This window comes from Streptomyces sp. NPDC043867, from assembly GCF_056435845.1.
On record NZ_JBWKDS010000007.1, the window covers coordinates 57,672 to 114,110 of the forward strand.

Here is a 56,439-nt window from a genome sequence, read left to right on the forward strand (position 1 = left end):
CCGCCGGGGGTGTCGAGGGACCGCTGGACCAGCACGGCGAGCGGCAGCACCAGCAGCAGCGCGACGGTGGCGAGGACCGCGGCGAGCAGCGCCCACTGCCCGGCCCCGCGCGGTCTGCGCGCGGTCAGGGAGGCGTCCACCAGGCGCAGCGCGCTCTCCCGTCGCCGTACGGTCCACGCGTGCACGGCGAGGATCGCGCCGACCGCCGCGAACTGGACGATGGTCAGCACCGCGGCCGTGGAGAGGTCGAAGATCTCGGAGGTCTGGCGGTAGATCTCCACTTCGAGGGTGGAGAAGGCGGGGCCGCCGAGAATCCGCACCACGGCGAAGGAGGTGAAGGTGAAGAGGAAGACGATGAGCGCGGCTGCGGCCAGCGCGGGACCGAGCGCCGGGAGCGTGATCCGGCGCCAGGCGGCGAGCCGGGAGGCGCCGAGCATCCGGGCGGCCTCCTCCTGGCGCGGGTCGAGCTGCGACCAGAGCCCGCCGACCGTGCGCACGACGACCGCGTAGTTGAAGAAGACGTGCGCGAGCAGAATCGCCCACACGGTGGTGTCCAGGCGTACGCCCCACAGCTCGTCGAGCAGCCCGCCCCGGCCGACCAGCGCCAGGAAGGCGGTGCCGACCACGACGGTCGGCAGCACGAACGGGACGGTGACCACCGCCCGCAGCACCTGCTTGCCCCTGAACTCGAAGCGCGCGAAGACGTACGCGCCGGGCAGCGCGACCAGCAGCGTGAGCGCGGTCGACGCGAGCGCCTGCCAGGTGGTGAACCACAGGACGTGCCGGACGTCGGACTGCGCCACGACGTCCGCGATCCGGCCGAACCGCCAGCTCCCGCCGGTCCTCAGGCCGCGCGAGACGATCGCCGCGACCGGATAGGCGAAGAAGACCGCGAAGAACGCGACGGGCAGGGCCATCAGCCCGAGCCGCACCGCCGCGCTCCTCCCGGGGCCCCGGCGCGGGGCTACTTCAGTACGAGCGAGGTCCACGACTTGACCCACTGGTCACGGTGATCGGCGATCCGGGCGGGGGCAAGGGTCTCGGGGTCCTTCGCCTGCGGGCCGAACTCGGTGAACTCCGCGGGCACCCGGGCGCCCTTGACCACCGGGTAGACGAACATGTTCAGCGGCATGTCCTCCTGGAACTTCCTGGAGACCAGGAAGTCCAGGAGTGCCTTGCCGCCCTTGGTGTTCCCGGCGTTGCTGAGCAGCCCCGCGTACTCGACCTGCCGGAAGCAGGTGCCGGTGGCGACGCCGGTGGGCGCGGTCTTCGGCTTCGGGTCGGCGTAGATCACCTCGGCGGGCGGGGAGGAGGCGTAGGAGACGACCAGCGGCCGGTCGCCCTTGGCCTTCTTTCCGCCGGCGGAGCCGGAGAACTCCTCGTTGTAGGCCTGCTCCCAGCCGTCGACGACCTTGACGCCGTTGCCCTTGAGCTTCTTCCAGTAGTCCTGCCAGCCCCCGTCCCCGTACTTCCCGGCGGTCCCGAGGAGGAAGCCGAGACCGGGCGAGGAGGTGGAGGCGTTCTCGGTGACGAGGAGGTTCTTGTACGCCGGCTCGACCAAGTCGTCGAACGAGTCGGGCGGGGTCAGCTTGTGCTCGCTGAAGTAGGCCTTGTCGTAGTTGACGCAGATGTCGCCGGTGTCGATCGGCGTGACCCGGTGCCTGTCCGGGTCGGCCCGGTACTCGGGCAGGACCGCGCCGGAGCCCCTGGGCTCGTACGACTGGAAGAGCCCGTTGTCGAGCGCGCGGGAGAGGAGGGTGTTGTCGACGCCGAAGAAGACGTCGCCCTGCGGGTTGCTCTTGGTGAGGATCGCCTTGTTGACTGCCTGCCCGGCGTCGCCGTCCTTGAGGACCTTGACCTGGTAGCCGGACTCCTTCTCGAACTCCTTGAGCACGCTCTTCGAAGCGAGGAAGGAGTCGTGGGCGACCAGGGTCACGGTCTTGGAGTCGGCGGCGTCGGTGCCGGAGCCGGACGAGCCGCACGCGGACAGCGTGACGAGCCCGAGCCCGGTGGCCACGATCGCGGCCGTGAACTTCACGGTGGTGCTCACTGGATTCCTCCTGGAGTGACCAGGAAGAGACGCGGCCCTGCCCGGGAACCTCTGAGAGTTCCCGGGCAGGGCGCAACAGCTTGAGTGATGACCGAACTTCCTACCCAGAATGACCTGGGCAAGGTTCAGAGGGTCTGCGGCCCGTGCCGCACTCTCAGCGCTGTGGCGCTCCCCTGTCGGAATATGAAGATGTACGTACGGGAGTCAGCGTACCGCCCGCCGGGCCGAGGACCTCGGTCCGCCGGGTCTACCGCTCGGACGCCGCCAGCTGTCCGCACGCTCCGTCGATCTCCTGGCCGCGGGTGTCACGGACGGTGACCGGCACGCCGTGGGCCGCGATGGCCTCGACGAATGCCTTCTCGTCCTCGGGACGGGAGGCGGTCCACTTGGAGCCGGGCGTCGGGTTCAGCGGGATCAGGTTCACGTGGACCGGCTTGCCCCGGAGCAGCCGGCCGAGCCGGTCACCGCGCCACGCCTGGTCGTTGATGTCCCGGATGAGGGCGTACTCGATGGAGACGCGGCGCCCCGACTTGGCGGCGTACTCCCAGCCGGCGTCCAGCACCTCGCGCACCTTCCACCGCGTGTTGACGGGGACGAGGGTGTCGCGCAGCTCGTCGTCCGGCGCGTGCAGGGAGATGGCGAGACGGCACTTGAAGCCCTCGTCGGCGAACCGGTGGATGGCGGGCACCAGGCCCACGGTCGACACGGTGATGCCGCGCTGCGAGAGGCCCAGCCCGTCGGGCTCGGGGTCGGTGAGCGCGCGGATGGCGCCGACCACGCGCTTGTAGTTGGCGAGCGGCTCGCCCATGCCCATGAACACGATGTTGCTGAGCCGCGCCGGGCCGCCGGGGATCTCGCCGTCCCTGAGCGCCCGCATCCCGTCCACGATCTGGTGCACGATCTCGCCGGTCGACAGGTTCCGGTCGAGGCCGGCCTGGCCGGTGGCGCAGAACGGGCAGTTCATCCCGCAGCCCGCCTGCGAGCTGATGCACATGGTCACCCGGTCCGGGTAGCGCATGAGCACGGACTCGACGAGCGTGCCGTCGAAGAGCCGCCACAGGGTCTTGCGGGTGGTGTCGTCGTCACAGCTGATGTGCCGGACGACGGACATCAGGTCGGGCAGAAGCGCTTCCTGGAGCTTCCCGCGCGAGGCGGCCGGAATGTCCGTCCACTGCGCCGGGTCGTGCGCGAACCGCGCGAAGTAGTGCTGCGAGAGCTGCTTGGCGCGAAACGGCTTCTCACCGATCGCGGCAACCGCCTCTTTGCGCTCGGCGGGCGTGAGATCGGCAAGGTGCCGCGGCGGCTTCTGAGCTCCGCGCGGGGCGACGAAAGTAAGTTCTCCGGGTGCAGGCATAACTCTTCCAGTGTCGCAGATCGACTTGGGTGCCCCCCTGCCTCCGGCGGGGCGCTGTCGTCAGAGGCGCACGTGGGCCTAGAATCGAACCTGTGTACGAAAAAGCGTCTTCCCCCGAGAACAGGGGCCCCGCCCCCATCGTCGTGCATCCCGCGACGGGCACCGGTGCACGCCGGGTGACGATCCACGCCCGGTCCGCCGGCCTCGCCCACGGTGACGCCGACCTGGTGGAGTTCCTGCGCCGCGCGGGCCTGCCGGACGCCTGGGAGCTGCTGGACGACCCGGACTGGGTCGAATGGCAGGGTGGCCGGCCGCACGAGTACGGCACGGACTGACGCCGGGGAACCGGCCGTCCATACGAAGAGGGGCTCGCCGCCCTGTGGACGGCGAGCCCCTCCCGTACGGGACAGCGGGCCGACGACGTACGGACGTCGTCCGGGACCGGCAGGTCAGCCGGACCCCACGAACAGCACCAGCAGCAGCCACACCACGGGCGCCGTCGGCAGGAGGGAGTCCAGCCGGTCCATGATGCCGCCGTGCCCCGGCAGGAGCGTGCCCATGTCCTTGATGCCGAGGTCCCGCTTGATCATTGACTCGCCGAGGTCGCCGAGCGTGGCGCTGGCCGCGACCGCGAAGCCGAGGACCAGACCCTGCCACCAGCTTCCGTCGTCGATCAGGAACTGCATGCACAGTGCACCGGCCGCCATGGCGAAGCCGATCGCTCCGAGCAGGCCCTCCCGGGTCTTGCCGGGGCTGATGCGCGGCGCCAGCTTGTGCGTGCCGAACCGCCAGCCGACGGCGTACGCGCCGGTGTCGCTGACGACCGTCAGGAGCAGGAACGTCAGGACGCGGCGCGGACCGTCGTCGGCCGCCAGCATCAGGGCGACGAACGTGGCGAGGAACGGCACGTAGAACGCGGCGAAGACACCCGCCGTGACGTCCTTGAGGTAGCCCTCGGGCGGTTCCGTCATCCGCCAGACCAGGACCGCGAGCGCGGTGAGCGCCATCGCGACCCAGGCACCCTCGGTGCCCCGCACGTATCCGGCCACGACCATGGCCGCACCGCCGATCGCGAGCGGGACGAGCGGCGCCCTGATGCCCTTGCGCTCCGAGAGCCGCGAGGTGAGCTCCCACAGGCCCACCACCACGGCGACCGTTATCACGCCGATGAACACGGCCTTGACGAAGAACAACGACGCGATGATCACCGCGCCGAGTCCGACACCCACGCCTATGGCCGCGCCCAGGTCACGGCCCGCGGTCTTCTTGGGCGCGGGCGCTGGCTGGTGGGCGGCGCTGGGCATGGGCTCCTGCGGACTCTGCGGGCGGTGCGACGGGCCTCCGTGGGACGCCGCCGGTGGTGTGTCGTCGCGGAACAAGGGACCGCTCAGCCGAGCGGCCCCCCGGTCGTCATCCTGGTCTCCGCCGTGTGCGGGTACCTCGGGCACGATGGGCATGGGGCGAGTCTGCTGGGCGTCATGCGCATCGTACGTGGGACCCGCCGGGGCTGCCCCCTGGACAGGCCCCTGCGCGGACGGCCCCCAGTACCCGGCTTGTGGCGGCGCCCCCCAGGAAGAGTCGTTCATCAGACCTCGAGCAGCTCCGCTTCCTTGTGCTTGAGGAGCTCGTCCACCTGCGCCACGTACTTGTGGGTGGTGTCGTCGAGTTCCTTCTCCGCACGGCGGCCCTCGTCCTCGCCGACCTCGCCGTCCTTGACCAGCTTGTCGATGGCGTCCTTGGCCTTGCGGCGCACGGAGCGGATGGACACCTTGGAGTCCTCGGCCTTGGTCCGGGCGACCTTGATGTAGTCCTTGCGGCGCTCCTCGGTCAGCTCGGGGAACACCACCCGGATGATGTTGCCGTCGTTGCTCGGGTTGACGCCGAGGTCGGAGTCACGGATCGCCTGCTCGATGTTGCGCAGCGCGCTCTTGTCGAACGGGGTCACCACGGCCATGCGCGGCTCCGGCACCGAGAACGAGGCCAGCTGGTTGATCGGCGTCAGCGCACCGTAGTAGTCCGCCACGATCTTGTTGAACATCGCCGGGTGCGCACGACCGGTGCGGATCGCGGCGAAGTCCTCCTTGGCGACCACGACGGCCTTCTCCATCTTCTCCTCGGCTTCGAGGAGGGTCTCTTCGATCACCACTTGCTCCTGCGTGTCTTGAGTAGGCCCGGCGGCTGTTCCTCGTCGGGGTCTGCGGCCGGCTGCGTCGCGTCTTGTTCCTGCACGGTTCCGGACCGGCAGGACATTGTCCATCCCCCGGTCCGGGTCCGTCCCCGGTCAGGCCCGGCTGTCCTGGTCACCCACGAGTGTGCCGATCTTCTCACCCATGACGGCGCGCGCGATATTGCCCTCCGCCAGGAGCTCGAAGACCAGGATGGGGAGCTTGTTGTCCCGGCAGAGCGTGATCGCGGTCATGTCCGCGACCTTGAGGTCCCGGGTGATGACCTCGCCGTAGCCGAGGGCGTCGAACTTGACGGCCCCCGGGTTGGTCTTCGGGTCGGAGTCGTAGACCCCGTCCACGCCGTTCTTGCCCATGAGCAGGGCCTCGGCGTCGATCTCCAGGGCGCGCTGCGCGGCGGTGGTGTCCGTGGAGAAGTACGGCATGCCCATGCCCGCGCCGAAGATGACGACGCGGCCCTTCTCCAGGTGCCGCACGGCGCGCAGCGGGATGTAGGGCTCGGCGACCTGGCCCATCGTGATGGCGGTCTGCACGCGGCTGTCGATGCCTTCCTTCTCCAGGAAGTCCTGGAGGGCCAGGCAGTTCATGACCGTGCCGAGCATGCCCATGTAGTCCGAGCGGGCCCGGTCCATGCCGCGCTGCTGGAGCTCGGCACCGCGGAAGAAGTTGCCGCCGCCGATGACGACCGCGATCTGCGCGCCGCCGCGCACGACGGCCGCGATCTCACGGGCGATCTTGTGCACCACGTCGGGGTCGACGCCCAGTCCGCCGCCTCCGGCGAACGCCTCGCCGGAAAGCTTCAGCAGAAAGCGTCCGGCGCCTTTGCCGTCGTCGGTCTTCTCGCCCTGGTCGGCCTGGGTGGTGGTCATGAAGATCTCGCCTCTTTACGTGTCGCACATACGAAGAAGGCCACTGCCGGTGGGGTGTTGGCTCCCATACGCGGCAATGGCCTCCTCGTCAGATCTGCTGTCGCCCGTCACGCACGCACGCGTGCCGGCGTACCCGGACGACTGCTGTCGACCCTAGCGGGGTCGCGCGTCGATCGCGGTACGGACTCAGATGCCGACCTTGATGCGCGTGAAGCGCTTCAGGGTGACACCGGCCTCGTCCAGGACCTTCTGGACGGACTTCTTGTTGTCGAGCGCGTACGGCTGTCCGAGGAGGGTGGCCTCCTTGAAGAAGCCGTTGACGCGACCCTCGACGATCTTGGGCAGCGCGGCCTCGGGCTTGCCCTCGGCGCGGGTGGTCTCCTCGGCGACGCGGCGCTCGGACTCGACGACCTCGGCCGGGACGTCCTCGCGGGAGAGGTACTTCGGCGCGAAGGCGGCGATGTGCTGCGCGATGCCCTTGGCGAGGTCGGCGTCGACCTTGTCCAGCTCGACCAGGACACCGATCTGCGGGGGCAGGTCGGGCATGGTGCGGTGCATGTACGCGGTGACGTACGTGCCGGAGAACTGGGCGAAGCGGTCCAGGACGATCTTCTCGCCCAGGTTGGCGTTGGCCTCGTCGACGAACGCCTGAACCGTCTTGCCGGCCTCGATCTCGGACGCGAGCAGCGCCTGGATGTCGGCGGGGGACGTCTTGGCGGCGTGCTCGGCGATCTGGTTGGCGACGGCCTGGAACTTCTCGCCCTTGGCGACGAAGTCCGTCTCGCACTTCAGCTCGACCAGCACACCGGAGGTGTTGTCGTCGGCGATGATGGAGACCACGGCGCCGTTCTCGGCGGAGCGGCCCTCGCGCTTGGCGACGCCCTTCTGGCCCTTGATGCGGAGCGCCTCGACGGCCTTGTCGACGTTGCCCTCGGCCTCGTCCAGCGCCTTCTTGCAGTCCATCATGCCGGCGCCGGTGAGCTCACGGAGCTTCTTGACGTCGGCGGCGGTGTAGTTCGCCATGATTCCTGGAATCTCTCTCGAAGTCTGAAGATCTACGGACCGAACGGCGGGGGCTTCGTGGGCCCCCGCCGTTCAACAACCCGAAAGGGGTGAGGGTCAGGCCTGCTCGGCGTCCGCGGCCGGAGCCTCGGCAGCGGGGGCCTCGTCGGCAGCGGCCTCGGCGGCGGGGGCCTCCTCGGCAGCAGCCTCGGCGGGGGCCTCGGCCTGCTCGGCGTCGGCGACCTTCTCGGTCTCGGCGGAGGTCTGCACCTCGGCGGCCGGGGCCTCGGCGTCGTCCGCCTTCTTCTCGCCCTCGAGCAGGTCGCGCTCCCACGCGGCGAGCGGCTCGCCCGCGGCCTTGTCACCCTCGGCCTTGCCGGCACCGGAGCGGCTGATGAGGCCCTCGGCCACGGCGTCGGCGATCACGCGGGTGAGCAGGGTGACGGAGCGGATCGCGTCGTCGTTGCCCGGGATCTTGTAGTCGACCTCGTCGGGGTCGCAGTTGGTGTCGAGGATGGCGACGACCGGGATGTTGAGCTTCCGGGCCTCACCGACCGCGATGTGCTCCTTCTTGGTGTCCACGATCCAGACGGCGCTGGGCACCTTCTGCATCTCGCGGATACCACCGAGGGTCTTCTCCAGCTTGGCCTTCTCGCGCGAGAGCACGAGAAGCTCCTTCTTGGTGAGACCGGAGGCGGCGACGTCCTCGAAGTCGATCTGCTCGAGCTCCTTGAGGCGCTGCAGACGCTTGTAGACGGTCGAGAAGTTGGTGAGCATGCCGCCCAGCCAGCGCTGGTTGACGTAGGGCATGCCGACGCGGGTGGCCTGCTCGGCGATGGCCTCCTGCGCCTGCTTCTTCGTGCCGACGAACATGACCGTGCCACCGTGGGCGACGGTCTCCTTGACGAACTCGTAGGCGCGGTCGATGTACGACAGCGACTGGAGCAGGTCGATGATGTAGATGCCGTTGCGCTCCGTGAAGATGAAGCGCTTCATCTTCGGGTTCCAACGACGGGTCTGGTGACCGAAGTGGACGCCGCTTTCCAGCAGCTCCCGCATCGTGACGACGGCCATGGCCGTTCTCCTTGAGGTTCTCGGTTGTGCCGCGCGTGCCGGACGGCACGCGCGCCTGACGCCCGCGATGCGCCCTGCCACAAAGGACCGAGGGGCGCTGACACCGGCTTTCGTCGAAGACGTGGGCCGGATGCCGGGGCGTGCGAAGTCGACCCGGTGACCCGGATCGCCACAAGAAGTGTACGGGACCCGGGGAGCGCCGGGTGACGCCGATATCCACAACCGGCGGGTGCTCCACAGGGCCCGGCCATGATCCGCACGGGTGCGGGACGGTTCTCGCATGCGAACGAAACAACGCGTCCGTACGTGGCTGGTGTTGCTGCTGGGGCTGACGGCGACGATCTTCGGGGCGCTGCCCCCGCCCGGCCTCGCCCGCGCGACCACCGGGACGAGTCCCCCCGGCGCGGCCGGGCCGACTGCGCCTCTCGGAACGCCGGGCCGGTCCCGCCCGGGACCCACAGACCCGACCGGCGCGACCGACCCGACCGGGTCGACCGACCCGACCGGCGCGACCGGCGCGACCGGGTCGACCGGGCAGCCGGGTGCACCGCGGTCGCCCGGACCGCCGGGGGTCGACACGCCGGGGGTCGACACGTCGGTTCCCGCCGTGGGCCGCGTCTGGCCCGTGGGCGCGGGTCCTGGCGCGCATCCCGCGGTCTTACGGGGCTGGGAACCCCCGGCGACGGCGTACGCCCGCGGCCACCGCGGCGTCGACCTGGCGGCGGCGCCCGGTGCCCCCGTGCGGGCGGTCGCCCCCGGCCGGGTGTCCTTCGCGGGCCGGGTCGCGGGACGCGGGGTGGTCTCGGTCGAGCTGGCGGGGACGGGTGACCCGCCCCTGCGGACGACGTACGGTCCGGTCCGCCCTGCCGTGCGGAAGGGCGACGAGGTGGCGGCCGGCGACGTGCTGGGCGCCCTGGAGCCGACGGGCCCGCACTGCACCGCCGCATGTCTGCACTGGGGCCTGCTGAGAGGTGCCACCTACCTGGACCCGCTCTCCCTGCTGCCTCCCTGGCTGCTGAACCGGGGTCCCTCCCGGCTGCTCCCGGTCCTCGCACCCCCGGCCGGTGACCCCGGTCCTCGCAGGCCCCGCCGGGTGACCCCGGTCCTCGCAGGCCCCGCCGGGTGACCCCGGTCCTCGCACCCCCCGCCGGGTGACCGCGGAGACATCCGCGGGCATGCGACGACCGCTCCCCTCGGTGGGAACCCCACGCGGCCAGGAGCAGGAACGCCACCTCCGGCGCCCGCGCCCGCGCCGGCACGGCCGCGTCAGCCGCGCACGCCCCGCAGGGCCATCCCCACGGCCGCGTCCGTGATCGCCCCGGGTTCCTCGGCCGCGCCGAGCTCGATCCGGCGCACCGCGGCGTCCACGATCCCCTGGAGCAGCATCGCCGCGAGTCTCGGCTCCGCATGCCCCATGGCCCGCAGTGCCTCCACGATCATCGCGACGAGCCCGCCGTGCGCCGCGCGGATCTTCTCGCGGGCACCCGCGTCCAGCTCGCTCGCGGAGATGGCGACCACGGCGCGGTGGCGCCGGTCCCCGACGAGGGCCAGCTGCTGCCGGACGTACGCCTCGACCTTGCCCTCGGGCCCGCCCGCCGCGGCCATCGCCCCCTCGACCTCGGCCGCCCAGACGGGAAAGTCGACCTCGCAGAGCTCCTGGACGACAGCCGCCCGGGACCGGAAGTACTCGTAGACGGAGGACCGGGCCAGCCCTGTCCGCTCGGCGAGGGCCGGGAAGGTCAGCGCCTCCGTCCCGCCCTCGGACAGCAGGGTCCGCGCCGCGTCCAGGAGGGCGGCTCGCTGCATCGACCGGTGCTCGGCCACGGAGGCCGCTCGAATCCTTGGCACGTCAACCACTTTACGGACGGACCGCCGAGGACGGGAGCCACTCCGCCCACCCGGCCGGCCAACGGCCGTGCGGCGCGGGTGCCGGGCGCGTGGGACGTGAGGTGCCGCTGTCGTGCGGCGCGGGTGCCGTCACGCGTGGCCCGGAGTGCTGCACCCCGGGGGGGACACCACCCCGGACCGGGACAGGCACGCTTCCCGGACCCTCGGCACATCGGCAGTCGCGTCAGCGGCCGAAACTCGCGAGCTTCGCGCGGAGCTGGAGAACGGACTTCGTGTGGATCTGACTCACCCGGCTCTCGGTCACCCCGAGCACATTGCCGATCTCGGCGAGCGTGAGCCCCTCGTAGTAGTAGAGGGTGACCACGGTCTTCTCGCGGTCGGGCAGGGTGTTGATCGCCCTGGCCAGAAACCGCCGCAGCTCCCGGTCCTCGGCGACCTCCACGGGGTCGTCGGCGGCGGTGTCCTCCAGGGTGTCCATGAGGCTGAGCCGGCCGCCGCCCTCACCCCCGACATGCAGCAGCTCCTCCAGTGCGACCACGTTCGCCAGCGACAACTGACTGAAGACCGCGTGGAGTTCCTCGACGGCGATGCCCATCTCCGAGGCGACCTCGCCCTCGGAAGGCGTCCGTCTGAGCTGGGCCTCCAGGGTCGCGTAGGCCCGCTCCACGCTGCGCGCCTTCTGCCGCACCGACCGCGGGATCCAGTCCAGCGCCCGCAACTCGTCGATCATCGCGCCCCGGATCCGCGTGATCGCGTACGTCTCGAACTTGATCTCCCGCTCGATGTCGAACTTCTCGATCGCGTCGATCAGCCCGAACACCCCGGACGAGACGAAGTCCGCCTGCTCCACGTTGGCCGGCAGCCCCACGCTGACCCGCCCCGCCACGTACTTCACCAGGGGCGAGTAGTGCAGGATGAGCTGCTCCCGCAGCCGCTCGTCCCCGGTCGCCTTGTACGACCGCCACAGCTCGTCGAGCGTCGAGGGTGCGGGCGGGCGCACGCTGCCGCGGGCGGCGGGGGGAACTGCCGCCCGGTCAGACCCGGAGATGTGCTGAGGCATTCGTCGCCTTGTGCCGTTCTGCCGTGAACTGGGTGTGCGTGGGGGAGCTGTCGGTCCGATGTCGAATGTGCCTGTCTGCGTGGGGATCCTCGTGAGCGTAGCGTGACTGAGCTGTCGCAGTGAGCGAAGGGCCCGGGATCACCCGCACGCGAAGCCGGGCGATCCCCGCGTCGCCGGAACCGGGCCCGTCGCACTGCGTCACCGCCGAGATGCGTCAACTAGGCGCATTGCCAGGGCTGTCGGGGGTCGCCCGGACGGCCGAACGCGTCCGGTCAACACCGACCGTGACCCTCGTGAACGGAGATCATCGCCTGGCGTGTCAACTTCCAGCCGTCGCCGTGTCGTTCGACGAAACCAAGTGCTCGGAGTTCGTACAGTCTCCCGACCGCGTCGTCCTGCGTGGTCCCCGCCCCGCGCGCGATCCGGTCCGCCGTGGCGGTACCCCGGCCCGGCAGCGCGGACAGCACGCGTCCGGCCGCGGGGTCCAGCAGATCGCGCGGGAGCACCGGTCCGCGCCGGTCCGGGGCCAGCTCCCCCATGTCACCGACCAGCTCGACCACTTCTCCGGCGTCGGAGACCAGGACCGCCTCACCGCGCAGGAGTTCGTGCACACCGGCCGAGAGACCGCTGGTGGCGGGCCCCGGCACCCCCATCGTGAACCGGCCGAGCCGCTGCGCCGAGCGTGCCGTGACCAGCGCGCCGCTGCGGTAGGCCGCCTCGACGACCACGGTGCCCCGGGTGAGCGCGGCGATGACCCTGTTCCGGAGAATGAATCTGCTGGGGGTCGGATGATCGCCGGGCGGCAACTCCCCCACGACCAGGCCCTGTTCCGCGATGCGGCTGATCAGCCGGGTGTGCCCGCGCGGGTAGGGACGGTCGACGCCGCAGGCCAGCACGGCGATGGTGGCGCCGCCCGCCCCCAGTGCGCCCCGGTGCGCGGCGCCGTCCACCCCGTAGGCACCGCCCGAGACGACCACCCAGCCCCGCTCCGCGAGGCCCGCGCCGAGGGTGGCCGCCATATGCGCCCCGTACTCGGTGCAGGCACGGGCGCCCACGACGGCGACGGACCTCAGCGCCCATATCCGCAGGTGAGGCATGCCGCGCACCCACAGTCCTGTGGGGCGGGCGTCACCGAGGTCGTCGAGCTGCGCGGGCCACTCGCCGTCACCCGGACAGACGTACCTCACTCCCGCCTCCCGCGCCCGCTCCAGATCCCGCTCGGGGCGCACGCGGGCGGCGCGGCCCCGCAGCCCTTCCCACCGTGTCCGTGTGACGCCCGGCAGCGGCTCCCCTCCCGCCGTCAGCCGGCGGGCCACCTCCACGGCCCCGAACTCCCGCACCCAGCGCCCGCCCGCCTCGTCTCCCGGTTCGACGATCCGGGAGAGGGCGACGCGGGCCAGGCGGTCGTCGTCCGTCATGACCGGGCGCAGATCATCATGGGCACGCCCCGGGGGACGCCGGTGCGCAGCTGCAGTGCCAGGGCGACATCGCCCGCGTCGGGCCGGTCGTGGCCCGAGAGATCGGCCACGGTCCAGGCCACGCGGAGGACCCGGTCCAGGCCGCGGGCGGTCAGGACTCCGCGCTCCAGCCCTCGCTCGGCCTCGTCCATGGCTCCCGACACGGCCTGCCACCGGCCGCGCAGCTCGCGTCCCGGCACCTCGCTGTTGGTGTGCCAGGGTGTCCCGGCCAGGCGCGCCGCCGAGCGCTCGCGGGCCGCCCGCACCCGGTCGGCCACGGCCCGTGTCGTCTCGCCCCGGGCGCCGCGCGCCGTCAGCTCGGAACGGGTCACCGCCTCGACCTCGACCCGCAGGTCCACCCGGTCGAGCAGCGGTCCGGAAAGTCTGGCCTGATAGCGGCGGATGGCGGAGGGAGGGCACTCGCAGTGATCGTTCCCCACGGTGAAGCGCCCGCAGGGGCAGGGGTTGGCGGCGAGCACCATCAGGAACTTCGCGGGGAAGCGCACCACGCCCGCGCTCCGGGCGATCACGACGTACCCCGCCTCGAGAGGCTGACGCAGTGCGTCGAGCACGAAGCCGCTGAATTCGGGCGCCTCGTCGAGTTTTCCCGCCTACCAGAGTGCTGTTCGTGATGTCCGCCTGGGGCCGTGACCGGGGACATCACGACCTCGTTTGCCGACCGGCGTCGCGATGTTCGCGATGTCAGCACAGTCGGCATGGAGGTCACGTGGCACAGAGACTGGCGCTCGGTCAGCTCAGGGTGCAGAAGGTGCGGCACAGGGACGGCCGCTGCTCGTACACCATCTTCGACTCGTCGAGCGGCCTGCATACCGGGGCCGACTGGTACCTGTCGAAGTACGCGGGCATGGGCTCGGACAGGACGTACGCGTACCTGCTCGTCGATCATCTGCGGTGGCTGGAGCATGAGGGTCTGACGCCCGAGACCGTGGTCTTCCGCGACCTCAAGCGGTACATGGGGGCCGTCGGGGCGAAGATCCCGATGCCGTACGGCGCCCCGTGGCGGGTGGGCAAGCGGCCCTATGAGAACTCTGCTCTGCGCGGGGCGGCCGCCTGCTTGAAGGGCTTCTACCTGCGGCTTGCCGAGCTCGGCATCAATACCGCGCTCGCCCAGGAGCTCAACCTGAAGCGGATGCCGACGCAGCGGGACAAGGACCGTGCCCTGCTCGGGCACCTCAAGCGAAGCATGGACGCGAACCCGATCGCGCCGAAGGAGGAGAAGCGCCGGCACAAGAAGATGCTGCCGGACGGCGCCCGCGAGGTGCTGCTGGAGGAGGTGAACTCGGCTCGCGACCGGGTCGTCGTCGAGTGGCTGAGCGACGGCGGCTTCCGCATCGGCGAGTTGTGCGGTCTCCACCTGGCCGACCTGCACCTGCGCGAGGACGCCGCCTGCGGCGAGTGCCGGGCCCCGCACGCCCATGTCTGTCACCGCGACGGGCTGGTCACCGACGCCCGCGCGAAGACGAAGTGGCCGTGGGAATTCGACGGCCAGGTGGTCAGCGGCGGGCTGATCAAGCGGGTCAGCCCGGCGATGATCCACGCCTACTTCGACTACATGATGGCCGAGTACCCGCGCGGCGCCGCCCACGGGATGCTGCTGGTCCAGCAGCACGGCCGGAATCGCGGCCTGCCCTGGGCGCCGGAGGGGGCCCGCAAGATGCTCAAGCGGGCCGGGCGCCGGGCCGGGCTGGGCCTGATCCGCCCGCACATGTTCCGGCACACGTGGGCGAACGCCGTCCTCGACGCCGCGGACGGCAACCTGGTCATCGTCCGGGACGCGGGCGGCTGGGCTTCGACCGAGACGGTCGAGGAGATCTACGCTCATGTCGACGTCAACGACCCCGACTTCAGCGCCGCACTGATGGCCACGTGGGGTGAGATGCAGTGAGTGACGTCCTTCTTCCTCTGCACTCCGTCGCCGACCCGACCAGGCGCCGGGAGACCCGCGACCGCCTGGAAGTGCTGACGGCCCTGCTCGGCGGCCCGCACGTCGAGCCGCTCTTCCGCGAGGCCCTGATCAAGGTCCCTGCCGACCATCCGGTGTTCGGCTGGCACTGCCGGGTCGAGGGCTGCGACCACTCCCGCACCAACGCCCGCGATCTGTGCCACCCGCACAAGATGGAGTGGGACCGGGGCCGCCGGGAGAACCCCCAGCTCACCCGTCGCGCCTTCCTGCGGGACGCCAAGCCCGCGAAGTTCTACGACCGGCTGGGCGAGCCCCCGGTCTGCCGGATCTGTCCCGAACGGCCTGCCCGCCACCATGGGTTGAGGCTGTGTCTGGCCCACAACGGCCGCTGGAAGAAGGCCTCGGCCACCCGGCCCGGGCTGGTCTTCGAGGACTGGCTCGCGACGCAGACCGAGTCGTTCCACGGCTACGGCGACTGCATCGTCGCCTCCTGCCAGTCGCTGTCCAGCAGCCCGATGGGCTTGTGCTGGGTCCATGAGACCCGCTACCAGGCGGACGGCCGCCCCGGCGGCGCCGAGCGCCCGACGAAGTGGTTCAACCGCTTCGAGATGATCGGCAAGCCTGTCCCGATCCTCTACGAGGACGAGGGCGCGTTCCGCCGCTGGTGCCAGGGTGCTCATCCCGTCTCGCGGGTGGGCACGATCAACCTTCAGGGGCTGCCGCCGCTGCTGCGGGCCGAGTTCCAGTGGACGCTGTTCGCCCACACCCAGCGGGCCGCCCACACCTACTGGCCGACCTGGTGGGTCCAGCAGCTGGTCAACCTGGTCCGCGACCGCCGCGTCGGCTCGCTGACCGAGATGGCCGACGAACGCATGCAGCTGGACTCGCGCAAACGGTTCATCCTCCACGAGGCCCTGACCGAGCTGAGGATCGTCTACTTCACCCCCGGGGAGACGAAGGAGGCCGGCTACATCGAGACCGAGCACTTCGGCGTCCGCTTCCCGCAGCGGCACAGCAACTTCGATCTCACCGCTGTTTCGCAGCGGTGGCTGCGGGATTTGCTCTGGGACCACATCGCCGACCGGCTGGAGTCGCCCAAGGGCCCTCGCAGCACTGGTCCCGTCGACCACGACCGTCGGGCCTGCACCGAACTGAGCGCGTTCTTGGAGATCGCCTCCCCTGAGGGCGGACACGATCCCCGCCTGCTCGGCGAGGAGTACATGCGGCGCTTCGTCGCCGACTACAACAAGCGGATCCGCGAGGGTCTGCCGTCGCTGATCGTCCTCGGCCCCGACGGCAAGCCCAGCAAGGTCACCGAGCACACCGGCCGCTTCGTCCTCAACCACGGACGGGCGGTCCTGCGCTGGGCCCTGGACACCGGCCGGGCCGAGGAGATCGGGCTCTCGCGGAAGTTCATCGTCGCGATGCCCACCGGCAACACCCCCAAGGCGAAGTCTCGCCGTCCGTTCCCCGATCCCGTTGCCCGGGCCCTGGCCGACCCGACGAACCTGCAGCATCTGGCGAGCCGCTACGACCCGAACGATCACGGAGTGCGGGACGCCTGGGAGGCCTTGGTGTTCACCGGCCGCCGTTGCTCGGAGGTCCTGAAACTTCGGCTCGATTGCGTGGAGATTCACCGCCGGGTCCCCTTCCTCTGGCACGACCAGACGAAGGTGGGCAACCTCGACGAGGGGATCCGCATCCCCGAGACGCTCTACCTGCGGCTGCAGAAACGACAGCAGATCACCCTCAACCGGTTCGAGGACCGCTTCGGACGCCCTCCCACTCCCAAGGAACGGGCCGGACTGGCGCTGTTCCCGTCCCGAAACCGCAACCCGAAGGGCACGGTCTCGATTTCGTACACGTTCTTCCACACCGGCTTCAGCGGCTGGCTCGAGGACCTCGACATCGGCGCCTGGGTCCCCCACCAGGCCCGTCACACTCTGGCCACCAACCTCCTCAAGCACGGCGCCGGCCTGCACCACATCAAGAAATACCTCGGCCAGGTCTCCCAGCGGATGGCCGAGCACTACGCAAAGGTCGCATCCTCCGAGGTCGACGACTTCCTGGAACGTCTCTGGGTCGCCGGGCCCGGCGCCGCCGAGCCCGGAAAACTCCTCGTCGTCCCCGACCAGGAGATGACCAAGGCCGAAGCCGAGGCGATGGCCCTGGATCTGGCCCGCGGCAGCACCCCGGCCGAAGGCGGCTTCTGCACCTTCCAGCCCGTGGTCCGCGGCGACGCCTGCCCCTGGAACCTCGACTGCCACAACTGCGACAAGTTCGTCATGTCCGGCGCCGACCTCCTCTACTGGCGCCGCAAGGCCGAACAGTGGCGAACCATGGCCGAACGAGCCCAAGACGACAAGACCGCCGACTACCTGCACGAACTCTTCGAGCCCACCGCCCGCGCGATCGACGGCTTGGAGAAGGCACTGGCCAGCCTCGGCCTGCTCGAGGACGCCCTGGCCCTGGATCTGCGCAGGCCCCAGGACTACTTCCACCGCCTCTGGAGCCTCGCCTTCCGGGCCAGCGATCTCGCCGGCACCGAACCTCACGACGACACCTCCGACCTCACCGAGGACACCGAATGACCGCCCCCACGGTTCCGGCTGCCCGCACGGCCCAAGCCCTCGAGGCCCGCCGGAAGAAGACCGAAGACGGCCTGGCCCGGATCAAGGACACGCTCGATCAGATGATCAAGGCCGGGACTCCGATCACCATGGCCTCTGTCGCCCGGGCCGCGGACGTGTCGCGCACGTTCCTCTATGAGCATGCCGACGCCCGCAGTCTGGTCACCGAGGCGATGAGCCAGGCCGCGGGGCGACGCGTCCAGGACCGCGTCACCGAGCAGGCGGAAATCGAGGCGTCTTGGCGCGAGCGGGCCCTGAACACGGAAGCCGCCCTCAAGAGTGCCCACGCCGAGATCTTGGCCCAGCGCGAGCAGATCGCCGATCTCCTCGGGCAGATCCGGGACCTCCAGACCGAATGGAGCCAGGAGGACATCACCCGGATCATCACCGACAACGGCGCCCTGAAGAAGCAGGTCCGCGAGCTGTCCGCCCAGCACAAGTCCCTGACCAGCAAGCTGACCGCCGCCCGCGAGAACGTCCGCTTCGCCGACAAACGCATCGCCGACCTCGAAGTCCAGCTCACCGAACAGAACCAGGACGCGACATGACCACCGACCCCACCCTGGCCCAGCAGATCTCCGTCGACCGGCAGCAGGCCGCGAACCTGGCCACGCTGCTGCGTGAGCTCGAACGGTTCCTCGACGAGTGCGACGAGACCACCGCCGACGCGATCGCGGACTTCTTCGGTCTCCACCCCGCCGCCGAGACATACAGCGCGGCCCTCTGCTTCCACGCCGACACCCTGGAGACAGCCCTCGGCCTCCGAGAGCCGCAAGGGGCAGACGCCGCGGCCATCTGACCGGCTCCGAGAACCCGTGGGTCCAGCGCTTCGCGCTGGACCCACGGCGCAGAGGTCGCTCGACGAGAACTTGCCGATCACTCGATGGAGCTACAAACCCTGAGTTCCACGCCGACATCCCGGACATGTTCGCTATGTTCAGTCGCAGGTCACAGCCCCTCAGCGGACGTCCTTGGCCGGAAAAGTCGAGGAAGAGCACTCCCCGGTGGGACAGCGAGACCGCGCCGGGCCGGGCCAGCCCCTTCCCTCCGCCGACGAGCGACTGCATGGTCGCGGAGTGATGGGGCGCGCAGTAGGGCGGGACGTCCACCATCGGTTTGCCCGGGGGAAGCAGTCCTGCGACCGAGTGGATGGCCGTCACTTCCAGGGACTCCTGCCTGCCGAGGCGCGGGAGGATCGCGGGCATCCGCTCGGCCAGCATCGTCTTGCCCGCGCCGGGCGGGCCCTGGAGGAAGACGTGGTGGCCGCCGGCGGCCGCGACCTCCATCGCGGTGCGTGCCGACATCTGGCCGACCACGTCGGCCAGGTCATGGCCCTGGTCGTGCTCCGGCACTGCGGTGCCGCACAGGCCGGTGGCCTCGCCCGTGCCGGGCACCCGCAGGCCGGCCAGCAGCGGATCCGGGCGGCCCTGCTCGTCCGGATCCTCCTCGGGGACCGGCTCGTCGGTGAGGACGGCGACGAGCTGGCGCAAGCTGCGGACCCCGAGCACGGAGATCCCGGGGACCAGGGAGGCCTCGGCCGCCGCGCACTCCGGAACGACCACCTGCTCGTACCCCGCGTTCGCTGCGGCGAGGACCGCGGGCAGCACACCGCGGACCGGCCGCACTCGCCCATCGAGTCCCAGCTCGCCGATCATCACGATGTCCGAAAGCACCCGGGGATCGATCCGCTCGGCAGCGCCGAGCACCGCGCAGGCGACGGCCAGATCGAATCCCGAGCCGCCCTTGGGGACGGACGCCGGGCTCAGGCCGACCGTCAGCTTCTTCTGCGGCCACGCCCCGCCCGAGTTCACCACGGCCGCCCGCACCCGGTCCCGGCTCTCGGTGAGGCTCTTGTCGGGGAGGCCGACCAGGGTGAAGGCGGCGACGCCCGGTTCGAGGTCGGCCTGGACCTCGACGACGACGCCCTCGACACCGACCAGGGCCACCGCACACGTACGCGCGAAAGCCATCAGGCCACCCCCCGCGCATGCTCCACGACGGGTGCGCCGCGCCGGGGCAGCAGGACGCCCACGAGGTCGATGCGGACGCCGCCGGGTGGCGCCCCGCCGTGCTCCTGGACCCAGCGCTCGGCCAGGCTCCTCAGCCGCTGCGCCTTCACCGGTGTCACGGCCGCCATCGGGTGCTCGAAGTCCCCCGCCCGGCGGGTCTTGACCTCGCAGACGACGAGCGCGTCGCCGTCCCGGGCCACGATGTCGAGCTCGCCGGTCCGGCCGGCGCGCCAGTTGCGCGCCAGGACCGTCATCCCGGTCTCGGCCAGCCGCCGCGCGGCCAGGTCCTCGCCGTACCTGCCGAGTGCACTGCGTGCCGTCTGTGCGTTCATGTCGGCACCACCTCCGGCGCCAACATTGCGGCCCCGGCCGCCCGCTGTTGGATCTTGGTGGACGACCGCTCGATTGTGGAAAACTCCGTCACTCGCACGAGGGAGCCGTGGAGCGTTCGCCGTCCTCACCGGCGCCCCATCGGTCCCAGCGGCCACCGGTCACGGGTCACCGAGCGCCCGGTCACCGAGCCCGGCCCGGCGGCCACCGAGCCGGCCGCCACCGGTCACCGGCCACCGCGCCTGCCTGGTCCCAACAGCTCCACCGCGACCCCCGGCGACCCCCGGCGCCCCCCGCCGACCGCTCACCCGGATCAGCCGCCCGGCAGCTCCAGGTCGCTCTTGTTCAGCTCTTCGATGTTCACGTCCTTGAAGGTGAGGACCCGTACCTGCTTCACGAACCGGGCGGGCCGGTACATGTCCCACACCCAGGCATCCGCCATGGACACCTCAAAGAAGACCTCACCCTGGACCGAGTGCACCTGCATCTCGTAGTCGTTGGTGAGGTAGAAGCGCCGTTCGGTCTCGATCACGTATTTGAACAGACCGACGACATCTCGGTACTCCCGGTAGAGCTTCAGCTCCATCTCGGTCTCGTACTTTTCGAGGTCCTCGGCGCTCATGGCATGTTCCCCTTCAGCCGTGCGTCCCCCCATTGTGCGCCAGCCCCGCGAGCCCCTAGACGATTTCGGTGTCGAGGACCTCTGGACTGGCCGGGGGACCTTCGTCGAGCAGCCTGCGCAGCAGCCCGGCGAGTCTGGTCGGATACACCGTCTCATGCGCCTCGGTCAGTTCCCGGCACGTCCACCAGCGTGCTCCGGCGACACTGCGCCGTTCCAGTTCCGTCAGCCCGCCCGGGACGGTCTCCGTCTGGCTCGTACGGGCCAGGAAGTACCACTCGTCCTGGTCCCAGCGGCGTCCCGCGAACGGGAAGGAACACCGCCGCTGCCAGAGCACCGGTCCCAGTTCGACCTCGGTGATGCCGGTCTCCTCCGCGAGTTCCCGCAGAGCGGCCTCCTCGCGTGTCTCCGCGCCCTCCAGACCACCGCCCGGCGTGAACCACCAGTCGTCGGCGGGGTCACCGGGCTCATGGCCGTGCAGCAGCAGAATGCGCTCCTGCGGGTCGAGGAGCACCACCCGGGCGACCTTGCGCAGCCCGTCCTCGCGCGAGTCCTCCGCCGGTCCGCCGTACGACGTGTCAGCGGGCACCGGCCGGCTCCGTCCGGACCCGGCCGCGCCGGCCGGCGCGCTTGGCGATCGGGCCGTAGGCGGCGCCGCCGAGGACGAGGACCGCACCGGCCACCACCGCGGCGAGCACGAGTCGCAGCGGACCGGGCGAGGAGATGCCGCCGAGGGCCTCGAAGCCGGTGGGGCGCTCCAGCATGCCGTCCATGGGCCAGACCACGGAGTCCACGCGCCCCTTCACCGCGCTGCGCGGCACCGTGCCGCTGAAGGCCTCGGTCAGGTGGGCCGTGGAGTCCAGGGAGCCGCTGCGCTCGTCACCGAGCAGGAACAGGCGCCCCTCGGGGACCTTGATGGTCGGTATCCTCTTCGACTCGGCGGCCTGGCCCTTGGGCAGATACGGTTCGTCGATCTGCTTGCCGTTGACCGTCAGCCTGTCGTCGGTGCAGCAGGCGACCGTGTCACCGCCGACCGCCACGACCCGCTTGACCATGGGCATGTCGCCCCAGGTCTTCTGCTTGAAGACGACGACGTCGCCGCGCTCGATCTCGTCGCCGTCGACCCGCTCGGCCAGGACGCGGTCACCGGCCGCGATGGTCGGCGTCATCGAGTCGGTCGGCACGGTGTACGGCTGGTAGACGATCGCTCCCCAGACGAATCCTCCGAGGAAGAGCACACAGCCGAGGGCCACGGCCAGTCCCGACAGTGTGTTGCCGAGCCGTCCGTGACCCTCGTCCGTGCGGTGTGTCGTGCTGCTCATCCCAGTGCTCCCCCAACGCGGAGAATCGATCTCGCGGCCCGGGCGCGGGCCGTGGAAGATCGGCGATCTGGGACGGCACCCTACCCGGCGGTACCGTGCCCAGAAACCCTGGTGCCGGCCATGGTGAGACGGCGGCGGCGCCACAGCACCAGCGGAGCGGCACCGGCGAGCCCGAGGGCACCCGGGGCGACCGCGCTCAGGTTCTGGTCGAAGGTGTCGGGAACGGGCAGGGTGTCCCAGCGGGTGGGCGGCCAGGCGATGACGATGGCGCGGCCCACCACGTTGCCGACGGGCACGAATCCCTTGTTCGTGTCCTGCTGGTGGTAGCGGGAGTCCAGCGAGTTCTGCCGGTGGTCGCCCATGACCCAGATTTTGCCCTTGGGCACCGTCACCTTGAACTGGCCGCCCTGGTCGTCGACGCTGCACGGGGTGTTCCCCGCGTAGACGTACGACGCCTCGTTCAGCGCCTTGCCGTTCACCTTGAGCGGGCCGCTGCCCTTGCACTCGATGGTGTCGCCTGCGACCCCGACGACCCGCTTGATCAGGTCCTTCTCCTCGGCCGAGGGCATCAGGCCGACCCAGCTCAGGGCCTTCTGCACCGCGTTCGGGTTCGGCGTCGGCTCGCCCGCCAGCCACTTGTCGGGGTCGTGGAAGACGACGACCTCGCCGCGCTCGGGCTCGGAGCCGAACCAGGGGGTCAGCTTGTCGACCAGCACCCGGTCGCCCTGCTGGAGCGTGTTCTGCATCGAGTCCGAGGGAATCGAGAACGCCTGCACCAGGAAGGTCTTGATCAGCAGGGCGAGCACCAGCGCGATGCCGATGAGGAGGGGAAGCTCCTTCCAGAACGAGCGCTGCTTCCTGGACCGGCCCCGTCCGTCGGCACCGCCGTCCTGCTCGCCGCGCCCGTGGGTACCGCCGCCGTCCGCGGACTCACTCCCGGAGCCTGCGGCGTCGTCTGCCGGGGAAGCCGTGTCGCCGGGCCGCTCCGGTCGCTCCTCCGGGCCCTCGTGTCCGGATCGTGCGCCGACCGCCAAGTCCCCCACATCCACTCCTCACTCCGTGCCGCCGCCCGCGTCGCATCCGGCGCAGGCCCACCACTCCCATAACGAGCGGGAGTTCCGCAGGGCTCGGGAGCGGGATCAATCCGTATCGATCCGCGGGGGCCACCCTATGCGACGGGCCGAGAGCGGTGGTCGACCGAGTCGGCACGGAGGCGTATGTGTCCGGCTCCTCGAGCCGGGTCCAGTGGCCGACGGGCCAGGCGATGACCATGGCCCGTCCCACGACGGACTTCTCGGAGACGGTGCCGCCGTATCTCTCGGAGCGGTGGTAGCGGGAGTCGGCGGAGTTGGCGCGGTGGTCGCCCATCACCCAGAGGCGGCCCTGCGGCACAGTGGTCTGGAAGGCGAACGCCGAGGGCTTGTTGTCCGGGTGGATGTACGGCTCGTCGAGCGGGGTCCCGTTGACGGTCACCCGGCCCTGCGTGTCGCAGCACTTGACGGTGTCGCCGCCGACCGCGACGACCCGCTTGATCAGGTCCCGGTCGTTGTCGGAGGGCAGCAGCCCGATGAAGGTGAGCCCTTCCTTGACCTGCTTGACGACGACGGGGTCGTCCTTCTTGGCGGTCTGCTCCCCTTCCAGCCAGTTGCCCGGGTCCTTGAAGACGACGACGTCACCGCGCTGGGGCCTGGAGCCGAACCAGGGGGTGAACTTGTCGACGAGGACCCGGTCGCCGATCTGGATCGTGTTCTCCATGGAGCCCGACGGGATCACGAACGCCTGCACCAGGAACGTCTTCAGGACGAGGGCGATGAGGACCGCCACTCCGACGAGGAGCGGGATCTCCTTGACGGCCGAGCGGCGCCTGCGCCGCTTGACCTTGCGGGCGAGCTTGCGGCGCTCGGCGCGGCCGGGGCGTGCGGCGCCGCCCGCCCGCCGCAGTCCGGTGGGCAGCAGGTTGTCGGCGGCGGTGCTGGGGGCGCCGCGCGGGCGCCCTCGGTTACCCACGGGCACCGCCCGCGGCGGGCACGCGCGCGTAGGCGCCGGGGCGCTCCAGCCGGGTCCAGTGGCCGGCGGGCCAGGCGATCCAGTCGGCGCGGCCGATCACGTGGCCGACCGGGATCATGCCGCCGCCCGGTGAGCCCAGATGGTCGCGGGAATCGCTGGAGTCGCCGCGGTGGTCGCCCAGCAGAAAGAGGGTGCTGTCGGGCACGACGACATTGAAGGGGGCGTCGGACGGGTGGTCCCCCGGATGGAGGAACGCCGACTCGTCGACCGACCGGCCGTTCACCTCCACCCTGCCCTCCTTGTCGCAGCAGACCACGTGGTCACCGCCCACCCCGACGACGCGCTTCACGTAGTCGGCATCTCCGAAGTAGCCGGTGCCGTCGAACACGACGACATCGCCGCGCTGCGGCTCGGCACCAAAACGGTACGCCAACTTATTTACGAGAACGCGGTCCCCGATCCTCAATCCCCGCTCCATGGAACTGCTCGGAATCTGGAACGGCTGCATCACGAAGGTGCTGAGGAGCGGCAGGAAGAGCAGGCAGACGAGCAGGGTGAGGGTGATCCGCCCGCCGGGGAGCCGGTCGGCGACCCGGTCCGCCAACGCAGAACGCGACCGCCCCTCCGGGCCTCCGGTGTCCGAGATCTCCTCGGACTCACGGGGGCGGGAGGAGCGGTCGCGCTCCACGGGCTGTGCTTCGGTGTCCATCGGAGCCAGATGCTATCCGGCTCCTCCGTGACCCCGTGCGCGAGCTCAGTTGTCGCGCTTCTCCTTGATCTTCGCGGCCTTGCCGCGCAGCTCACGGAGGTAGTACAGCTTGGCGCGGCGCACGGCACCGCGGGTGACGAGCTCGATCTTCTCGACGATCGGGGTGTGCACCGGGAACGTGCGCTCGACGCCGACGGAGAAGGAGACCTTGCGGACCGTGAAGGTCTCGCGGACACCGGCGCCCTGGCGGCGGATGACTACGCCCTTGAACTGCTGCACACGGGAGCGGTTGCCCTCGATGACGCGGACGTGGACGTTGACGGTGTCACCCGGGCGGAAGGCCGGGATGTCGGTGCGCAGCGAGGCGCTGTCGACGGAGTCGAGCAGGTGGGACATGTCGTCTGCTTTCTTCGTTGATGCCACAGGTCATCAACGGGCGTTGATTTCCAGAAGGTGGGCTGCCGCATCGGGGCGGGCGTCGTGTCCCCCTGTGGCAGGGGCGCGCGCCGGACGACGTACAGCAGCGGCCTATTCTTCCACGGCGTGGGGCCTGCGCCAAAATCGGCCGTACCGCTCGCCGTCCGGGTCCGGTGCCCAGCCCAGGATGGAGAGCATCTCGCGGTCCTTCTTGTCGAAGGCCGAGGGAGCGCAGCGCTCGATGAGGTCGGGCCGGTTCGCGGCCGTACGGCGCAGGGCCTCGTCCCGGCGCCAGCGGGCGATTTTGCCGTGGTGACCGCTGACCAGCACGTCGGGGATGTCCCGGCCGCGCCACTCGGGCGGCTTCGTGTAGACGGGCCCCTCCAGGAGGTTGGCCATGGCTCCGGGGGCGAAGGAGTCGTCCCGGTGGGACTCGGCGTTGCCGAGGACGCCGGGCAGCAGCCGGGCCACGGCCTCGGTGACGACGAGGACGGCCGCTTCGCCGCCGGCCAGCACGTAGTCGCCGATGGAGACCTCGTGGACGGGCATGCGGGTGGCGTACTCGTCGATGACGCGGCGGTCGATGCCCTCGTAGCGGGCGGGCGTGAAGACAAGCCAGGGCCGCTCGGAGAGCTCGACGGCGAGTTCCTGGGTGAAGGGGCGTCCGCTCGGGGTGGGCACGACCAGGACGGGCCCGTGCGAACCCGTCTCGTACCCGTCGGCCAGGACGGAGTCCAGGGCGTCGCCCCAGGGTCCGGTCTTCATGACCATGCCGGGGCCGCCGCCGTACGGGGTGTCGTCGACCGTGTTGTGCCGGTCGTACGTCCACTCGCGGAGATCGTGCACGTGCACGTTCAGCTGTCCACGCGCGCGTGCCTTGCCGACGAGCGAGACGTTCAGGGGTTCGAGGTACTCCGGGAAGATCGTGACGACGTCGAGCCGCATCAGGCGTCTTCCCCGGACGTGCCCGCTCCGGGCGTGCCGTCCGCTTCGTCCGGGGCGGCGCCCTCTTCGGCGGCGTCCCTCGGCGAGGCGATCTCGGCGCGGTCGTCGATGAGCCCCGGCGGCGGGTCGATGACGGCCCGCTGCTCCGCCAGGTCGATCTCGGTGACGATCTCCTCGACGAACGGGATCAGCACCTCGGTGCCGTCGGGCCGCTCCACGACGAACAGGTCCTGGGAGGGCAGATGCGAGATCTCGGTGATCCGCCCGACCTCGGCGCCGTCCGCGGTCACGACGTCCAGGTCCATGAGCTGGTGGTCGTAGTACTCGTCCGGGTCCTCGGGCTTCTCGTCCGGGTCGACGTCGGCGATGAGGAGGGTGTTGCGCAGCGCCTCGGCGGCGTTCCGGTCGCGTACGCCCTCGAAACGCAGCAGCAGACGGCCGCTGTGCACCCGGCCCGTCTCGATGGTCAGCGGACCGGTGGCGGCGGGGTCTGTGGCCAGGACGGCGCCCGGTGCCAGCCTGAGTTCCGGCTCGTCGGTGCGTACCTCGACGGTGACCTCGCCCTTGATGCCGTGGGCGCGGCCGACGCGAGCGACTACCAGCTGCACTTCTTTCGATCTCCTGTCGTGTGCCTGCGGCGTGTGCTTCGACCGGCCGTCCGCCCGCGGTCACGGGGGCCGTGGACGACTACGGGCCGGGGACGGCCGGATCGGCCCTCCCCGGCCCGAGCCGGTGCTGTCCTGCGTCAGCGGACGTGGTCCACGTCGACGAGGTCGACGCGGACACCACGGCCGCCGATGGCGCCCACGACGGTGCGCAGTGCGCGCGCGGTGCGGCCGTTGCGGCCGATCACCTTGCCGAGGTCGTCCGGGTGGACCCGGACCTCGAGCACGCGCCCGCGGCGCAGGTCACGCGAGGCGACCTGCACATCGTCGGGGTTGTCGACGATGCCTTTGACGAGGTGCTCGAGAGCCTCCTCGAGCATGCTCAGGCCTCGGTCGACTCAGACGAAGAGGACTCGGCCGCGGCGTCGTCCTTCTTCTCAGCCTTCTTCTTCTGGGTGATGGCTTCACCCTTGCTCTCGTCTTCGCCACCGAGGGCGTCGAAGACGGGGCGGGTGGCCTTCGGCTCGGCGACGAGCAGCGGCGCCGGGGCGGGCTCGCCCTTGTACTTCTGCCAGTCACCGGTCAGCTTGAGGATGGCGAGCACGGGCTCGGTCGGCTGCGCGCCGACACCCAGCCAGTACTGCGCACGCTCGGAGTCGACCTCGATGCGCGAGGGGTTCTGCACCGGGTGGTACAGGCCGATCTCCTCGATGGCCCGGCCGTCACGGCGGGTACGGGAGTCGGCGACGACGATGCGGTAGTGAGGCGAACGGATCTTGCCCAGACGCTTCAGCTTGATCTTGACTGCCACGGAAGTGGTGTCTCCTGGTCTATGACGTGGTTGGGCACGGCGAGATTGCCGCGTGGGGTTGCGGTACCCGAGTGCCCGATGGACGCGTCAGCCGGAGGAGAGAGGGGTCCTGTGCGGCTGTCGAGTACAGCTGTCCATTGTGCCACATCCCGACAGCACCCCTCACCGGCCGGGGTGTCCCGCCCACGCCTCGGCCCGGCCCGGCGCTTCCCTGCCGCAGCCGGGCGTCGCGCACGCCTCACCGGGCGCCGGCCCAGGAGGGTCCCCGCCCACACCGCGCAGGCACCCTGCGCCAAGCGCCGGGGGTGAATCGGCCCCGACCGTGCGACCGGCATCCACGAGATGCCGCCGCTCGCCGCTGGAGCCGACCGTGACCCGGCGCCGATGGACGCTTCCCGCGCCCGCCCGCGCCGCCCCGTGCGGCACGTCTGCGCGGACGGGGCCTCAGCCGGCCGCGGCGCCCACGACCTCCGGGATCCGGAAGGGTTTGCCGCACCCCCCGCACACGATCGGAGCCTGCGCCAGGACGGACGGGACGACGCGGACGTTGCGCCCGCAGTCGCAGACCGCCTTGACGCGGACGCCCCCGCCGGACGAGCCGTGCCGGGCGGCCGGGCCCCGGAAGCTGCGGGCGGTGTCGGCGGCGGTCGCGGCGGTGTGCGCCTTGAGGGCGCGCTGCAGCCGCTCGATCGTCGGGCGGTAGCGGCGCTTCGCTTCGGGGTTGAGCGTGACCAGCGAGAAGCCGCTGCTGGGATGCGGCTCCTCGGGGTGGTCGAGGCCCAGCTCCTCCGCGATCGCGAGGAATCTGCGGTTGTGGTACCGGCCGGCGCGCGAGGTGTCGCGGACACCTCGGGCGGCGGCGATGCCGTGGACTGCCTCGTGAAGCAGTCGCTCGAAGGAGAGTTCGTGCCCGCAGGCGGACGACGACTCTCCGATCAGGGACTCGGGCGCGGCAAGGTCCGGCAGCTCGGGGTGGTGCCGCTGAATGTCGGCCCACGCCCCTGCCAGCTCTGCGGCGAGAACAGGTGGTGTCGTGCTCACGTCGTGACAACGAGCCGAGGTGCCTCTGTGTTCCTATTCCGGGGCATCCCAAATAATTTGCACGTACCCGTCAGTTGCCGCTGATGCGTCCTGACGAGGGCGGGTGCGCTGATCTGCGGAGAAGCCTCACAGTTCGCACCGAGCCGGTACGTAGTCACGCGTACGCCCCGGCGTGTAGACGGGGCCCGCGCGCCGGGGCACCTGACGTCATCAGATGCGCAAGGGGCCTTTCGGCCGCCCTCGGGAGCGGCCTGGCGGGCGCACGCTCCGCCGGCGACGTTACCGGGTGCTCCGGGCGCCCTCCGCACCGCCCCGTCCTCCGCCACGGACGCCTACGGTCACGGAGCTCTTCCCCACCGGCACGCCGGTCGCCGCGTTCATGGACCTTGGCCGGAACGGCATCGTCACCCGGGACCACGAGGACGCAGTCCCGGCGGGCGCGGAGCGCGGCGGCACCCGCGACGCGCTGTCATCGCCGTACGACGCGATCAGGCCACCCTTGACGCGGGGCGGAGACAGCGGAAATCCGTCCCCCGAGTACGACGACAGGGACCCTTCCCGTGCCGCGCACGGTGCGGCGGCCGTCCGCCGCGGCGTGGACCGAACCTCGCGCGGACGTGATTCCGGCCGAGTACGGCGGCCCGCCCGGGCCGCACGCAAGCAAAGGCCCACAACCCCTGGACGCGAGGACGAGCGCGCAGTTACCTGGCATACGGGGAGTGCGAGCGCGCACTGCACGGGGGCCATGGGACGGGGCACGGGACAACTCTCGGCGGAATGGGGCGCTTTCGATGACACCTACGCTCGTGCGGCAACAGCCGGCTCACGCGGGACACACTCCTCGCGTCGACCGGTGTGCACGCGCGCGTGACTGGGCCGAGATCCAGGAGCGGATGCTGGTCCCGCTCTACGAGGCCGTCTACGAGCGACTCGAAGTGGGTGTGGGAACGCGACTGCTCGGCCTCGGCTGCGGCTCGGGACTCGCGCTGTTGATGGCGGCGTCGCGCGGGGCCACGGTCACCGGCGTCGACTCCTCGGCCGAACGGCTCGCGCTGGCGCGGGAACGGATGCGGCCGGAGGCGCGGGGCCCGGGCGCACGGGACGACGTCCGGATCGTCGAGGGAGAACCCGCCGACCTGGCCGGCCCCGGCTCCCCCGCGTACACCGTGGTGACGGCGTTCGAGCCGATCGGCAGCGCGGCCGGGGACTGTGAAGGGCTCGGAGAACTCCTGAAGGCGTCGGCGCCGCTCGCCCGGGGCGGCGCGTCCGTCGTCCTGGCCGGCTGGGGCCCGCCGGAGCGGTGCACCACGTCCTCCGTGCTGCGGGCCGCCACGAAACCGGCCGATGCGGTGCGCCGTGAGGGAAGTTGGCGCTCGGCCCGGCGCGACGACCTGGAGGACGTCGCCCGGCGGGCCGGGCTGAAGCCGGACGGTTCGGGCCGGGTGGCCTGCCCCTTCGGGTACGCCGACGTGGGCAACGCGGTGCGGGGACTGCTGTCGACCGGGCTGTTCGACGCGGCGATCGCCGCGACCGACCGGGTGCGGGTCGGCGAGGAACTGACGGAGGCCCTCCATCCGCACCGCCGGAAGGACGGGACCGTGTGGATGACCAACATCTTCCGGTACCTGATCGCCCGTGTGCCGTGAGGTGACCGGGCGGAGCGGCTGATCCCGCCGGACCTCCGTCTCCTGCGGCGTCGCCGCCGGCACCTGCTCCGTCCGCCGGCAGCTCCGGCGCACCGGAGGGCCGCCCCGGCCGCGCGCGGGAGAGCGCCCGCGCCTGCGCACCGGAGAGCGGCCCCGGCCGTGCACAGCAGAGCGCCGACGCCTGCGCGCGAGAGCGGACCGGCTGCGCGCGGGAGAGCGCCCGCGCCTGCGCACCGGAGAGCGGCCCCGGCCGTGCACGGCAGAGCGCCGACGCCTGCGCGCGAGAGCGGACCGGCTGCGCGCGGGAGAGCGCCCGCGCCTGCGCACCCGAGGACGGCACCCGTGCACGGGAGCGCACCGACCCTTGCGCACGGGAGATCGCCCGCGCCCGCGCGCAAGACAGCGGCACCGGCTCGGCCCCTCCGCACCCGGCGGGCATGCCACCGGGGGCGCTCCTCGGCGAGGCGCGCCCCCCGGTGCCGTCAGGGCGACGAAGCCCTGCGGGAAGACCCGTCAGCCCATGAACTTCTTGAACTCGTCGGGCAGTTCGAAGTCCTGGGCGCCCTGCTGCGGCAGGTTGAAGGCGCCGCCCGGCTGAGCGCCGGCCTCGCGGCGCTGCGCCTCCTCCAGCTCCTGCTGCCTGCGCTTCATCGGGTTGCCGGAGCGCTGCTTGCCCTTGGCCTGCTTCTGCTTCTTCTTGGCGCGGCCGGGACCGCCGCCCATGCCCGGCATCCCGGGCATCCCCGGCATGCCGCCGCCCTGCGCCATGCGGGACATCATCTTGCGGGCCTCGAAGAACCGCTCGACCAGGTTCTTGACGGCGCTGACCTCGACGCCGGATCCCTTGGCGATACGGGCGCGGCGCGAGCCGTTGATGATCGTCGGTTCCTGGCGCTCGGCCGGCGTCATCGACTTGATGATCGCGGCCGTGCGGTCGACGTCCCGCTCGTCGATGTTGTTGATCTGGTCCTTGATCTGGCCCATGCCGGGAAGCATGCCGAGCAGCTTGCTGATGCTGCCCATCTTCCTGACCTGCTCCATCTGGGCCAGGAAGTCGTCGAGCGTGAAGTCCTGGCCCTTCTTGGACGCCAGCTTGGAGGCCATCTTCTCGGCCTCTTCCTGACTGAACGTCTTCTCCGCCTGCTCGATCAGGGTGAGCAGGTCACCCATGTCGAGGATGCGGGAGGCCATCCGGTCAGGGTGGAAGGCGTCGAAGTCGTCGAGCTTCTCGCCGTTCGACGCGAACATGATCGGCTTGCCGGTGACCGAGGCGATCGACAGCGCGGCACCACCGCGGGCGTCACCGTCGAGCTTCGACAGGACGACGCCGTCGAAGCCGACGCCGTCGCGGAAGGACTCGGCGGTGTTGACCGCGTCCTGGCCGATCATCGCGTCGACGACGAAGAGGATCTCGTCCGGCGAGACCGCGTCGCGGATGTCCGCGGCCTGCCGCATCAGCTCCTGGTCGATGCCGAGGCGGCCGGCGGTGTCCACGATCACGATGTCGTGGACCTTCGTCTTCGCGAAGTCGATGGAGTCCTTGGCGACCTTGACCGGGTCGCCCACGCCGTTGCCCGGCTCGGGGGCGTAGACGGCGACACCGGCGCGCTCGGCGACGACGCTGAGCTGGTTGACCGCGTTCGGGCGCTGGAGGTCGGCGGCCACCAGGATCGGGGAGTGCCCCTGGTCCTTGAGCCACTTGCCGAGCTTTCCGGCGAGCGTGGTCTTACCGGCACCCTGCAGACCCGCGAGCATGATCACGGTGGGCGGGTTCTTGGCGAAGCGCAGCCGTCGCGTCTCACCGCCGAGGATCGTGACCAGTTCCTCGTTGACGATCTTGAGGACCTGCTGTGCGGGGTTCAGCGCCTTGGAGACCTCGACGCCGAGGGCACGCTCCTTGACGTTCTTGATGAAGGTCCGCACGACCGGCAGCGCCACGTCGGCTTCGAGGAGCGCGATACGGATCTCGCGTGCGGTGGCGTCGATGTCAGCTTCGGACAGCCGGCCCTTGCCCCGCAGGTTCTTGAACGTCGCTGAGAGGCGATCGGAGAGAGTATCGAACACGGCGCTCGTCTGTCCTCAGGGGTCGGGGGCGAGGGAATCGCCCTCCAGGGTATCCGGCCGGGCACGGTGGGGTCTCCACCGCGTGCGTACGAGGCTTTTGCCGCCTCGCGTCAGGGGGCCGCCGTCCGGATCACCCGGCGGGCCCGCGGTGATCCGGACGGCACCGCCTAGGCCGTGTCCGCAAAGTCCCGCCTGTTCCGCGACGCCTGGCACGCACTCTCGCCGCACCGGGCGAAGCCCCAAGTACGTCCAGTACGAGGGTCTCCGCCCGGCACGCCGAGAGCACGCACCAGACGCCGCGCAACCCGCCCTCCGGGCGGACGACGAGACTTTGCGGACACGACCTAGCCCCGCAGTGTCTCCTCCAGCGCCCTGGCCACCGTCGCCGCCTCCGCCCCCGGCAGGGGTGCGCCGTCCGGCCCCGTCACGTAGAAGGCGTCCACGGCGTTGGCGCCGAGGGTGGACACGTGCATGCTCCGTACGCGTACGTTCGCCTTCTCCAGTGCCCGGCCGATGCGGTGCAGCAGGCCGGGGGCGTCGTGGGCGCGCACCTCGATGACCGTGGCGTGCCGGGAGGCCGCCGGGGCGACCGTGACCCGGGCGGGCGGCGCGACCGTCCCGCGGCGCCGGGGGTAGGCGGCGTCGCGCTCGGCGAGCCGGCCCGCGATGTCCAGGGACCCCTCCAGGGCGCGCACGAGGTCGGCGCGCAGCCGGGTGGCCTGGGGCAGCGAGCCGTACTCGGCGGCGACGCGCCAGTTGAGCAGCAGCACCGAGCCCTGCACGGACGCGGACAGGTCCAGGGCGCGCAGTTCGGCGGTGCGGACGGTCAGGCGGTGCATCGCGAGGACGCCGGCCACGGCGGGCAGCACCTCGGGCTGGTCGGGCACGGCGATGAGCAGTTCGACGCCGAGCGGTTCCGGGTCGCCGGGGGGTTCCTCCTCGGCCGGTGTCTCGGTCTGCGCGCGCAGGGCGAGGACTGGACCGCCCGTGCGGAACGCCTCGATGGCGAGCCGCTCCTGCTCGGCGGTTGGCGCGGCGTCCTCCGGTTCCTCGGGGGCGTCCCCGGCGAGCACGGCCGCGACGCGCTTGACCAGGTCGGCGACCAGGGACGCGCGCCAGGACGACCAGGCGGCGGGCCCGGTGGCCAGCGCGTCCGCCTCGGTCAGCGCGTGCAGCAGTTCGAGGGTGCCCTGCGAGCCGACCGCCTCGGCGACCGAGCGCACGGTGGCCGGGTCCTCCAGGTCGCGCCGGGTGGCCGTCTCGATGAGCAGCAGATGATGGCGTACGAGGGTGGCGAGCACCGCGACCTCGGCGCGGTCGAAGCCGATGCGGGCGGCGACGTCCTTGGCGATGATCTCGCCGGCGACGGAGTGGTCGCCCGGCCAGCCCTTGCCGATGTCGTGCAGCAGCGCGGCGACCAGCAGCAGGTCGGGCCGGCCGACGCGGCGGGCCAGTTCCGAGGCGCGGACGGCGGTTTCGATGAGGTGGCGGTCGACCGTCCAGATGTGGACGGCGTTGCGCTGGGGCCGGCAGCGCACCCGCTCCCAGTCGGGCAGCAGCCGGGTGATCAGCCCCTCGGCCTCCAGCGCCTCCCAGACGTCGACGGTCGGCCCGCCGGAACCGAGCAGGGTGACGAGCTGTTCGCGGGCCTCCGCGGGCCAGGGCGTCGGGAGCGGCCGGGCGACGGCCGCCATCCGGCGCACGGCGTGCAGGGAGAGCGGCAGGCCGGACTGGGCGGCCGCGGCGGCGGCGCGCAGCGGGAGCACGGGGTCGCGCTCGGGACGGGCGGCGCGGGCGAGGACGACCTCGCCGTCCTGCTCGACCACGCCCTCGGCTAGCGGTGAGCGCTCGATGGCGGGCTTGGCGCCGCCGAGCATGGCGCGCAGCCGGGGCCGTACGGCGCGCGATCTGAGGACGCGGCCGACCTCGCGCCAGGTGACGTCGCTGGCGTACGAGACGACGCGTGCGGCCTCGTACACCTGGCGCAGCAGGGCGTCGGCGTCGAGGAGTCCCAGTTCGGCGGCGACCTGGTCCTGCTCCTGGAGGGCGAGGCGGTCGGTGGCGCGGCCGGTGGCGAGGTGGAGGGCGTCGCGTACGTCGAGGAGCCTGCGCCGGGCGTCGGCGAGGCCCTCGCGGGGGGCGTCGGCGAGCCAGGACGCGGCGACGGCGCGCAAGGCCGTGGCGTCCCTGAGGCCGCCTCGCGCCTCCTTCAGGTCCGGCTCCAGCAGGTACTGCAGTTCGCCCTGCCGTTCGGCCCGTCCGGCGCACAGCTCCTGGAGTTCGGGGAGGCGTTTGGGCGCCTGGTTGCGCCAGTCGGCGAGGACGGCCGTGCGCAGTCCGGCGGTGAGGCCGAGGTCGCCCGCGAGGTGGCGGGCGTCGAGCAGGCCGAGCTGCACCTTGAGGTCTTCGCCCGCGGTCCTGCGGGCCTCGGCGGGCGTGCGGACGGAGTGGTCCAGGGCCAGGCCGAGGTCCCAGACGGGGTACCAGATGCGGTCGGCGAGGGCGGCGATCTGCCGGGAGTCGCCGCCGTCGTGCAGGAGCAGCAGGTCGAGGTCGCTGCGGGGGGACAGCTCGCCGCGGCCGTAGCCGCCGACGGCGACGAGGGAGACGCCGCGCAGGTCCGCGGCGCCGGCGTCGAAGAGGCCGGTGAGCCACTCGTCCGTCAGTTCGGCGAGGGCGGCACGGCGCGGCGGCCCGGACCGCGCCTCCTCCTGGAGGAGGCGCAGCCGGGCCGCCGCGTAGCCGCTGGGTCCCGAATCCTCTGCTTCCGTACGCATGTCCGCACTCGTCACCCAGCGACTCCTGTCTTTCTTCGCTTCTACAGCGCGTCCGGGCCGCGCTCGCCGGTCCGGACGCGGACGGCGGTGTCGACCGGGATGGACCAGACCTTGCCGTCACCGATCTTGCCGGTGCGGGCGGCCTTCACGACGACGTCGATGAGCTGCTCGGCGTCGTCGTCCTCGGCCAGCACCTCGATACGGATCTTGGGAACCAGGTCGACGGTGTACTCGGCCCCACGGTAGACCTCGGTGTGTCCCCGCTGCCGACCGTAGCCGCTGGCCTCGGTGACGGTGAGTCCGTGCACTCCGAATGCCTGGAGCGCTTCCTTGATCTCGTCGAGCCGGTGAGGCTTCACGACGGCGGTGATGAGCTTCATGCGTCCACCTTCTTGCTCGCGGTGTCCTGGAGAGGGGCGGCCACGGTGGTGCGGTCGAGACCGCCGCCCGCGCCGCTGAAGTCGTATGCGGTCTCGGCGTGCTCGGCCTGGTCGATGCCCGCCACCTCCTCGTCGTCCGTGACGCGCATCCCCATCGTCCGGTCGATCAGGAAGGCGAGGACCGCGGAGACCACCAGGGAGTAGCCGAGGACGGCGAAGACACCGGCGCACTGCTTCCAGAACTGGTCGAGGCCGCCGCCGTAGAAGAGGCCCTGGACGTCGGACTGGCCGCCGCCGCTGGCGAAGAAGCCGATGAGCAGGGAGCCCACGACACCGCCGACGAGGTGGACGCCGATGACGTCGAGCGAGTCGTCGTAGCCGAGCTTGTACTTCAGGCCGACCGCCATGGCGCACAGCACACCGGCGATGACGCCGACGGCGATCGCGCCGAGCGGGGAGACCGCACCGCCCGCCGGGGTGATCGCGACCAGACCGGCGACCGCGCCGGAGGCGGCACCGAGGGTGGTGAACGCGCCGTGGCGGATCTTCTCGTAGGCCAGCCAGGCCAGCATGGCGGCGGCGGTGGCGATCTGCGTGTTGACGAACATGAGCGCGCCGACGCCGTCGTCGTTGCCCAGCCAGGAGCCGGCGTTGAAGCCGAACCAGCCGAACCACAGCAGGCCGGAGCCGAGCATGACTAGCGGCAGGCTGTGCGGGCGCATCGGGTCCTTCTTGAAGCCGACCCGCTTGCCGATGACGAGGATCACGCCGAGCGCCGCGGCACCGGCGTTGATGTGGACCGCGGTGCCTCCGGCGAAGTCGATGACACCGAGCTCGAACGCCCAGCCGCCGGTGCCCCACACCCAGTGCGCGACCGGGAAGTAGACGATCGTGACCCACAGGGTGATGAACAGCGCCCAGGCGGTGAACTTCACGCGGTCCGCGAGGGCACCGCTGATCAGGGCGGGCGTGATGATCGCGAACATCAGCTGGAAGACGGCGAACACGTAGACCGGGATGGTGTAGCCGTCCCACAGCTGCGTCAGGCCGATGTTGCTGAAGCCGGCGTAGTCGGACGACCAGCCGATGATGCTGCCGGAGTCGGTGCCGAAGGCGAGCGAGAAGCCGTAGAGGACCCACAGGATGGTGACGATCCCGAGGCTGATGAAGCTCATCATCAGCATGTTCAGGGTGCTCTTGACGCGGACCATGCCTCCGTAGAAGAAGGCCAGGCCCGGTGTCATGAGCATCACCAGGGCGGAACAGATGAGCATGAAGCCTGTGTTGGCGGACGACAACTTCGCGTCCGCCGCAAGCATGATGGCTGGTGCCATCGGCGTCTCCTCGTCGTTGGTACGGCCCCGTGCGGGCGAAGCCTGAGCGGTCTCATGAGGGGCGGGCCGGTTATGCGCCATGAGATTGACGCAGCGCGGTTTCCGTCGGCGCCCCTCGATGTTTCGCCGCAGTGACGAAGGCGCCTGGTGTGTTACGCGTCCATGAACTGGCGGATGCCGGGCCGGACGATCGTTATCGTGGCGCAACCTGCCGTGGAGACGGGAGAGGCCGACCGCGGACGGCCGTCCGATGACCTGGCACGGGGGAGCCGCGTCGGGCGGTTCGGGACGGCCGGCCGCGGCCGGGGCGGGGGGCGGGCCGCTCACGCGGCCGCGCGTCAGACCGCTTGGGCGGTCTCGGGGAGGTCGATGGCGAGCTGGTCGGTGAGGTCGACGATCTCAGCGAGGTCCCCGAAGTCGCGTACAGCCGTGTCCACGGTCTTTCGGATGCGCGTGCTCACGCGCTCGGAGCGCACCTTCTTGGCGCTCACCATGGCGTCCTTGGCCACGGCCGCGCCCCGCTCGGGCTCGCGCTGGAGCAGGTGCACCGTGGCCAGGCCGATGAGATTGAGTGCGTACGAACGCTGGTGCTCGGTGTCCTTCGCGAAGAGGTCCACGGCCCGCTGCATCAGGGGCTCGGCCAGCGACGCGTAGGTGGGACTGCGGCCCGCGACATAGGCGAGGTCGCGGTAGGAGTGGGAGTTCTCGCCGTACAGCTCGGCCTCGGAGAAGAAGCGGATCCAGTCGGGGTCCGGGTCGTCCCACTCGTGCACGTCGGCGAAGGTGTCCTCGGCCATCCGCACGGCCCGCTTGCACTTCCCGGGCTGGCCCATGTTGGCGTAGGCGCGGGCCTCCATCGCATACAGCATGGCCTGGGTGCGCGGACTCGCGCAGTCCCGGCTGCCGTACTGCGCGAGATGGACGAGTTCCAGGGCGTCGTCGGGCCGGCCGAGGTGGATCATCTGGCGGCTCATGCTGGAGAGGATGTACGAACCGAGGGGCTTGTCCCCGGCCTCCTTGGCCGCGTGCAGCGCGAGCACGAAGTACTTCTGCGCGGTGGGCTGGAGCCCGATGTCGTAGCTCATCCAGCCCGCCAGCTCGGCCAGTTCGGCCGCGACCTTGAACAGACGCCTGTACGTGGCGTCCGGCTGCGGCTCCTGGAGCAGGTCCGTCACCTCGTGCAGCTGGCCGACGACCGCCTTGCGGCGCAGGCCGCCGCCGCACTGGGCGTCCCACTGGCGGAACATCACGGTGGTCGACTCGAGGAGGTCGAGCTCGGGCTTGGAGAGCCGGCCTCCGCGGCGGGCGGCGGCGGGCGACTCGCGCTCGGCGCGCGGCGCCGACGGGGTGGGCACGAGCCAGCGCTGCATGGGCTCGATGAGCGCCGGTCCGGCCGCGAGCGCCAGCGAGCTGCCTAAAAAGCCGCGCCGCGCCAGCATCAGGTCGCTGCGCGAGAACTCACTGATCAGGGCGACCGTCTGCGGGCCGGCCCAGGGGAGGTCGACACCCGACACGGACGGTGACTGGTGGGCGGCACGCAGTCCCAGATCCTCGACGGCGACGACACATCCGAACCGCTCGGAGAACAGCTCCGACAGGATCCGCGGAATCGGCTCCCGGGGATTCTCACCGTCCAGCCAGCGGCGGACGCGCGAGGTGTCCGTGGAGATGTGGCCGGCGCCCAACTGGCGTGCCCTGCGGTTCACTTGCCGCGCGAGCTCACCCTTCGACCAGCCGCTGCGCACGAACCACGAGCCCAGCAGTTCATTGGGGCGCTTCTCAGCGTTCGTCCCGCCTCCGCCGTTGCCGCCCACTGGAACGCCCCCATCCCTGAGACCACTTGTACGCCGCGTGCGCCAAGCCCTATCAGAATGCCGGTAAATACCGCCGCGCGTCCGGCAGTTCCCACCCTTGGAACAGGAAACCGACTTGCCTCCGGCATACCCACAGGTGCGGCATCTTCGAGGCTTGTGCACACAAAGTAATCCTACGATCACGCGTCCAGCCATGGCGATCGCGGAAACGCCACCATTCGCCACCCCTTCGAATGAACCTCCGACCCCCTCCACGCGATTGACTTGACACGACGACCGGTACCGGGCGGAGCGGTGCACGCGGGAGCGCACGGCACCGGGCGCACCACCCGGAGCACTTCGACGCGCTGCCTGGATCGCACACGGCCGGGAACTAGCATGACAGAGCGTCACATTCCGGATTCGCTTCGTAACCACCGGCGCGCTGGACCCGTTGGAGGGGGCATGGACTTCACGATCGGCGGCACCCGGGGCATTCGCGAGATCCGGCCCGGCGCGCGGCGCCGCGGGCGCACGTCGGAGTGCACCGCCGTGGCGGAGTTCACCGGACTCTGGGGCTGGGACGTCGTCCCCGGCGCCCGGGCCGCGGCGGGCGCCTGCTCGTGCGGCAGGGCCGACTGCCCCGCGCCCGGAGCGCACCCCCTGGACTTCGCCGCCGTGATCCCGGCCGGCGCCACGCTGGACGAGGTCTCCGGCGCCTGGGCGGAGTTCCCCGGCGCCGCGGTGATGCTGCGCGTGGGACGCGCCTTCGACGTGATCGAGGTCGCCGAGCCGGCCGGGCGCCGCGCCCTCGCCCGGCTAGAGCGGATGGGACTTCCCCTCGGACCGGTGACGGCGACCCCGGACGGCCGCGCCCACTTCTTCGTCGCCCCGGGCGCCGCGGCCGAGCTGCCCCGGCTGCTCTATCGCATGGGCTGGGACGACGCGGCGCTCGACCTGCACGGCCTCGGCGCCGGTACGTACGTCACCGCCCCGCCCTCCGACCGCGGGGGCCTCGGACCGGTCCGCTGGCTGCGCCCGCCCGCACTGGACTCGGCGACGCGCCCGCCCCAGGCACGGCTGCTCCTGGGAACCCTGGCGTACGTGGCACACCGCTCACGCGTCTAGGGCCTGTCGTTTGGATCATGCCGGCGTCGCGGGGTCCGGCACGCACATCTGCGGCGTTGTCGTCGGTCGCCGACGCTCCGCGTCGACTCCCTCCTCCGCCTTGCAGCTGCACGCGCCAGACCCCGCTCGGGTCGGTCAGGACGAACCGTCGGTCATAGCCAGCCTGATCCAAACGACAGGCCCTAGCGCGGGTCCGTTCCGCTCGGTTCCGGCCCGGCCAAGGTCAGTACGGCGAAGCGCCCGTCCCCCACCTGCCGGGGAACGGGCGCTTTCCGCGCGTCCGCCGAGGCGGCGGCCGCGCGCCGGCCACCTGCTGGTCTCAGCGGGTGGTCACTCTCCGATAAGGGCGTCAACGAACGCCTCCGGCTCGAACGGCGCCAGGTCGTCGGCGCCCTCGCCCAGGCCCACCAGCTTCACCGGCACGCCCAGTTCGCGCTGGACGGCGATGACGATGCCGCCCTTGGCGGTGCCGTCGAGCTTGGTGAGCACGATGCCGGTGATGTCGACGACCTCGGCGAAGACCCGGGCCTGCACGAGGCCGTTCTGGCCCGTCGTCGCGTCGAGGACGAGCAGCACCTCGTCGAGGGGGGCCTGCTTCTCGACGACACGCTTGACCTTGCCGAGCTCGTCCATGAGCCCGGTCTTCGTGTGCAGACGTCCGGCGGTGTCGATGAGGACGACGTCGGCGCCCGCCGCGATGCCCTCCTTCACCGAGTCGAAGGCGACCGAGGCCGGGTCACCGCCCTCGGGGCCGCGCACGGTGCGGGCACCCACCCGCTCCCCCCAGGTCTGGAGCTGGTCGGCGGCGGCGGCACGGAAGGTGTCGGCCGCGCCGAGGACCACGTTCTTGCCGTCGGCGACGAGCACGCGGGCGAGCTTGCCGGTGGTGGTGGTCTTGCCGGTGCCGTTGACACCGACGACCATCACGATGCCCGGGGTGTCCAGGTTCGAGTCGGTCTTGACCTCGCGGTCGAACTCGGGGACGAGCAGGGTGAGCAGCTCCTCGCGCAGGAGCAGGCGCAGTTCCTCGGGCGTTCGCGTGCCGAGCACCCGCACGCGCTCGCGCAGCCGCTCGACCAGCTCCTGGGTGGGCAGCACGCCGACGTCGGCGGTGAGCAGCGTGTCCTCGATCTCCTCCCAGGTGTCCTCGTCGAGGTGCTCGCGGGCGAGGAGCGTGAGCAGCCCCTTGCCGAGCGCGTTCTGCGAGCGGGAGAGCCGGGCGCGCAGCCGCACGAGGCGACCGGCGGTCGGCTCCGGGACCTCGATCGGGGGGGCCGTGGCGGCCGCCGGGGGCTCCTCGACGACGACCGGCGTCGAGCCGGGTAGGCCAACCTCCTCGATCGTTCTGCGCGTTTCGTCGCGCGGTGTCTCGGCCTCGTCGCCGACGTGCGGTTCGGCCGGAGGGGCGGTGATGTCGGGCGTCGAGGGGGGCGGCGGGGGCAGCGGCTTGCGCCTGCGGCTGCCGACGACGAGCCCGCCGAGCGCGACGATCACGACCACGGCGATGACTACAGCAAGGATGACGGTTTCCATAACCCCCTCAGTATCGGCCATCTCCCTCCACAGAGCCCAGCCTGCGGGGCCCGTCGGAGTCATGAACCGTTCAAGGGGTCGGGGCGGGGGCACGGCCGGTTGCCGTACGGCCGGGCGGGGCGGGTGACCGTACGGAGGCCTCCGGGCGGTCGGTCCCGCGGCCGGGATGCCCGCCACCGGGGGCCGTGCGGGCGGGACGCGGCCCGTACGGGGTCCTCCACGCGTCCGCCCGCCCGGGGCCTCGGGCGCGGGGCCCCTTGCTCGCCCCCGGCAGGGCCCATACCCGCGACCGCCGGGGCACGCACCCCCTGGCCGTCTGACGCTCCGTCAGCTAACGTCCCCGTGCACCGCCACCCCGCCCGCCCGGTGAAGGGGGACCCCTCCATGCCCGTCACGGTCGTACGCCTCAACCTCGTCGAGCCCGACGCCACACCCGCGTCACTGAGCGCCCGCTACCGGGCGGCGGTCGAGATGGCCGCGTACGCCGACGACCGCGGGATCACCACCGTGCAGACCGAGGAGCACCACGGCGTCCCCGACAACTGGCTGCCCTCCCCGTTCCTCCTGGCGGGCGCGGTCTTCGGCGCCACCCGCCGCATCGCGGTCACCGTCTCGGCGGTCATCGGCCCGCTGCACGACCCGCTGCGCCTCGCGGAGGACATCGCGGTGCTCGACCTGCTCGGCCAGGGCCGCCTGGTCACGGTGGCCGGCATCGGCTACCGGCCCGAGGAGTACGCCCTGTTCGACGTGGAGTGGAAGCGGCGCGGCGCGCTCCAGGACGAGCTTCTGGAGACGGTGCTGAAGGCGTGGACCGGCGAGGAGTTCGCATACCGGGGCCGTACGGTACGGGTCACCCCGCGCCCGTACTCGCAGCCGCACCCCCTGCTGCTGGTCGGCGGTTCGTCCAGGGCGGCGGCGCGGCGGGCCGCCCGGCTGGGGCTGCCGTTCTTCCCGAGCGCGCATCTGCCGGAGCTGCAGGCGTACTACGAGGAGAAGCTGGCCGAGTACGGCACCGAGGGGTGGACCATGATGCCGCCGGCCGTGACCCCGCTGCTGCACCTCGCCGAGGACCCGGACCAGGTGTGGGCGGAGTACGGCGAGCACTTCCTGCACGAGGCCAGGACGTACGCCTCCTGGCAGTCCGGCGACATCCGCTCGGCGGTGAGATCGGCGGCGACGACCGTGGGCGAGCTGCGCGCGGAGGGCGTCTACCGGATCCTCACCCCGGACGAGTGCGTGGCGCAGCGGCTGGAGAGCCACGTGCTGCACCCGCTGGCGGGCGGCATGCCCGTCGACGAGGGCTGGCGGAGCCTGCACCTGTTCTGCGAAAACGTACTGCCCCGGCTCGGGGACCTGGCGGTCTGAGCCGGGGCGGCACGCCTTCACGGATACGGGGAGAGGGGCAGCGGGGACTTGGCCCTTCTCCCCGAGACACGGGGCCAGGTGAGGCCTAGCCCATCTCCTCCAGGGCCTTGCCCTTGGTCTCCTTCACGAACTTGAGCACGAAGGGGATGGAGAGCGCGGCGAAGATCGTGTAGATCACGTAGGTCGCGGACAGGTTCCAGTCGGCCAGCGAGGGGAAGCTCGCGGTGATGGCCCAGTTGGCGATCCACTGCGCGGAGGCGGCGACGCCGAGCGCGGCGGCGCGGATCCGGTTCGGGAACATCTCGCCGAGGAAGACCCAGACGACCACACCCCACGAGAGGGCGAAGAAGAGGACGAAGACGTGGGCGGCGATCAGCGCGACCCAGCCCTGGGTGGCCGGCAGCTTGCCGTCGACGAGGTCGAACGAGAAGGCCCAGGCCTCCAGGGCGAGACCGACGACCATGCCCACGGAGCCGATGAGCGCGAGCGGCCTGCGGCCGACCCGGTCGACGAAGATCATGGCGATCACGGTGCCGATGATGTTGATGATCGACGTCGTGAAGGAGTAGAAGAACGACTGCGACGGGTCGACACCGACGGACTGCCACAGCGTCGAGGAGTAGTAGAAGGCGACGTTGATGCCGACGAACTGCTGGAACACCGAGAGGCCGATGCCGATCCAGACGATCGGCAGGAAGAAGAACCGGCCGCCGAGCAGGTCCTTGAAGGTCGACTTGTGCTCGCGCTTCATGGCGAGTTCGATCTCGGCGACCCGGGCGTCCAGGTCGACGTCGTTGCCCTCGACCTCGGCGAGCACCTCACGGGCGCGGGCGTCCTTGCCGGCGGAGATCAGGTAGCGCGGCGATTCGGGGATCGCGAAGGAGAGCAGGCCGTAGAGGACGGCGGGGACGACCATCACGCCGAGCATGACCTGCCAGGCCTCGAGGCCGAGCAGCTTGCCGCGCTGGTCGCCGCCCGCGGCGTTCAGGATGCCCCAGTTGACCAGCTGGGAGATCGCGATGCCGACGACGATCGCGGCCTGCTGGAAGGAACCGAGCCGGCCGCGGTAGGCGGCGGGGGCGACCTCGGCGATGTAGGCCGGGCCGATCACGGAGGCCATGCCGATGGCGAAACCGCCGACGACGCGCCAGAAGGCGAGGTCGTACAGGGCGAAGGGCAGCGCGGACCCGACGGCGCTGACGGTGAAGAGGACGGCCGAGATCTGCATGCAGCGGATGCGGCCGATGCGGTCCGCGATGCGGCCGGCGGTCGCGGCGCCGATGGCGCAGCCGATCAGCGCGATGGCGATGACCTGGGCGAGGGCCGCGGAGCCGACGTCGTACCGGCCGCGGATGGCCTCGACGGCGCCGTTGATGACAGCACTGTCGTAGCCGAACAGGAAGCCGCCCATCGCGGCCGCCGCGGCGATGAAGATGACGTGCCCGAGATGATCGGGGTGAGCCGTCCTGGCTCCTGACGCCTGCGCTGTGCTGGTCACGTGAACTCCTCGGGCCACCGGCCTCACTGCCGGGGGTGGGGGCGAGCCCTTCAGGGGTCCTACCAGTGGCGCATACCTTCGCGCCGCCCACCACCTGAAGGTAAAGGCAACGTTGCAGAGACTATGTCTTCAAGTTTCGAAGTCAATAGCCGCTCGATGTGAATTTGCACCCTGCGCGCGTGAGACTTGCATTCAATAGTTGAACTCAATCTCCCGGCACGGTTCGTCTACCCCGAGGAGCCGAGGGCAAGCCCGGACGGGAGCCCGGGGCAACCGTACGTACGCCGGCCGGGAGCGGCGGAGCAGCGGGCGGCCCCAGGACGGGCGCAGGAAAGTCCGACGGGGGCCACGCCGCCCGCGACCCGTCAGCGCAGCCGCTGGCTGATGACCTTCGACACACCGTCACCCTGCATGGAGACGCCGTACAGCGCGTCGGCGACCTCCATCGTGCGCTTCTGGTGCGTGATCACGATCAGCTGCGACGCCTCCTGCAGCTCCTGCATGATGCGGATCAGCCGCTGCAGGTTGGTGTCGTCGAGCGCCGCCTCGACCTCGTCCATCACGTAGAACGGACTGGGCCGCGCCTTGAAGATCGACACCAGCAGCGCCACGGCGGTCAGCGACCGCTCGCCGCCCGAGAGCAGGCTGAGCCGCTTGACCTTCTTGCCCGGGGGCCGGGCCTCGACGTCCACACCGGTGGTGAGCATGTTGGAAGGGTCGGTCAGGACCAGCCGCCCGTCGCCCCCGGGGAAGAGCCGGCTGAAGACGCCCTCGAACTCGCGGGCCGTGTCCCGGTAGGCCTCGGTGAAGACCTGCTCGACGCGCTCGTCGACCTCCCTCACCACCTGAAGGAGATCGGCGCGCGTCTTCTTCAGGTCCTCCAGCTGCTCGCTGAGGAACTGGTGACGCTCCTCCAGCGCGGCGAACTCCTCCAGGGCGAGCGGATTGACCTTGCCGAGCTGCTGGTACGCACGCTCGGCGGACTTGAGCCGCTTCTCCTGCTCGGCCCGGTGGAACGGCCGGGGCCGGTTGCGCGGGTGATCGGGGTCTTCGGGGAGTTCCTCGCCCTCGGCGGGCAGGGAGGGGGGCACGAGCTGCTGCGGACCGTACTCCGCGACGAGTCCCTCGGGTTCGACGCCGAGTTCCTCCAGCGCCTTCGACTCCAGCTGCTCGATCCGCAGCCGCTTCTCCGCGCCGAGCACCTCGCCGCGGTGCACCGAGTCCGTCAGCTTGTCGAGCTCGGCCTTGAGGTCGCGGCCCGCGTTGCGGGCCTCCGCCAGCTCCCGTTCGCGCCGGGCCTTGGCGGCGTCGGCGGCGGTCCGTTCCGCCTCGGCGCGGGCGAGGGAGACCTCGACGTGCGCCAAAAGCTGCCGTGCTCCGGAGGCGACGGCCTCGGCGACCGCCGCTTCGTGCCGCAGCCGGGCCCGCCGCTGCTCGGCACGCGCGCGTGCCTCACGCTCCGCGCGGGCGGCCCGGTCGAGTCCTTCGGCCCGCCCGGCGAGCCCCTTGACCCGCTCCTCGTGCGTACGCACCTGGAGCCGGGCCTCCATCTCGGTCTGCCGCGCGTTCGCGCCGTCGGCCGCGAGCCGGTCGCGTACGGAGGTGTCCGGCTCCTCCTCCACCGGCATCTCCTCGGCGACGGCGAGCCGTTCGGCCAGCTCCTCCGCCTCCTCGACGGCCCGGTCCAGCGCCTCCTGCGCCCGTGCGGTCGCGGCGGTGCCGCGCTCGGCCTCCCCCGCGGCGCCGCGCGCCTGCCCGGCCAGCCGGCCGAGCTGCTGCGCGACGGACGACCTCTCCCGCTCGGCGGCCCGCCGCCGCTCCCCCAGCTCCTCGACGAGGGCGGCCCGTTCCCCGCGCAGTGCGGTGGCGTGCCGCTGCACCCCCGCGAGCTCCTCGCACCGCACCGCGAGCTCCTCCAGCTCCGCCGCGGCCTCGTCGACGGCCGCCTGCACCTCGAGCAGACTCGGCGCCCCCGCGGACCCGCCGTGCGCGAAGTGCGCGCCCAGCAGGTCCCCTTCGGCGGTCACCGCGGTCAACTCGGGCCGCGCGTACACCAGGTCCTCGGCGTCCTCGAGCGTGCCGACCACGACGATCCCGCGCAGCAGCCGCCGTACGGCGGGCATCAGCTCGTCCGGCCCGCGGACGAGATCGGCGGCGTACGGCGGTCCGCCGCGCTGCTCCTGCCCGGCGTCGGCGTGTACGGCGTCCCCCGGGACGCCGGACGCGAGGTCCCCGTCAGGACCGGGCGAGCAGTGCGGGCCTCCCGGCGAGAGGTCCCCGCGTACGGCGTCCCCGGACCCATCGGCCACGCCCGCACCACCGGGCCCGGGATCCGCGACGCACTCCGCCGCAAGCCACGCTCCGGCACCGGCACCCGCGCCCCCCGGCAGGTCGTGCGCGCGTACGGCATCTCCCGCGTCGACCGCCCAACCCGCTCCGGACCTGCGCCCCGTGTGGGCCGCGACACCGGTGGCCGCGACGCCGGTGGCCGCGGCCTCGTCGGGAGCGCCGGACAGCAGCAGGGCCGCACGGCCCGCGTCCTGTTTGCGGAGCAGGCGGATGGCCTCGGCCGCCGAGGCGGGCGTCGTCACCGCGATCGCGTCGGCCGCCGCGCCGAACGCCGCGGCGAGGGCGATCTCGAAGCCGGGGGTCACCGAGAGCAGTTCGGCGGCCGGGCCGAGCAGCCCGCCCAGCCGGTCCTTCGCGCCGAGCAGCGCACCGGTGCCGTCCTTGCGGCGCAGCCCGAGGGCGAGGGCCTCGCGGCGGGCCTGGGTGGCGGCGCGCCTGCGTTCCGCGGTCGTGAGCGCCTCGCGGGCGGCCGTCAGGCCGGCCTCCGCCTGGCCGAGCGCGGCCTTCGCCGCCTCGTGCCGCTCCGCCAGCTCCACGTCGCCCGCGTCGAGGCCGTCGACCTCGGCCTTCAGCTGCTCGTACTCCTGCTGGGCCGTGACGGCCCGTTCCCGCGCCTCGTCACGGCCGGCGGCCAGCCGGTCGATCTCGGCCTGGGCGGAGGCGGCCCGGGAACGGGCGGCGTTGACCTGGCCGTTGAGGCGGGCGAGCCCCTCGCGGCGGTCCGCGATGGCGCGGGCGACGTCCCGCAGGCGGCGTTCCTCGACGGCCAGCTCGCGCTCCAGCTCGGCCCGGTGCGCGACGGTGTCCTCGAGGGCGTGCCGGGCCGCCTCCAGGGCCGCTTCGAGCTCGGCCTCCTGCTCGCGGATCCGGGCGGCCTCGCGTTCCAGGTCCTCGGGGTCGCGTCCGCGCCGTTCCTCGACGGGCGCGGAGGTGGCGCTCTTCACGCGCGCGTCGGCCAGCGAGATCGTGCCCCGCACCCGCTCGGCGAGCTGCGAGAGGTCGTACCAGGTCTGCTGGGCCCGCTGGAGGCGCGGGGTGAGCCGCCGGACCTCGTCCTCGAGTGCGGCCTCGCGCCGCAGGGCCTTCTTCAGCTCGGCCTCGGCGGCGTCCTTGCGTTCCTTGAGCGCGGCCTCGTCGGCGATCTCGGCCCGGAGCGCCTGGCGCAGCCGTACGAGATCGTCGGCGAGCAGGCGCAGGCGCGCGTCGCGCAGGTCGGCCTGGATGACGGCGGCCCGGCGGGCGACGGCGGCCTGCCGGCCCAGCGGTTTGAGCTGGCGGCGCAGTTCGTCGGTGAGGTCCTGCACGCGCGCGAGGTTGGCCTTCATCGCCTCCAGCTTCCGCAGCGCCTTCTCCTTGCGCTTGCGGTGCTTGAGGACGCCCGCGGCCTCCTCGATGAAGGCGCGGCGGCCCATGGGGTCGGCGTGCAGGACGGAGTCCAGCTGGCCCTGGCCGACGATCACGTGCATCTCGCGGCCGATGCCGGAGTCGGAGAGCAGTTCCTGGATGTCGAGGAGGCGGCAGGTGTCGCCGTTGATCTGGTACTCGCTGCCGCCGTTGCGGAACATGATCCGCGTGATGGTGACCTCGGCGTACTCGATGGGCAGCGCGCCGTCGGAGTTGTCGATGGTGAGGGACACCTCGGCCCGGCCGAGCGGCGGCCGACCGGTGGTGCCGGCGAAGATGACGTCCTCCATCTTGCCGCCGCGAAGCGACTTCGCGCCCTGTTCGCCCATGACCCAGCTCAGCGCGTCCACGACGTTGGACTTGCCCGAGCCGTTCGGGCCCACGACGCAGGTGATGCCCGGTTCGAACCGCAGCGTGGTCGCCGAGGCGAACGATTTGAACCCGCGGAGGGTCAGGGCCTTGAGGTGCACGCCGCCGGACTCTACCTTTCGTGCCCGTCTCACTCCATGAACGCGCGGTTTCACCCGTGAACGCGCAGGGCAGACCGTCGGTTAATGAGTGGGAGACAGGCACGGGGGGCAAGACGAAGGGACGCCGGGGAGGCGTCCCTTGCAGTTCTGACGGCATGCGGTGGCCGAGTCGCTCGAATCGACCACTCGTGTCGTCGCGCGGCCCAGCGATCAGGTGAGCGCAGGCTCCGCCTGGGGTACGTCGAGGTGCTCGAAAGAATCGTGAGAAGCGGCAGCCGCGAGCGCGTCGTTCTCGGCCTGGATCCGTACGAGCTCGGATTCGAGGTCCTGGACGCGCTGCTGGAGCCGTCGCATCTCGGCGATGAGTCGCGGGTCGGAGCCGCCGACGTAACCGAGAAGCGCCTTTGCCATGATGGATGGTCCTCCACACTGAGTGACACCGAAGCGGTGTGGGTCGTGAGGGAATCGCACCCGCGATGCTTGACACTCTTCAGTTCTTGCTGCCGTTCCTACATGCCAAACAGCTAAGGTGCGCGGGGCTTTCAGAGTCTCACCAAAAAGTTTGACGGTCAACACGATCACACCCCGCATTGGGGGCAACCCGGGCGCGCGGCCCGGTCGGGGCGGCGCTGCGACTCCTGCGGGGCCCTCGGGGCGTGGAGATCATCGTCCATCTCGGAGCCTGCCACGACAAGCGCGTTCTTGGCAACCACCAGGCACTTTCCGCTTCCCGGGGCCGGCACCGCTCCCCGCGCACCCCCTCGGGACGGAGGGCACAGCCGTCGCCGTCAGCGGATGGCGAACCCGTCGTAGATGCAGCGTGGCGTGTCCCACATCTCAGTGACTCCGTCCACGCGCCCGGGTGTGTCGTCCCCGCGGAGCCAGTCGAGGAGGCTCTCGCAGCCCCCGCGGGAGCCCTCGGCGACCACCTGGACCCGTCCGTCCTCCAGATTGAGAGCAAAACCACTCAGTCCGCCGATCTCCAGGGCCCTGGCCCGGGTGAACCAGCGGAAACCCACACCCTGGACCCTGCCGCGGACCCACGCGACGAGCCGTACTTCCTCGTTCATGGGTGCACGCTAACCGGACAATGTCTCTCGTAGCACTTCCTCCCCTTGCGCCATGGGGTACCGTCCCGACCCAATGAGTCTCATGTGAAACTCACTCGTTCGAGTGAGTGTTGCTGACCGCAAGGATGAGAAAGGCCAGGAGATGGGACGCCACCGACGCTCCGCCGCCGGCCGCGCCGCCACAGGCCGCGCCACCGGTGTCACGGATGCACACCGGGTACACACGGAGAGCTACGGCCCGGAGAACCTGTACGGCTACGCCGCAGTGGCCGACCTCCCGCAGAACGCCGCCGCCCGCTCGCACCGCAAGAAGAAGGCCGCGCCCGTGCGCACCGGCCTGCTCGGTGTCTCCGCGGCCGTCGCCCTCGGCACCGTCGCGGTGGCCGCCGGCGTGCTGCCGGGCAGTGACAACTACTCGGTCGGCGGCGGCAACGCCTCGGACAAGGTCCAGGCCGCCGGTTCCCCGTCCGGCCTGGAGACCGAGCAGGGCGGTTCGACGGCCGCCGCGGAGGACCGCGACGACAGCGGCACGAGCCGCGACGCCGAGCGCTCGGCCTCGCCCTCCGCAGCACCGTCCAGGACGTCAAGGACGTCCGAGAAGCCGTCGGCGACGCCGTCGAAGAAGCCTTCCGAGAAGCCCGGCAAGTCGCAGGCGACCAAGAAGCCCGGCCGGCCGCCGGCCACGAAGGCTCCGCGGAAGCCCGCGCCGGCGACGGTGTCCGGCGAGACCGCCGCGGAGGCCGCGGTGCTGAAGCTCGTCAACGAGGAGCGGGCCAAGGTCGGCTGCAGTCCGGTGGCGGCGAACAGCGCGCTGTCGGACCTGGCGGCGGCGTTCAGCGAGGACATGGCCGCCCGCGGGTTCTTCGACCACACCGACCCGAGCGGCGCCTCACCCTGGGACCGGGCGGCGAAGGCGGGCATAACCGATCTGGGCGGCGAGAACATAGCCCGCGGCCAGGCCACCGCCGAGGCGGTCATGGAGGCCTGGATGAACAGCCCCGGCCACCGCGCCAACATACTGAACTGCGACTTCAAGACGCTCGGCGTCGGCGCGCACTTCGGTTCCGGCGGCCCGTGGTGGACGCAGGACTTCGGCTACTGAGCCCCTGACACGCGTCGAGGCGGCCGCCGTGGAGTGACGCCACGGCGACCGCCTCGACGCATGGGCGGACCCGCACGGCGGACCCCGGCCCGCGCCGCGCCGTACGGCGCGGCCACCCGCGAGCGCTGGCCGCCCTCCGGCGGCGCACCGCCGGTACGGCCACCGCCGAGCGGCTCCCGATACCGCACGCTGGTCGGTTCTACGCGGCCGCGCGCCCCAGGGCGAAGATGCGCGCCGTCTGTGCGACCCGGCGCCCGAGGTGCTCGGCCGTCGCCACGTCCGCCTTGTGGACGCCCTCCGGACCCTGGTCGTTGTTGGACTGGGCGGCGGCGCCGGCGAAGAAGCCGAGGCGGTTGAGGTCGTTCTCGGAGGCCGTGGTGCTGTTCCAGCCCGGCAGCAGACCGAGGCTGACCCAGTTCATGCCGTGCTGCGCGGCGAGCGTCTGGAAGAACTGCAGCGTGTGCAGCTTGTCGCCGCTCTTGGACGCGGAGTTGGTGAAGCCGGCCGCCAGCTTGTCCTTCCAGTCCTGCCCGAACCAGCGCTTCGAGGACTCCTCGGCGAAGGCGTGGAAGGCGCCGGACGCGGTGCCCATGTAGGTGGGCGACCCGAAGACGATCGCGTCCGAGGCGTCGAGCAGCGCCCACTGCTCCTCGGTGATCTCGTCGACCCTGATCAAATGGACCACCGCCCCGGTGTCGGCGGCACCGGCACGGACGGCTTCGGCGAGGACGGCGGTGTGGCCGTAACCGGAGTGGTAGGCGATGGAGACAACGGGGGTCGTCACGGTAGGCACTCCTGAGGAGAAGGGAGGGAAGAGGCGGGAACAGCCGACACGCGTCCGTGCTGCCCCGCTGGCACTGACGAAAGGAAAGCACTAACTTCTGGTTAGCGCAACCCTCTGGTAAGCGCTGCGGAGCAGTATGCTGATGGCATGGAATCCACAGCGCGGTCCTTCCCGGGCGCGGGGAGCGACGACCTGTCGGGCCTCGCGTACGACGTGTTCGCCCGCGACTGCCCCTCCCGCGGCACGCTGGAACACGTCACCGGCCGCTGGGGCGCACTGACGCTCGGGGCGCTGCACGAGGGCTCGTTCCGCTTCAACGAGCTGCGCCGTCGCGTGGACGGCGTGAGCGAGAAGATGCTGTCCCAGACGCTGCACGCCCTGGAGCGCGACGGCCTGGTGCACCGCGAGGCACAGCCGACGAACCCGCCGCGCGTGGACTACGAACTGACACCGCTGGGCCGCGAGGTCGCCGAGCGCCTGCTGACCCTCATCCGCTTCGTCGAGGGGCGGATGGACGACGTACTGGAGGCACGCGGGCGCTACGACGAGACGCGGGACGCCGCGGCGGTCTGAAGTCTCACCGCACCGGCGGACGGAAGTCTCCACCGCCGTGCCGCCGCCCGGGGCGGCCCCCACGACGCCCGGCGTTCAGGACGTGACGCGTGGCGCCCGCTGGCACTTGGGGCAGAAGTAGCTGGACCGGTTCATCCAGGCGCGTCGCCGCATCGGCGTGCCACAGCGCCGGCAGGGCAGACCCTCGCGCCCGTACGCGTCGAGCGAGCGGTCGAAGTATCCCGACTCCCCGTTGACGTTGACGTACAGGCTGTCGAAGCTGGTGCCTCCGACGGACAGGGCCGCGTTCATCACGTCCCGTACGTGGCCGAGGAGTTCGGCGGTGCGCGGGCGCGTGAAGCCGGCCGTCGGACGCTCGTAGTGGATGCGGGCGCGCCAGAGGGCCTCGTCCGCGTAGATGTTGCCGACCCCGCTGATCAGCGACTGGTCGAGCAGGGCCCGCTTGACGGTCGTACGGCGTCGGCGCAGCGCCTCGTGGAAGGCCGCGTCGTCGAAGAGCGGGTCGAGGGGGTCGCGCGCGATGTGGGCGATGACGTCGGGCAGCCCGTCGGGGGAGGTCCCGTGCAACGAGAGCCCGCCGAAGGTGCGCTGGTCGACGAAGCGCAGCTCGGTCCCGAGGTCGTCGGCGAAGCGGACCCGGATGCGCAGATGCTTCTCGTCGGGGGCCGCGTGCGGCTGCACGAGCAGCTGGCCGCTCATGCCGAGGTGCGCGAGGATCGCGGTGCCCGTCGTCTCCAGCGGCAGCCAGAGGTACTTGCCGCGACGGCTGGGGACGCCGATCCGCTGCCCCTGGAGCCGGTGCGCGAAGTCCTCGCCGCCCGCCGTGTGGCGCCGCACGGCGCGCGGGTGCAGCACCTGGGCCTCGGCGACCGTCCGGTGGGCGACCCACCGCTCCAGACCTCGCCGTACGACCTCGACCTCGGGCAATTCGGGCATGTCGGCTCCCCGTACACCACAGCGCCCGCCCCTTGTCAGGGGCGGGCGCTCGGCTGTCTTGTCAGGCGGACGCCGAGGAGGCGTCGGCGTTCCCCTCGGCACGCTCGGCGGCTTCCGCCACCTGCGCTTCGGCCTCGGCCCGGGCGGCCTTGGCCTGTGCTTCGGCCTCGGCCTGCGCGACCTGGGCCTGAGCCTCGGCCGCCGCCTTGGCGCGTTCGTCCGAGGCGGAGCGGATCGAGCGCCACGCGGACTCCGCGGCCTGCTGCTCCGCCTCCTTCTTGCTGCGGCCGGTGCCGGTGCCGTACGAGACGCCTCCGACGCGGGCGGCAGCAGTAAAGGTCTTCTCGTGGTCCGGGCCCGTCTCCGAGACCAGGTACTCGGGAACACCGAGGCCCTCGGTCGCGGTGAGTTCCTGGAGACTGGTCTTCCAGTCCAGGCCGGCGCCCAGATTCGACGACTTTTCGATCAGGGGATCGAAGAGCCGGTGGACGAGTTCGCCCGCCGCCTCGAGACCCTGGTCGAGATAGACCGCGCCGATCACCGCTTCGAGGGTGTCGGCGAGGATGGATGCCTTGTCCCGGCCGCCCGTGCCTTCCTCGCCCCGGCCGAGCCGGATGAAGGAGCCGAGGTCGAGCCCACGGCCCACCTCCGCCAGCGCACGCGAGTTGACCACCGCGGCCCGCAACTTGGCCAGCTGGCCTTCGGGCAGGTCGGGGTGGGTGCGGTACAGCGTGTCCGTGACCACGAGGCCGAGTACGGAGTCCCCGAGGAACTCCAGGCGCTCGTTGGTGGGCAGGCCGCCGTTCTCGTACGCGTAGGAACGGTGCGTCAGTGCACGCACCAGAAGGGCGGACTCCAGCCGGTAGCCGAGCCGCCCTTCCAGAAGCGTGTGGGACGAGGCTGTGTTGTCCGCCTTTTTCTTGGCGGTTGGATCCGCCTTGGCGTCAGACATCAGACCTCTCACCAGCCGCTCAGACCTCGAGGACCTGGCGCTTGTTGTAGGTGCCGCAAGCCGGGCACGCGATGTGCTGCAGCTTGGGCTCGTGGCAGCGCTCGCACGCAACCAGGGTGGGGACCGCAGCCTTCCACTGCGACCGGCGGTGGCGCGTGTTGCTGCGCGACATCTTCCGCTTCGGAACAGCCACGGCTACTTCTCCTGCTTCTCGTCGACGCCCGCTTCGGCGCCGCTCATCTCGTCCTTCTCGCCATCTTCGAGTGAACCGGCGAGTCCCTGCAGTGCCGCCCAACGGATGTCGACGGCGTCATGGTGGTGGCCGGGGTCGTCCGCCAGCCGCGCTCCGCATTCGGAACACAGGCCGGGGCAGTCGTCCTGGCACACCGGCTGCATCGGCAGTGCGAGCACCACCGCATCACGCAGCACGGGCTCGAGGTCGAACAGGCCGTCCTCGATGAAGAGAGTGTCCTCGTCTTCCTCGGCGTCGTCGGCCGGCTCCGCTTTGACACGGCCCCGGTCGTCGGCGTCAGGGTACGAGAACATCTCCTGGAAATCCGCTTCGAGCTCCAGCCCGAGCGGCTCCAGACACCTTACGCACTCCCCCTTGGCCGATGCACGGGCGGTGCCTGTGACAAGCACCCCTTCCATGACCGACTCCAGACGGAGGTCGAGCTCCAACGGGGCGCCTTCCGGCACTCCGATGACTCCCTGGATCCCCAGATCCGCAGGAGCGTCGATCGAACGGGTCAGGCGCTGCAGCGCGCCCGGACGCCGCCCCAGCTCGTGTGTGTCGAACACGAGAGGGTTGCGGTGGTCGAGGCGGGCGTTCAGAGCCATTCCTGCTTTCGATCTTCGATGCGGGGGAGCGCCGCCCTGACCTTCCGGGCAGCGGTGATCGCGGACGTACGCGCGACCGAAGAGCCAGGATACTGGACCATTCGCTCTCGGCCCAATCCGGTGCGACGGCGGCCCTCAGTGACCGCCGCGGCCCTGCTCGTAGGCCCGCAGCTGCTCCGCACTGATCATGCCGGTGTCGAAGAGGCTGGTCTCGTCGAGAGCCTGGCCCCGGGGCTGCTCCTGGTAGCCCTGCTGCCGGTCCTGGTCCTGGCCGTACGAAGGCTCCTGGTCCTGTCCGTACGAGGGCTCCCGGCCCTGGTCGTACCCGGGCTGCTGGTCCTGGCCGTAGGCGGGCTGCTGGTCGTAGCCCTGCTGCTGGTAGGCGTACGGGTCGGCCTGCTGGTAGCCGTACGCGTCCTGCTGCTGGTACTGCTGCGGGTAGCCATAGGCATCCGCCTGCTGCTGGTAGGCGTAGGCCTCCTGCTGCTCCTGGTAGGACGGCTGGGCCGGCACCTCGGGGTCCCGCTGGGGCTGCGGCTGCCCGGGGGCCGCCGAGAGGTCCGCGAGCCCCGCGAGGTAGTCCGCGTCGCTGGTGTGCTGGACCGTCGTCCCGTCGTCCGCGAGGGAACTCAGGTCGTCGCTGGCGATCCGGCCGTGCAGCTTCTGCCGGCCGCGGCCGACGGCCTCCAGGGTCTTGGCGAGGACGGCCTCGAAGGCACCGAGCTTCACGCCGACGTAGTCGTCGGCGTTGCGGCGCAGCGTCTCCGGGTCCTGGCTGCGCTCGGGGGCGTCCTCGTCCTCGTACCCCCGCTCGTCGACGCCGGGTCCGGTGCCGAGCAGCCTCTCCTTGCCGCGGCCGACGGAACCGAGGGTCTTGGTGAGGACGACCTCGAAGTTGGCGAGCTTGGAGTCGACGTAGTCGTCGGCCTCGGCGCGGATCTCCTCGGCCTCCCGGCGGGCCTCGGCCAGGATCCGGTCGGCCTCATTCTGCGAGCGGCGGGCGACCTCGGTGCCGGAGACCAGGGAACCGCGCTCGGCGTGCGCGCTCTCGATGATCCGCTCCGCTTCCTGGCGGGCCTGCTCGACCAGCTGCTCGCGGCCGCCGATCAGCTCCTGGGCCTGGGCCAGGGAGCCGGGCAGCGCCTGGCGCACCTCTTCGAGCATCGAGAGCAGCTCGGCGCGGTTGACCACGCACGAGGCCGACATGGGCATGGAACGGGCGCCGGAGACCGACGCGACGATCTCATCGAGCTTCTTCTGCACGTCCACCGTGTGCTCGCCACTCTCTACAGCTGTGATGGAGACGGACGGGTCGACTGTACGACCACTCCCGCCACCTCCGACACCGGGTGACGGGCCGTCAGTTCACCGGGGGTGTCTCAGCCCTGCGCGAGTCGCTCGGTGAGGGCTTCCAGGACCAGTGGCGGCACCAGGTGCGAGACGTCGCCGCCCCAGGCCGCCACTTCCTTGACCAGGGAGGAGGACAGGAAGCTGTAGGTGGGGTTCGTGGGGACGAACAGGGTCTCGACCCCCGACAGGCCGTTGTTCATCTGGGCCATCTGGAGTTCGTAGTCGAAGTCGCTGACGGCGCGCAGGCCCTTGACGATGGCCGGGATGTCGCGCTGCTTGCAGAAGTCGACGAGGAGGCCGTGGAAGGACTCGACCTCCACGTTCCCGAACTCGGCGGTGACCTGGCGGATCAGGTCGATCCGCTCCTCGATCTCGAACAGGCCCTTCTTGGACTGATTGATCATCACCGCGACGTGCACCACGTCGTACAGCTTGGAGGCGCGGGCGATGATGTCGAGGTGTCCGTTGGTGATCGGGTCGAACGACCCGGGACAGACGGCGCGGCGCAACTGAGGTCCCTCGCTCTCCGGTCCGGTCATCGTGCGTCTTCGCACGTAGAGGCGGCGCGACCGTACCAAAACGTTCCCTCGCCGTAGCGACGGGCCCGGAGCGCTGCAAAGCCGTCCGGCCACGCGAATTCGCCGCCTCTGGTGCTGCGCTCCACGGTGACGAGCGCATCGTCCGCTAGCCAGCCCTCCGAGCGGAGTGTGAGCAGGATCTCGCGAAGATCGTCGTCCGACACCACGTAGGGCGGATCGAGAAAGACCAGGTCGTACGGGTCGGTGGGGGTCCCGGCCCGGATGATCTGCTCCGCTTTGCCCGGTC

Annotated in this window: 53 protein-coding genes and 2 pseudogenes (2 of these 55 running past the window's edge); 11 read left to right on the top strand and 44 right to left on the bottom strand. The window is 71.2% G+C overall.

The features are described 5' to 3' along the window. From AC069T_RS09175 to rlmN, 3 genes are all read right to left on the bottom strand, one after another. Positions 1 to 917, bottom strand: partial view of an ABC transporter permease gene (locus AC069T_RS09175; RefSeq protein WP_478782271.1) — the 5' portion only. It extends 691 nt beyond the left edge of the window; the window shows 917 of its 1,608 coding nt (coding positions 1-917); it begins with the start codon at positions 915 to 917; its stop codon lies off the left edge, out of view. A 47-nt stretch (positions 918 to 964) separates the two neighbouring features. Next, the gene (locus AC069T_RS09180) at positions 965 to 2,050 is read right to left on the bottom strand and encodes a thiamine ABC transporter substrate-binding protein (RefSeq protein WP_478782134.1); all 1,086 of its coding nucleotides are present in this window, start codon (positions 2,048 to 2,050) and stop codon (positions 965 to 967) included. Positions 2,051 to 2,297: 247 nt separating this feature from the next. Further along, the gene (gene rlmN / locus AC069T_RS09185; protein ID WP_478782135.1) at positions 2,298 to 3,404 is read right to left on the bottom strand and encodes a dual-specificity RNA methyltransferase RlmN; all 1,107 of its coding nucleotides are present in this window, start codon (positions 3,402 to 3,404) and stop codon (positions 2,298 to 2,300) included. Positions 3,405 to 3,496: 92 nt separating this feature from the next. On the opposite strand from rlmN, the gene AC069T_RS09190 reads away from it, so the two are divergent. Next, positions 3,497 to 3,739: a hypothetical protein gene (locus tag AC069T_RS09190; protein ID WP_478782136.1), complete on the top strand. Its 243-nt coding sequence runs from the start codon at positions 3,497 to 3,499 to the stop codon at positions 3,737 to 3,739. Positions 3,740 to 3,853: 114 nt separating this feature from the next. On the opposite strand, the gene AC069T_RS09195 is transcribed toward AC069T_RS09190, so the two are convergent. From AC069T_RS09195 to rpsB, 5 genes are all read right to left on the bottom strand, one after another. Continuing rightward, complete coding sequence (locus tag AC069T_RS09195) at positions 3,854 to 4,990, bottom strand: phosphatidate cytidylyltransferase (RefSeq protein WP_478782137.1); 1,137 nt, start codon at positions 4,988 to 4,990, stop codon at positions 3,854 to 3,856. Next, positions 4,990 to 5,547 carry a ribosome recycling factor gene (gene frr / locus AC069T_RS09200; RefSeq protein ID WP_121406225.1) on the bottom strand — a complete coding sequence of 186 codons (558 nt, stop codon included), beginning with the start codon at positions 5,545 to 5,547 and terminating at the stop codon, positions 4,990 to 4,992. The genes AC069T_RS09195 and frr overlap by 1 nt, the downstream gene beginning before the upstream one ends. A gap of 138 nt (positions 5,548 to 5,685) precedes the next feature. Beyond that, positions 5,686 to 6,456: a UMP kinase gene (gene pyrH / locus AC069T_RS09205; RefSeq protein ID WP_478782138.1), complete on the bottom strand. Its 771-nt coding sequence runs from the start codon at positions 6,454 to 6,456 to the stop codon at positions 5,686 to 5,688. A gap of 186 nt (positions 6,457 to 6,642) precedes the next feature. Then, entirely contained in the window at positions 6,643 to 7,479 is an 837-nt protein-coding gene (tsf, locus tag AC069T_RS09210) for a translation elongation factor Ts (RefSeq protein ID WP_478782139.1), read from the bottom strand. A gap of 96 nt (positions 7,480 to 7,575) precedes the next feature. Continuing rightward, complete coding sequence (gene rpsB, locus AC069T_RS09215; RefSeq protein WP_478782140.1) at positions 7,576 to 8,532, bottom strand: 30S ribosomal protein S2; 957 nt, start codon at positions 8,530 to 8,532, stop codon at positions 7,576 to 7,578. 607 nt (positions 8,533 to 9,139) lie between these two features. Here rpsB and AC069T_RS09220 point away from each other — a divergent pair. Beyond that, positions 9,140 to 9,658, top strand: a complete 519-nt coding sequence (locus AC069T_RS09220; RefSeq protein ID WP_478782272.1) for a murein hydrolase activator EnvC family protein — start codon at positions 9,140 to 9,142, stop codon at positions 9,656 to 9,658. Positions 9,659 to 9,798: 140 nt separating this feature from the next. On the opposite strand, the gene AC069T_RS09225 is transcribed toward AC069T_RS09220, so the two are convergent. The 4 genes and pseudogenes from AC069T_RS09225 to AC069T_RS09240 all read right to left on the bottom strand — a co-directional run. After that, positions 9,799 to 10,356: a TetR/AcrR family transcriptional regulator gene (locus tag AC069T_RS09225; RefSeq protein ID WP_358855379.1), complete on the bottom strand. Its 558-nt coding sequence runs from the start codon at positions 10,354 to 10,356 to the stop codon at positions 9,799 to 9,801. Between the two features lie 247 nt (positions 10,357 to 10,603). Beyond that, positions 10,604 to 11,440 (bottom strand): RNA polymerase sigma factor WhiG, encoded by an 837-nt coding sequence (whiG, locus tag AC069T_RS09230; RefSeq protein WP_478782141.1) that lies wholly within the window; start codon positions 11,438 to 11,440, stop codon positions 10,604 to 10,606. 272 nt (positions 11,441 to 11,712) lie between these two features. Next, positions 11,713 to 12,858: a DNA-processing protein DprA gene (gene dprA / locus AC069T_RS09235; protein ID WP_478782142.1), complete on the bottom strand. Its 1,146-nt coding sequence runs from the start codon at positions 12,856 to 12,858 to the stop codon at positions 11,713 to 11,715. Then, a pseudogene (locus tag AC069T_RS09240) lies at positions 12,855 to 13,499 on the bottom strand (ATP-binding protein); the annotation flags it as partial. The pseudogene AC069T_RS09240 and the gene dprA, both read right to left, overlap by 4 nt. 125 nt (positions 13,500 to 13,624) lie before the next feature. Between AC069T_RS09240 and AC069T_RS09245 the strand changes: the two are divergent. Genes AC069T_RS09245 through AC069T_RS09260 form a run of 4 tightly spaced genes read left to right on the top strand, consistent with a single transcriptional unit; the run spans position 13,625 to position 18,250 of the window. Further along, the gene (locus AC069T_RS09245) at positions 13,625 to 14,803 is read left to right on the top strand and encodes a tyrosine-type recombinase/integrase (protein WP_478782143.1); all 1,179 of its coding nucleotides are present in this window, start codon (positions 13,625 to 13,627) and stop codon (positions 14,801 to 14,803) included. Then, the gene (locus tag AC069T_RS09250; protein WP_478782144.1) at positions 14,800 to 17,412 is read left to right on the top strand and encodes a tyrosine-type recombinase/integrase; all 2,613 of its coding nucleotides are present in this window, start codon (positions 14,800 to 14,802) and stop codon (positions 17,410 to 17,412) included. Before AC069T_RS09245 ends, AC069T_RS09250 begins: the two co-directional genes overlap by 4 nt. Further along, complete coding sequence (locus AC069T_RS09255) at positions 17,409 to 17,999, top strand: DUF6262 family protein (protein ID WP_478782145.1); 591 nt, start codon at positions 17,409 to 17,411, stop codon at positions 17,997 to 17,999. Before AC069T_RS09250 ends, AC069T_RS09255 begins: the two co-directional genes overlap by 4 nt. After that, on the top strand, positions 17,996 to 18,250 hold the full coding sequence (locus AC069T_RS09260) for a hypothetical protein (protein ID WP_478782146.1): 255 nt from the start codon (positions 17,996 to 17,998) through the stop codon (positions 18,248 to 18,250). The genes AC069T_RS09255 and AC069T_RS09260 overlap by 4 nt, the downstream gene beginning before the upstream one ends. 172 nt (positions 18,251 to 18,422) lie before the next feature. On the opposite strand, the pseudogene AC069T_RS09265 reads toward AC069T_RS09260, so the two are convergent. From AC069T_RS09265 to AC069T_RS09330, 14 genes and pseudogenes are all read right to left on the bottom strand, one after another. Further along, positions 18,423 to 19,421, bottom strand: a pseudogene (locus AC069T_RS09265) (YifB family Mg chelatase-like AAA ATPase); the annotation flags it as partial. Then, the gene (locus tag AC069T_RS09270; RefSeq protein WP_478782147.1) at positions 19,421 to 19,792 is read right to left on the bottom strand and encodes a YraN family protein; all 372 of its coding nucleotides are present in this window, start codon (positions 19,790 to 19,792) and stop codon (positions 19,421 to 19,423) included. The pseudogene AC069T_RS09265 and the gene AC069T_RS09270, both read right to left, overlap by 1 nt. A 311-nt stretch (positions 19,793 to 20,103) precedes the next feature. Continuing rightward, positions 20,104 to 20,412 (bottom strand): DUF2469 domain-containing protein, encoded by a 309-nt coding sequence (locus AC069T_RS09275; protein WP_003965949.1) that lies wholly within the window; start codon positions 20,410 to 20,412, stop codon positions 20,104 to 20,106. 55 nt (positions 20,413 to 20,467) lie between these two features. Next, entirely contained in the window at positions 20,468 to 20,998 is a 531-nt protein-coding gene (locus AC069T_RS09280; RefSeq protein WP_478782148.1) for an NUDIX hydrolase, read from the bottom strand. Next, a complete protein-coding gene (gene lepB, locus AC069T_RS09285) occupies positions 20,988 to 21,731 on the bottom strand; it encodes a signal peptidase I (protein WP_478782149.1) in 744 nt (247 codons plus the stop codon). Before lepB (AC069T_RS09285) ends, AC069T_RS09280 begins: the two co-directional genes overlap by 11 nt. 80 nt (positions 21,732 to 21,811) lie before the next feature. Continuing rightward, positions 21,812 to 22,774, bottom strand: coding sequence for a signal peptidase I (lepB, locus tag AC069T_RS09290; RefSeq protein ID WP_478782150.1), 963 nt, complete (start codon positions 22,772 to 22,774; stop codon positions 21,812 to 21,814). Next, a complete protein-coding gene (gene lepB / locus AC069T_RS09295; protein WP_478782151.1) occupies positions 22,662 to 23,738 on the bottom strand; it encodes a signal peptidase I in 1,077 nt (358 codons plus the stop codon). The genes lepB (AC069T_RS09290) and lepB (AC069T_RS09295) overlap by 113 nt, the downstream gene beginning before the upstream one ends. Continuing rightward, on the bottom strand, positions 23,731 to 24,447 hold the full coding sequence (gene lepB, locus AC069T_RS09300) for a signal peptidase I (RefSeq protein WP_478782152.1): 717 nt from the start codon (positions 24,445 to 24,447) through the stop codon (positions 23,731 to 23,733). Before lepB (AC069T_RS09300) ends, lepB (AC069T_RS09295) begins: the two co-directional genes overlap by 8 nt. Positions 24,448 to 24,492: 45 nt before the next feature. After that, a complete protein-coding gene (gene rplS, locus AC069T_RS09305) occupies positions 24,493 to 24,843 on the bottom strand; it encodes a 50S ribosomal protein L19 (protein WP_358855365.1) in 351 nt (116 codons plus the stop codon). 132 nt (positions 24,844 to 24,975) lie between these two features. Then, positions 24,976 to 25,809 (bottom strand): tRNA (guanosine(37)-N1)-methyltransferase TrmD, encoded by an 834-nt coding sequence (gene trmD, locus AC069T_RS09310; protein ID WP_478782153.1) that lies wholly within the window; start codon positions 25,807 to 25,809, stop codon positions 24,976 to 24,978. Then, positions 25,809 to 26,417: a ribosome maturation factor RimM gene (rimM, locus tag AC069T_RS09315; RefSeq protein ID WP_478782154.1), complete on the bottom strand. Its 609-nt coding sequence runs from the start codon at positions 26,415 to 26,417 to the stop codon at positions 25,809 to 25,811. The genes trmD and rimM overlap by 1 nt, the downstream gene beginning before the upstream one ends. A gap of 137 nt (positions 26,418 to 26,554) precedes the next feature. After that, positions 26,555 to 26,794, bottom strand: coding sequence for an RNA-binding protein (locus AC069T_RS09320; protein WP_005479813.1), 240 nt, complete (start codon positions 26,792 to 26,794; stop codon positions 26,555 to 26,557). A gap of 2 nt (positions 26,795 to 26,796) precedes the next feature. Beyond that, positions 26,797 to 27,225, bottom strand: coding sequence for a 30S ribosomal protein S16 (rpsP, locus tag AC069T_RS09325; protein ID WP_358855362.1), 429 nt, complete (start codon positions 27,223 to 27,225; stop codon positions 26,797 to 26,799). Positions 27,226 to 27,669: 444 nt separating this feature from the next. Further along, on the bottom strand, positions 27,670 to 28,266 hold the full coding sequence (locus AC069T_RS09330) for a hypothetical protein (protein WP_355867905.1): 597 nt from the start codon (positions 28,264 to 28,266) through the stop codon (positions 27,670 to 27,672). 791 nt (positions 28,267 to 29,057) lie between these two features. Between AC069T_RS09330 and AC069T_RS09335 the strand changes: the two genes are divergently transcribed. Then, on the top strand, positions 29,058 to 29,912 hold the full coding sequence (locus AC069T_RS09335) for a methyltransferase domain-containing protein (RefSeq protein WP_478782155.1): 855 nt from the start codon (positions 29,058 to 29,060) through the stop codon (positions 29,910 to 29,912). Positions 29,913 to 30,425: 513 nt separating this feature from the next. On the opposite strand, the gene ffh is transcribed toward AC069T_RS09335, so the two are convergent. From ffh to nsdA, 5 genes are all read right to left on the bottom strand, one after another. Next, the gene (ffh, locus tag AC069T_RS09340) at positions 30,426 to 31,976 is read right to left on the bottom strand and encodes a signal recognition particle protein (RefSeq protein ID WP_478782156.1); all 1,551 of its coding nucleotides are present in this window, start codon (positions 31,974 to 31,976) and stop codon (positions 30,426 to 30,428) included. A 344-nt stretch (positions 31,977 to 32,320) separates the two neighbouring features. Continuing rightward, positions 32,321 to 34,768 (bottom strand): [protein-PII] uridylyltransferase, encoded by a 2,448-nt coding sequence (locus AC069T_RS09345; RefSeq protein WP_478782157.1) that lies wholly within the window; start codon positions 34,766 to 34,768, stop codon positions 32,321 to 32,323. Between the two features lie 26 nt (positions 34,769 to 34,794). After that, positions 34,795 to 35,133: a P-II family nitrogen regulator gene (locus tag AC069T_RS09350; RefSeq protein WP_010984084.1), complete on the bottom strand. Its 339-nt coding sequence runs from the start codon at positions 35,131 to 35,133 to the stop codon at positions 34,795 to 34,797. Beyond that, positions 35,130 to 36,467 (bottom strand): ammonium transporter, encoded by a 1,338-nt coding sequence (locus tag AC069T_RS09355; protein ID WP_478782158.1) that lies wholly within the window; start codon positions 36,465 to 36,467, stop codon positions 35,130 to 35,132. The genes AC069T_RS09350 and AC069T_RS09355 overlap by 4 nt, the downstream gene beginning before the upstream one ends. Before the next feature lie 338 nt (positions 36,468 to 36,805). Then, positions 36,806 to 38,281, bottom strand: coding sequence for a transcriptional repressor NsdA (nsdA, locus tag AC069T_RS09360; RefSeq protein WP_478782159.1), 1,476 nt, complete (start codon positions 38,279 to 38,281; stop codon positions 36,806 to 36,808). A 444-nt stretch (positions 38,282 to 38,725) separates the two neighbouring features. Between nsdA and AC069T_RS09365 the strand changes: the two genes are divergently transcribed. Continuing rightward, positions 38,726 to 39,388, top strand: coding sequence for a bifunctional DNA primase/polymerase (locus AC069T_RS09365; protein WP_478782160.1), 663 nt, complete (start codon positions 38,726 to 38,728; stop codon positions 39,386 to 39,388). A gap of 330 nt (positions 39,389 to 39,718) precedes the next feature. Here the strand turns inward: AC069T_RS09365 and ftsY are convergent, their stop codons facing one another. Continuing rightward, positions 39,719 to 40,921 carry a signal recognition particle-docking protein FtsY gene (gene ftsY, locus AC069T_RS09370; RefSeq protein WP_358854886.1) on the bottom strand — a complete coding sequence of 401 codons (1,203 nt, stop codon included), beginning with the start codon at positions 40,919 to 40,921 and terminating at the stop codon, positions 39,719 to 39,721. A 384-nt stretch (positions 40,922 to 41,305) separates the two neighbouring features. Between ftsY and AC069T_RS09375 the strand changes: the two genes are divergently transcribed. Next, positions 41,306 to 42,286: an LLM class flavin-dependent oxidoreductase gene (locus AC069T_RS09375; RefSeq protein WP_478782161.1), complete on the top strand. Its 981-nt coding sequence runs from the start codon at positions 41,306 to 41,308 to the stop codon at positions 42,284 to 42,286. 85 nt (positions 42,287 to 42,371) lie between these two features. Here the strand turns inward: AC069T_RS09375 and AC069T_RS09380 are convergent, their stop codons facing one another. The 4 genes from AC069T_RS09380 to AC069T_RS09395 form a co-directional block, all read right to left on the bottom strand. Further along, positions 42,372 to 43,784, bottom strand: a complete 1,413-nt coding sequence (locus tag AC069T_RS09380) for a sugar porter family MFS transporter (RefSeq protein ID WP_478782162.1) — start codon at positions 43,782 to 43,784, stop codon at positions 42,372 to 42,374. A 365-nt stretch (positions 43,785 to 44,149) separates the two neighbouring features. After that, positions 44,150 to 48,007 carry an AAA family ATPase gene (locus AC069T_RS09385; protein ID WP_478782163.1) on the bottom strand — a complete coding sequence of 1,286 codons (3,858 nt, stop codon included), beginning with the start codon at positions 48,005 to 48,007 and terminating at the stop codon, positions 44,150 to 44,152. 210 nt (positions 48,008 to 48,217) lie between these two features. Further along, positions 48,218 to 48,418: a hypothetical protein gene (locus AC069T_RS09390; protein ID WP_358854882.1), complete on the bottom strand. Its 201-nt coding sequence runs from the start codon at positions 48,416 to 48,418 to the stop codon at positions 48,218 to 48,220. Between the two features lie 377 nt (positions 48,419 to 48,795). Further along, positions 48,796 to 49,077 carry an acylphosphatase gene (locus AC069T_RS09395; RefSeq protein ID WP_478782164.1) on the bottom strand — a complete coding sequence of 94 codons (282 nt, stop codon included), beginning with the start codon at positions 49,075 to 49,077 and terminating at the stop codon, positions 48,796 to 48,798. A gap of 142 nt (positions 49,078 to 49,219) precedes the next feature. On the opposite strand from AC069T_RS09395, the gene AC069T_RS09400 reads away from it, so the two are divergent. After that, complete coding sequence (locus AC069T_RS09400; RefSeq protein WP_478782165.1) at positions 49,220 to 50,179, top strand: CAP domain-containing protein; 960 nt, start codon at positions 49,220 to 49,222, stop codon at positions 50,177 to 50,179. Between the two features lie 199 nt (positions 50,180 to 50,378). Here AC069T_RS09400 and AC069T_RS09405 read toward each other — a convergent pair whose 3' ends face one another. Further along, positions 50,379 to 50,963, bottom strand: a complete 585-nt coding sequence (locus AC069T_RS09405) for a flavodoxin family protein (RefSeq protein ID WP_478782166.1) — start codon at positions 50,961 to 50,963, stop codon at positions 50,379 to 50,381. Positions 50,964 to 51,110: 147 nt separating this feature from the next. Here AC069T_RS09405 and AC069T_RS09410 point away from each other — a divergent pair, with 147 nt between their 5' ends. Continuing rightward, positions 51,111 to 51,536 carry a winged helix-turn-helix transcriptional regulator gene (locus tag AC069T_RS09410; RefSeq protein WP_478782167.1) on the top strand — a complete coding sequence of 142 codons (426 nt, stop codon included), beginning with the start codon at positions 51,111 to 51,113 and terminating at the stop codon, positions 51,534 to 51,536. Positions 51,537 to 51,611: 75 nt separating this feature from the next. Here the strand turns inward: AC069T_RS09410 and mutM are convergent, their stop codons facing one another. The 7 genes from mutM to rsmD all read right to left on the bottom strand — a co-directional run. Next, positions 51,612 to 52,472, bottom strand: coding sequence for a bifunctional DNA-formamidopyrimidine glycosylase/DNA-(apurinic or apyrimidinic site) lyase (mutM, locus tag AC069T_RS09415; protein WP_478782168.1), 861 nt, complete (start codon positions 52,470 to 52,472; stop codon positions 51,612 to 51,614). 61 nt (positions 52,473 to 52,533) lie between these two features. After that, entirely contained in the window at positions 52,534 to 53,424 is an 891-nt protein-coding gene (gene rnc / locus AC069T_RS09420) for a ribonuclease III (RefSeq protein WP_478782169.1), read from the bottom strand. A gap of 19 nt (positions 53,425 to 53,443) precedes the next feature. After that, positions 53,444 to 53,617 (bottom strand): 50S ribosomal protein L32, encoded by a 174-nt coding sequence (gene rpmF, locus AC069T_RS09425; RefSeq protein WP_006139588.1) that lies wholly within the window; start codon positions 53,615 to 53,617, stop codon positions 53,444 to 53,446. A 2-nt stretch (positions 53,618 to 53,619) separates the two neighbouring features. Further along, on the bottom strand, positions 53,620 to 54,264 hold the full coding sequence (locus AC069T_RS09430; protein WP_478782170.1) for a YceD family protein: 645 nt from the start codon (positions 54,262 to 54,264) through the stop codon (positions 53,620 to 53,622). Between the two features lie 135 nt (positions 54,265 to 54,399). Further along, a complete protein-coding gene (locus tag AC069T_RS09435; RefSeq protein ID WP_478782171.1) occupies positions 54,400 to 55,533 on the bottom strand; it encodes an ATP synthase F0 subunit B in 1,134 nt (377 codons plus the stop codon). 110 nt (positions 55,534 to 55,643) lie between these two features. Continuing rightward, positions 55,644 to 56,123, bottom strand: a complete 480-nt coding sequence (coaD, locus tag AC069T_RS09440) for a pantetheine-phosphate adenylyltransferase (RefSeq protein ID WP_478782273.1) — start codon at positions 56,121 to 56,123, stop codon at positions 55,644 to 55,646. Positions 56,124 to 56,149: 26 nt separating this feature from the next. Next, a protein-coding gene (gene rsmD / locus AC069T_RS09445; protein ID WP_478782172.1) for a 16S rRNA (guanine(966)-N(2))-methyltransferase RsmD crosses the window boundary here: on the bottom strand, positions 56,150 to 56,439 show its 3' end. The gene runs 298 nt beyond the window's last position; 290 of the gene's 588 nt are visible here — the last part of the coding sequence; its start codon lies off the right edge, out of view — the gene reads right to left on this strand; the stop codon is at positions 56,150 to 56,152.

Excerpts from the sequence above, each read along its gene's own strand:
- AC069T_RS09270 (WP_478782147.1), bottom strand. The coding sequence starts at position 19,792 with ATGAACGCACAGACGGCACGCAGTGCACTCGGCAGGTACGGCGAGGAC.
- mutM (WP_478782168.1), bottom strand. The coding sequence starts at position 52,472 with ATGCCCGAATTGCCCGAGGTCGAGGTCGTACGGCGAGGTCTGGAGCGG.
- AC069T_RS09375 (WP_478782161.1), top strand. The coding sequence starts at position 41,306 with ATGCCCGTCACGGTCGTACGCCTCAACCTCGTCGAGCCCGACGCCACA.
- AC069T_RS09260 (WP_478782146.1), top strand. The coding sequence starts at position 17,996 with ATGACCACCGACCCCACCCTGGCCCAGCAGATCTCCGTCGACCGGCAG.
- AC069T_RS09410 (WP_478782167.1), top strand. The coding sequence starts at position 51,111 with ATGGAATCCACAGCGCGGTCCTTCCCGGGCGCGGGGAGCGACGACCTG.
- AC069T_RS09255 (WP_478782145.1), top strand. The coding sequence starts at position 17,409 with ATGACCGCCCCCACGGTTCCGGCTGCCCGCACGGCCCAAGCCCTCGAG.
- AC069T_RS09430 (WP_478782170.1), bottom strand. The coding sequence starts at position 54,264 with ATGGCTCTGAACGCCCGCCTCGACCACCGCAACCCTCTCGTGTTCGAC.
- pyrH (WP_478782138.1), bottom strand. The coding sequence starts at position 6,456 with ATGACCACCACCCAGGCCGACCAGGGCGAGAAGACCGACGACGGCAAA.
- AC069T_RS09365 (WP_478782160.1), top strand. The coding sequence starts at position 38,726 with ATGGACTTCACGATCGGCGGCACCCGGGGCATTCGCGAGATCCGGCCC.
- trmD (WP_478782153.1), bottom strand. The coding sequence starts at position 25,809 with ATGCGGCTCGACGTCGTCACGATCTTCCCGGAGTACCTCGAACCCCTG.
- tsf (WP_478782139.1), bottom strand. The coding sequence starts at position 7,479 with ATGGCGAACTACACCGCCGCCGACGTCAAGAAGCTCCGTGAGCTCACC.
- rnc (WP_478782169.1), bottom strand. The coding sequence starts at position 53,424 with ATGTCTGACGCCAAGGCGGATCCAACCGCCAAGAAAAAGGCGGACAAC.
- AC069T_RS09320 (WP_005479813.1), bottom strand. The coding sequence starts at position 26,794 with ATGCTCGAGGAGGCTCTCGAGCACCTCGTCAAAGGCATCGTCGACAAC.
- AC069T_RS09195 (WP_478782137.1), bottom strand. The coding sequence starts at position 4,990 with ATGAACGACTCTTCCTGGGGGGCGCCGCCACAAGCCGGGTACTGGGGG.
- ftsY (WP_358854886.1), bottom strand. The coding sequence starts at position 40,921 with ATGGAAACCGTCATCCTTGCTGTAGTCATCGCCGTGGTCGTGATCGTC.
- AC069T_RS09275 (WP_003965949.1), bottom strand. The coding sequence starts at position 20,412 with ATGAGCGCCGAGGACCTCGAAAAGTACGAGACCGAGATGGAGCTGAAG.
- lepB (WP_478782149.1), bottom strand. The coding sequence starts at position 21,731 with ATGAGCAGCACGACACACCGCACGGACGAGGGTCACGGACGGCTCGGC.
- AC069T_RS09335 (WP_478782155.1), top strand. The coding sequence starts at position 29,058 with ATGACACCTACGCTCGTGCGGCAACAGCCGGCTCACGCGGGACACACT.
- dprA (WP_478782142.1), bottom strand. The coding sequence starts at position 12,858 with ATGACGGACGACGACCGCCTGGCCCGCGTCGCCCTCTCCCGGATCGTC.
- AC069T_RS09390 (WP_358854882.1), bottom strand. The coding sequence starts at position 48,418 with ATGGCAAAGGCGCTTCTCGGTTACGTCGGCGGCTCCGACCCGCGACTC.
- whiG (WP_478782141.1), bottom strand. The coding sequence starts at position 11,440 with ATGCCTCAGCACATCTCCGGGTCTGACCGGGCGGCAGTTCCCCCCGCC.
- AC069T_RS09395 (WP_478782164.1), bottom strand. The coding sequence starts at position 49,077 with ATGAACGAGGAAGTACGGCTCGTCGCGTGGGTCCGCGGCAGGGTCCAG.
- AC069T_RS09350 (WP_010984084.1), bottom strand. The coding sequence starts at position 35,133 with ATGAAGCTCATCACCGCCGTCGTGAAGCCTCACCGGCTCGACGAGATC.
- rpsB (WP_478782140.1), bottom strand. The coding sequence starts at position 8,532 with ATGGCCGTCGTCACGATGCGGGAGCTGCTGGAAAGCGGCGTCCACTTC.
- rplS (WP_358855365.1), bottom strand. The coding sequence starts at position 24,843 with ATGTCCCACCTGCTCGACTCCGTCGACAGCGCCTCGCTGCGCACCGAC.
- AC069T_RS09355 (WP_478782158.1), bottom strand. The coding sequence starts at position 36,467 with ATGGCACCAGCCATCATGCTTGCGGCGGACGCGAAGTTGTCGTCCGCC.
- AC069T_RS09400 (WP_478782165.1), top strand. The coding sequence starts at position 49,220 with ATGGGACGCCACCGACGCTCCGCCGCCGGCCGCGCCGCCACAGGCCGC.
- lepB (WP_478782152.1), bottom strand. The coding sequence starts at position 24,447 with ATGGACACCGAAGCACAGCCCGTGGAGCGCGACCGCTCCTCCCGCCCC.
- rlmN (WP_478782135.1), bottom strand. The coding sequence starts at position 3,404 with ATGCCTGCACCCGGAGAACTTACTTTCGTCGCCCCGCGCGGAGCTCAG.